54 protein-coding genes and 3 tRNA genes (1 of these 57 only partly in view) are annotated in these 57,671 nt (G+C 30.2%); 23 read left to right on the top strand and 34 right to left on the bottom strand.

Annotation, left to right across the window (positions count from 1 at the left end):
- The 3 genes from X924_RS02745 to X924_RS02735 all read left to right on the top strand — a co-directional run.
- A protein-coding gene (locus tag X924_RS02745; RefSeq protein WP_121957412.1) for an alpha/beta fold hydrolase crosses the window boundary here: on the top strand, window positions 1-758 show its 3' portion. 952 nt of this gene lie to the left of the window's left edge; only the last 758 of its 1,710 coding nucleotides appear in the window; its start codon lies off the left edge, out of view; it ends in the stop codon at window positions 756-758.
- A 106-nt stretch (window positions 759-864) separates the two neighbouring features.
- Window positions 865-1,995, top strand: a complete 1,131-nt coding sequence (locus X924_RS02740) for a TetR/AcrR family transcriptional regulator (protein WP_121957411.1) — start codon at window positions 865-867, stop codon at window positions 1,993-1,995.
- A 15-nt stretch (window positions 1,996-2,010) separates the two neighbouring features.
- Window positions 2,011-2,796 (top strand): alpha/beta fold hydrolase, encoded by a 786-nt coding sequence (locus X924_RS02735; protein ID WP_121957410.1) that lies wholly within the window; start codon window positions 2,011-2,013, stop codon window positions 2,794-2,796.
- Between the two features lie 20 nt (window positions 2,797-2,816).
- Here the strand turns inward: X924_RS02735 and tsaB are convergent, their stop codons facing one another.
- Window positions 2,817-3,470 (bottom strand): tRNA (adenosine(37)-N6)-threonylcarbamoyltransferase complex dimerization subunit type 1 TsaB, encoded by a 654-nt coding sequence (gene tsaB, locus X924_RS02730; protein ID WP_158245287.1) that lies wholly within the window; start codon window positions 3,468-3,470, stop codon window positions 2,817-2,819.
- 37 nt (window positions 3,471-3,507) lie between these two features.
- The gene (locus X924_RS02725; protein ID WP_121957408.1) at window positions 3,508-4,890 is read right to left on the bottom strand and encodes a hypothetical protein; all 1,383 of its coding nucleotides are present in this window, start codon (window positions 4,888-4,890) and stop codon (window positions 3,508-3,510) included.
- Between the two features lie 245 nt (window positions 4,891-5,135).
- Here X924_RS02725 and recJ point away from each other — a divergent pair, with 245 nt between their 5' ends.
- From recJ to X924_RS02670, 11 genes are all read left to right on the top strand, one after another.
- On the top strand, window positions 5,136-8,252 hold the full coding sequence (gene recJ / locus X924_RS02720; RefSeq protein WP_121957407.1) for a single-stranded-DNA-specific exonuclease RecJ: 3,117 nt from the start codon (window positions 5,136-5,138) through the stop codon (window positions 8,250-8,252).
- Window positions 8,253-8,525 (top strand): putative Se/S carrier-like protein, encoded by a 273-nt coding sequence (locus X924_RS02715; protein ID WP_121957406.1) that lies wholly within the window; start codon window positions 8,253-8,255, stop codon window positions 8,523-8,525.
- Complete coding sequence (locus X924_RS02710; protein ID WP_158245286.1) at window positions 8,522-9,202, top strand: RuvX/YqgF family protein; 681 nt, start codon at window positions 8,522-8,524, stop codon at window positions 9,200-9,202. The genes X924_RS02715 and X924_RS02710 overlap by 4 nt, the downstream gene beginning before the upstream one ends.
- A tRNA-Arg gene (locus X924_RS02705) sits at window positions 9,193-9,264 on the top strand. Before X924_RS02710 ends, X924_RS02705 begins: the two co-directional genes overlap by 10 nt.
- A gap of 365 nt (window positions 9,265-9,629) precedes the next feature.
- Window positions 9,630-10,634 (top strand): rod shape-determining protein, encoded by a 1,005-nt coding sequence (locus X924_RS02700; RefSeq protein ID WP_121957404.1) that lies wholly within the window; start codon window positions 9,630-9,632, stop codon window positions 10,632-10,634.
- Window positions 10,635-10,660: 26 nt separating this feature from the next.
- Entirely contained in the window at window positions 10,661-11,383 is a 723-nt protein-coding gene (locus X924_RS02695) for a flagellar hook-basal body protein (RefSeq protein WP_121957403.1), read from the top strand.
- Between the two features lie 49 nt (window positions 11,384-11,432).
- Window positions 11,433-12,218, top strand: a complete 786-nt coding sequence (gene flgG / locus X924_RS02690) for a flagellar basal-body rod protein FlgG (protein ID WP_121957402.1) — start codon at window positions 11,433-11,435, stop codon at window positions 12,216-12,218.
- Window positions 12,219-12,398: 180 nt separating this feature from the next.
- Window positions 12,399-13,223, top strand: a complete 825-nt coding sequence (flgA, locus tag X924_RS02685) for a flagellar basal body P-ring formation chaperone FlgA (RefSeq protein WP_158245285.1) — start codon at window positions 12,399-12,401, stop codon at window positions 13,221-13,223.
- Window positions 13,210-13,836 carry a flagellar basal body L-ring protein FlgH gene (locus tag X924_RS02680; RefSeq protein ID WP_121957400.1) on the top strand — a complete coding sequence of 209 codons (627 nt, stop codon included), beginning with the start codon at window positions 13,210-13,212 and terminating at the stop codon, window positions 13,834-13,836. The genes flgA and X924_RS02680 overlap by 14 nt, the downstream gene beginning before the upstream one ends.
- A 12-nt stretch (window positions 13,837-13,848) precedes the next feature.
- The gene (locus X924_RS02675; RefSeq protein ID WP_121957399.1) at window positions 13,849-14,844 is read left to right on the top strand and encodes a flagellar basal body P-ring protein FlgI; all 996 of its coding nucleotides are present in this window, start codon (window positions 13,849-13,851) and stop codon (window positions 14,842-14,844) included.
- Window positions 14,845-15,123: a hypothetical protein gene (locus X924_RS02670; protein ID WP_121957398.1), complete on the top strand. Its 279-nt coding sequence runs from the start codon at window positions 14,845-14,847 to the stop codon at window positions 15,121-15,123.
- Here X924_RS02670 and X924_RS02665 read toward each other — a convergent pair.
- Entirely contained in the window at window positions 15,114-15,884 is a 771-nt protein-coding gene (locus tag X924_RS02665) for a lipoate--protein ligase family protein (protein ID WP_121957397.1), read from the bottom strand. The two genes, X924_RS02670 and X924_RS02665, sit on opposite strands and share 10 nt — an antisense overlap.
- Window positions 15,877-16,563 carry a 16S rRNA (guanine(527)-N(7))-methyltransferase RsmG gene (rsmG, locus tag X924_RS02660; protein WP_121957396.1) on the bottom strand — a complete coding sequence of 229 codons (687 nt, stop codon included), beginning with the start codon at window positions 16,561-16,563 and terminating at the stop codon, window positions 15,877-15,879. The genes X924_RS02665 and rsmG overlap by 8 nt, the downstream gene beginning before the upstream one ends.
- Window positions 16,564-16,623: 60 nt before the next feature.
- On the opposite strand from rsmG, the gene X924_RS02655 reads away from it, so the two are divergent.
- Window positions 16,624-16,711: transfer RNA gene (locus X924_RS02655), tRNA-Ser, on the top strand.
- Between the two features lie 88 nt (window positions 16,712-16,799).
- Here the strand turns inward: X924_RS02655 and lepB are convergent.
- From lepB to ffh, 8 genes are all read right to left on the bottom strand, one after another.
- Window positions 16,800-17,765 carry a signal peptidase I gene (gene lepB, locus X924_RS02650; protein ID WP_121957428.1) on the bottom strand — a complete coding sequence of 322 codons (966 nt, stop codon included), beginning with the start codon at window positions 17,763-17,765 and terminating at the stop codon, window positions 16,800-16,802.
- A 5-nt stretch (window positions 17,766-17,770) separates the two neighbouring features.
- Window positions 17,771-18,130 carry a 50S ribosomal protein L19 gene (gene rplS / locus X924_RS02645; protein ID WP_121957395.1) on the bottom strand — a complete coding sequence of 120 codons (360 nt, stop codon included), beginning with the start codon at window positions 18,128-18,130 and terminating at the stop codon, window positions 17,771-17,773.
- A gap of 64 nt (window positions 18,131-18,194) precedes the next feature.
- Window positions 18,195-18,773: an RNA methyltransferase gene (locus tag X924_RS02640; protein ID WP_121957394.1), complete on the bottom strand. Its 579-nt coding sequence runs from the start codon at window positions 18,771-18,773 to the stop codon at window positions 18,195-18,197.
- Window positions 18,766-19,542: a tRNA (guanosine(37)-N1)-methyltransferase TrmD gene (gene trmD / locus X924_RS02635; protein ID WP_369826013.1), complete on the bottom strand. Its 777-nt coding sequence runs from the start codon at window positions 19,540-19,542 to the stop codon at window positions 18,766-18,768. Before trmD ends, X924_RS02640 begins: the two co-directional genes overlap by 8 nt.
- A complete protein-coding gene (gene rimM, locus X924_RS02630) occupies window positions 19,538-20,098 on the bottom strand; it encodes a ribosome maturation factor RimM (RefSeq protein WP_158245284.1) in 561 nt (186 codons plus the stop codon). The genes trmD and rimM overlap by 5 nt, the downstream gene beginning before the upstream one ends.
- 5 nt (window positions 20,099-20,103) lie before the next feature.
- Entirely contained in the window at window positions 20,104-20,334 is a 231-nt protein-coding gene (locus X924_RS02625) for a KH domain-containing protein (protein ID WP_121957391.1), read from the bottom strand.
- Window positions 20,331-20,663, bottom strand: coding sequence for a 30S ribosomal protein S16 (gene rpsP / locus X924_RS02620; RefSeq protein WP_121957390.1), 333 nt, complete (start codon window positions 20,661-20,663; stop codon window positions 20,331-20,333). The genes X924_RS02625 and rpsP overlap by 4 nt, the downstream gene beginning before the upstream one ends.
- 44 nt (window positions 20,664-20,707) lie before the next feature.
- Window positions 20,708-22,024 carry a signal recognition particle protein gene (gene ffh / locus X924_RS02615; protein WP_121957389.1) on the bottom strand — a complete coding sequence of 439 codons (1,317 nt, stop codon included), beginning with the start codon at window positions 22,022-22,024 and terminating at the stop codon, window positions 20,708-20,710.
- Window positions 22,025-22,303: 279 nt separating this feature from the next.
- Here ffh and X924_RS02610 point away from each other — a divergent pair.
- Window positions 22,304-22,379, top strand: a tRNA-Trp gene (locus X924_RS02610).
- A gap of 46 nt (window positions 22,380-22,425) precedes the next feature.
- Here X924_RS02610 and X924_RS02605 read toward each other — a convergent pair.
- The 4 genes from X924_RS02605 to X924_RS02590 all read right to left on the bottom strand — a co-directional run bounded on the left by X924_RS02605 (window position 22,426) and on the right by X924_RS02590 (window position 28,082).
- Window positions 22,426-22,833, bottom strand: coding sequence for a DUF1292 domain-containing protein (locus X924_RS02605; protein ID WP_121957388.1), 408 nt, complete (start codon window positions 22,831-22,833; stop codon window positions 22,426-22,428).
- A gap of 211 nt (window positions 22,834-23,044) precedes the next feature.
- Window positions 23,045-23,992, bottom strand: coding sequence for a methylenetetrahydrofolate reductase (locus tag X924_RS02600; protein WP_121957387.1), 948 nt, complete (start codon window positions 23,990-23,992; stop codon window positions 23,045-23,047).
- A 141-nt stretch (window positions 23,993-24,133) separates the two neighbouring features.
- Window positions 24,134-26,797 carry a pyruvate, phosphate dikinase gene (gene ppdK / locus X924_RS02595; RefSeq protein ID WP_121957386.1) on the bottom strand — a complete coding sequence of 888 codons (2,664 nt, stop codon included), beginning with the start codon at window positions 26,795-26,797 and terminating at the stop codon, window positions 24,134-24,136.
- Between the two features lie 115 nt (window positions 26,798-26,912).
- Window positions 26,913-28,082 (bottom strand): metallophosphoesterase, encoded by a 1,170-nt coding sequence (locus X924_RS02590; protein ID WP_121957385.1) that lies wholly within the window; start codon window positions 28,080-28,082, stop codon window positions 26,913-26,915.
- 287 nt (window positions 28,083-28,369) lie between these two features.
- Between X924_RS02590 and X924_RS02585 the strand changes: the two genes are divergently transcribed.
- Window positions 28,370-28,981: a superoxide dismutase gene (locus X924_RS02585; protein WP_121957384.1), complete on the top strand. Its 612-nt coding sequence runs from the start codon at window positions 28,370-28,372 to the stop codon at window positions 28,979-28,981.
- A gap of 36 nt (window positions 28,982-29,017) precedes the next feature.
- Here X924_RS02585 and X924_RS02580 read toward each other — a convergent pair whose 3' ends face one another.
- The 12 genes from X924_RS02580 to X924_RS02525 all read right to left on the bottom strand — a co-directional run bounded on the left by X924_RS02580 (window position 29,018) and on the right by X924_RS02525 (window position 43,345).
- Window positions 29,018-29,785: an ECF transporter S component gene (locus X924_RS02580; protein ID WP_121957383.1), complete on the bottom strand. Its 768-nt coding sequence runs from the start codon at window positions 29,783-29,785 to the stop codon at window positions 29,018-29,020.
- Window positions 29,782-31,086, bottom strand: a complete 1,305-nt coding sequence (locus X924_RS02575; protein WP_121957382.1) for an amidohydrolase family protein — start codon at window positions 31,084-31,086, stop codon at window positions 29,782-29,784. The genes X924_RS02580 and X924_RS02575 overlap by 4 nt, the downstream gene beginning before the upstream one ends.
- Before the next feature lie 216 nt (window positions 31,087-31,302).
- Entirely contained in the window at window positions 31,303-32,142 is an 840-nt protein-coding gene (locus X924_RS02570) for a carbohydrate ABC transporter permease (RefSeq protein ID WP_121957381.1), read from the bottom strand.
- A gap of 14 nt (window positions 32,143-32,156) precedes the next feature.
- Complete coding sequence (locus X924_RS02565; RefSeq protein ID WP_121957380.1) at window positions 32,157-33,029, bottom strand: carbohydrate ABC transporter permease; 873 nt, start codon at window positions 33,027-33,029, stop codon at window positions 32,157-32,159.
- Between the two features lie 85 nt (window positions 33,030-33,114).
- Complete coding sequence (locus X924_RS02560) at window positions 33,115-34,431, bottom strand: ABC transporter substrate-binding protein (protein WP_121957379.1); 1,317 nt, start codon at window positions 34,429-34,431, stop codon at window positions 33,115-33,117.
- A 792-nt stretch (window positions 34,432-35,223) separates the two neighbouring features.
- The gene (locus X924_RS02555; protein ID WP_121957378.1) at window positions 35,224-37,176 is read right to left on the bottom strand and encodes an alpha-glucosidase; all 1,953 of its coding nucleotides are present in this window, start codon (window positions 37,174-37,176) and stop codon (window positions 35,224-35,226) included.
- Window positions 37,177-37,212: 36 nt separating this feature from the next.
- Complete coding sequence (locus X924_RS02550) at window positions 37,213-38,553, bottom strand: L-fucose/L-arabinose isomerase family protein (RefSeq protein WP_121957377.1); 1,341 nt, start codon at window positions 38,551-38,553, stop codon at window positions 37,213-37,215.
- A gap of 5 nt (window positions 38,554-38,558) precedes the next feature.
- Window positions 38,559-39,977, bottom strand: coding sequence for an aldehyde dehydrogenase family protein (locus X924_RS02545; protein WP_121957376.1), 1,419 nt, complete (start codon window positions 39,975-39,977; stop codon window positions 38,559-38,561).
- A gap of 1 nt (window position 39,978) precedes the next feature.
- Window positions 39,979-41,217: a nickel-dependent lactate racemase gene (larA, locus tag X924_RS02540; protein ID WP_121957375.1), complete on the bottom strand. Its 1,239-nt coding sequence runs from the start codon at window positions 41,215-41,217 to the stop codon at window positions 39,979-39,981.
- A gap of 7 nt (window positions 41,218-41,224) precedes the next feature.
- Window positions 41,225-42,379: a UxaA family hydrolase gene (locus X924_RS02535; RefSeq protein WP_121957374.1), complete on the bottom strand. Its 1,155-nt coding sequence runs from the start codon at window positions 42,377-42,379 to the stop codon at window positions 41,225-41,227.
- Entirely contained in the window at window positions 42,372-42,674 is a 303-nt protein-coding gene (locus X924_RS02530; protein ID WP_121957373.1) for a UxaA family hydrolase, read from the bottom strand. The genes X924_RS02535 and X924_RS02530 overlap by 8 nt, the downstream gene beginning before the upstream one ends.
- Window positions 42,671-43,345, bottom strand: coding sequence for a transaldolase family protein (locus X924_RS02525; RefSeq protein WP_121957372.1), 675 nt, complete (start codon window positions 43,343-43,345; stop codon window positions 42,671-42,673). Before X924_RS02525 ends, X924_RS02530 begins: the two co-directional genes overlap by 4 nt.
- A 563-nt stretch (window positions 43,346-43,908) precedes the next feature.
- Between X924_RS02525 and X924_RS02520 the strand changes: the two genes are divergently transcribed.
- From X924_RS02520 to X924_RS10410, 6 genes are all read left to right on the top strand, one after another.
- On the top strand, window positions 43,909-45,201 hold the full coding sequence (locus X924_RS02520; RefSeq protein ID WP_121957371.1) for an extracellular solute-binding protein: 1,293 nt from the start codon (window positions 43,909-43,911) through the stop codon (window positions 45,199-45,201).
- Complete coding sequence (locus tag X924_RS02515; protein WP_121957370.1) at window positions 45,191-46,072, top strand: carbohydrate ABC transporter permease; 882 nt, start codon at window positions 45,191-45,193, stop codon at window positions 46,070-46,072. Before X924_RS02520 ends, X924_RS02515 begins: the two co-directional genes overlap by 11 nt.
- A gap of 19 nt (window positions 46,073-46,091) precedes the next feature.
- Complete coding sequence (locus tag X924_RS02510; RefSeq protein WP_121957369.1) at window positions 46,092-46,910, top strand: carbohydrate ABC transporter permease; 819 nt, start codon at window positions 46,092-46,094, stop codon at window positions 46,908-46,910.
- A 78-nt stretch (window positions 46,911-46,988) separates the two neighbouring features.
- A complete protein-coding gene (locus X924_RS02505) occupies window positions 46,989-48,407 on the top strand; it encodes an MFS transporter (protein ID WP_121957368.1) in 1,419 nt (472 codons plus the stop codon).
- Between the two features lie 48 nt (window positions 48,408-48,455).
- Window positions 48,456-49,163, top strand: coding sequence for a FadR/GntR family transcriptional regulator (locus X924_RS02500; protein ID WP_121957367.1), 708 nt, complete (start codon window positions 48,456-48,458; stop codon window positions 49,161-49,163).
- A gap of 117 nt (window positions 49,164-49,280) precedes the next feature.
- Complete coding sequence (locus tag X924_RS10410; RefSeq protein ID WP_304528437.1) at window positions 49,281-50,120, top strand: LysM peptidoglycan-binding domain-containing protein; 840 nt, start codon at window positions 49,281-49,283, stop codon at window positions 50,118-50,120.
- Between the two features lie 4 nt (window positions 50,121-50,124).
- Here X924_RS10410 and yqeK read toward each other — a convergent pair whose 3' ends face one another.
- From yqeK to X924_RS02465, 6 genes are all read right to left on the bottom strand, one after another.
- A complete protein-coding gene (gene yqeK, locus X924_RS02490) occupies window positions 50,125-50,700 on the bottom strand; it encodes a bis(5'-nucleosyl)-tetraphosphatase (symmetrical) YqeK (RefSeq protein WP_121957366.1) in 576 nt (191 codons plus the stop codon).
- A gap of 391 nt (window positions 50,701-51,091) precedes the next feature.
- Window positions 51,092-51,373: a DUF503 domain-containing protein gene (locus X924_RS02485; RefSeq protein WP_121957365.1), complete on the bottom strand. Its 282-nt coding sequence runs from the start codon at window positions 51,371-51,373 to the stop codon at window positions 51,092-51,094.
- Window positions 51,374-51,379: 6 nt separating this feature from the next.
- Window positions 51,380-51,907 carry a cob(I)yrinic acid a,c-diamide adenosyltransferase gene (locus X924_RS02480; RefSeq protein WP_121957364.1) on the bottom strand — a complete coding sequence of 176 codons (528 nt, stop codon included), beginning with the start codon at window positions 51,905-51,907 and terminating at the stop codon, window positions 51,380-51,382.
- Window positions 51,908-52,182: 275 nt separating this feature from the next.
- Window positions 52,183-54,249, bottom strand: a complete 2,067-nt coding sequence (gene fusA, locus X924_RS02475) for an elongation factor G (protein ID WP_121957363.1) — start codon at window positions 54,247-54,249, stop codon at window positions 52,183-52,185.
- A gap of 21 nt (window positions 54,250-54,270) precedes the next feature.
- Window positions 54,271-55,953 (bottom strand): phosphodiester glycosidase family protein, encoded by a 1,683-nt coding sequence (locus X924_RS02470; RefSeq protein WP_121957362.1) that lies wholly within the window; start codon window positions 55,951-55,953, stop codon window positions 54,271-54,273.
- Between the two features lie 243 nt (window positions 55,954-56,196).
- The gene (locus tag X924_RS02465) at window positions 56,197-57,507 is read right to left on the bottom strand and encodes a thymidine phosphorylase (protein ID WP_121957361.1); all 1,311 of its coding nucleotides are present in this window, start codon (window positions 57,505-57,507) and stop codon (window positions 56,197-56,199) included.
- Between the last annotated feature and the right edge of the window lie 164 nt (window positions 57,508-57,671).

The raw sequence follows: 57,671 nt of genomic DNA, 5'->3' as shown, positions 1-57,671 counted from the left end.
ATGGACAATTTGCTGATATAAACGGTAAAAAAATATATTATGAAGTAAACGGGAAAGGAACCCCAGTTTTAATGATACATGGTAATTACGCTTCTCATCGATGGTTTGAAAAAGTGAAGAATATTCCTGGTTTTAAAATTTATACACCAGATTTACCAAACTTTGGATTTTCAGAATGGTTAGAAAATGCTAACATAGATATTTACGCAGATTACATGAATCTATTTTTAGAGAAATTAAATTTAAATAACGTCATTATAGTAGGTCATTCATTAGGTGGAGCAGTAGCAATGTCTTTAGCTTTCAGATATCCTGAAAAAGTTAATAGACTAATTTTAATAGATTCTCCTTCTTTGAAAGGTCTGAAAACTCCAGAAGAAAATTATTATGCGTTAAACTTATTAAAACGTAATAGAACTCTATTAAAAAATTCTTTAAGAGCGATGATGCCCGCTTCAAAAGATAGAAAATTTTTAAATCAAATAACTAACGATGGACTTTTAATGAATCCAAAATGTTTTACAGAGAATGCAAGAGCTTTAGAAAATTATAATTATGAAGAGATAGCGAAAAATTTTAAAGGTAAGACTTTGTTTATCCTTGGAAAAAAAGATATTTTGGTAACTAAAAGCATGGCATTAAATGTTGTTGAATCTGTGAAAGGTGAATTAAAAATATTCTCCCATGTTGGACATTCCATAATAGTTGAAGATCCCCAATTATTTATAAAAATTTTTTTGGAATTTGTTCATAATTAATGAATTGTTAATTATCAGTATCTTTAAAATTTATCTATCTTTTTATCTATCTTTTAGTGGTATCATATATTTCAGTATATTCACTAAAACTATAAAGGGGCATACTATGTACATTACAAAACCTAAATCTTATTTTAAACTTATTGAATCAGCAAGAAATTTATTTTCAACAAAATGGTACGAAACTGTCTCTGTCGCCGAAATTTGTAGGAATGCTGGCTTGTCCAATGGAATTTTTTATAGATATTTTAAGAATAAAAAAGAACTTTTCCTAAAATTATTGAATGAAATAGTTACATACTATGAAAAAAGCTTTTCTTCAATTACAGGTAGAACTTTTGACGAGAGGTTAGATAAGTTTTTAAATATAGTTGTAAGCACAGGTGTTGGAGATTACAAAAAAGATATCTTAATATATAGAGAAGGACAATATCGTTTCCCTAAATATGAACATCACCTTAGAGACTTATACGCAATGGGAATATCTAATGTTTTTAAAAGAGAAACAACTCAAGCAGAGCAACTGTTTGTATCGGGAATAGTGAGATTTGTAACTATAAGATATATATTTAATAGTTTGGCATATAACAAGGAAGATTTAAAAAAACTTATTGTAGAAGGCATATTTGAAGAAGATATTAAAGATTTCAACTCAATTTTTGATAATAAAAATATCGTTTATCCAGAATTTTATGATGATGATTCAACGAAATCGAAACTTATTAACTCTGGAATTAAATTATTTGGAGAGAAAGGTTTTCACAAAACAGATATTCACGATATTTCAAAGAATGCGGGATATTCAGTAGGCACTTTTTATATTTATTTTAATAGTAAAGAAACTTTTTTATCGGAAATTGTCGAACTTATAGGAAAGCGGACAAGAAGATTTTTATCCATTAATTTAAACAAGGATCTTAACAGAGCAGAAAATGAAATAAGAGGAATCTATTTATTTTTAAAGTACTTTGAAGAAAACTCAGAGTTTTATGAAATAGTTAGAGAATCCGAATTTGTAATACGAAAAACCGCGAATGAATATTACAATGCTTTTGAACGAGGATATATAAATAACCTTAAAAACGTAAAATTAAGAGATAAGAAATTGGTAGCAAATAGCTTAATGGGAATAAGTCATTATACAGGTATAGAAAAAATATTTCTAAAGAGGATGAATAATGAAAAAACAATACTTAAAGAACTTTCTCATTATCTTAATAACGGAATATCGATATAAATAGGAGGTTTTAAAATGTATTTGAATGAACCTGGACTTTATTACGAAATTCATGGAACGGGAGAACCTGTAATAATATTAAATGGTATCATGATGAGCACAGCCAGTTGGAAAGAGCATATCCAAAGATGGGAGAAAAAATTTCAAATTATAACTTATGATACACGTGATCAAGGGAAATCCTCGAGAATCACGGATAAACCTTATACAATAGATGTCCATGTAGATGATTTAAAAAAATTGATAGATCATTTAGAACTAAAAAAAGTCAATCTTATGGGCGTATCTTACGGAGCTCAAATTGCTGAATTATTTGTTTTAAAATTTCCTAACTTAGTTGATAAAATGGTTTTATCTAACGCAACCGATCATGTGGACAACTATCTTAAATCTATAGGACAGGCATGGAAAGTTGCTGCAACCCTTTATGACGGAGAAAAATTTTTTGATATTTCTCTTCCTTATATTTACTCTCGAACTTTTTATAACAGTAATTACAGTTGGCTTATGAATAGGCGTGAAATTTTTAAAAAAACACTTACTAAAGACTGGTTTGATGGCTTTATTAGATTGGCATCTTCAAATGAAACTTTTGATATAAGAAACGAATTAAAATATATAAAAGCCACAACACTTTTCATATCGGGAGAAGAGGATATAATCACTCCTAAAAATCATATCATAGAGATGCACAATAAAGTTAAAAATTCTTTACTGGTAAACGTAGAAGAAACCGGACACGCTTTATTTTTTGAAAAATTTGATGAATTTTGTATGTTAGTCGAAGGATTTTTCTCTTAACAAAAAACTCGATTAATTTTTCAAAGTTTGTTTTTTTCATAATTTTCAACAGCTATAGGTTTTTGAAGATACAATGGAGAAAGATTTTTAATTTTTACTTTTCCGTTTCCCAAAGCAACCTTTATAATTGCTTGTTCATCGATATTCGTATATAATATATCGTTTTTCAAGCAATTTTTTTCTTTAAAATAACTTGACTCTTCGTTCAATAATATACAATTATTAAGCAATTCTTCGAATTTTTGTTCAAATACCATTTGAGGTCCGAATATTCTTCTTATACCTCGATATATACTTATATATGCGGCATTCTCACGCGCTCTTTTTAAAACTGCCGTTTTTTTATTTTTTAAATAATTTGCATATTTTTTTTGAGCTGATAGATTAACAACATCTGAAGAGAAAAAGGTATAAACTTCTTTTTTAGGAAAATTTATTAATATCCCTTGCAAGGTAGAGATAGCAATTCTTATACCTGTAAAAGATCCTGGTCCGATATCTATACAAAAATTTTCTATCCCATTTAAACTTACTTCCGATTCTATTAAAATCTCTTGTATAGCCTTTGGTAAGTAATTCCCAGAATTTTTACCAGTTATAAATTTTTTATAAATTTCATTTTTGCTATTATGCAAAATCACAACAATATCTTTTAAAGTAGTTGATATGATCAAAGTATTCAGTTAAAACCACCTCAATTCCATTTAATTCTTATAAATTTGAATCTTTTACATATTTACTTTTCAAATTCATAGCTGTTTTGTATGCATTTACAGATGCATTATAATTTCCAGCAATTTCATAAGATTTAGCTAAAATTAAAAATGCTTTGTAATCTTCTGGATTTTTTAATATTAACTTTTCAGATAAATGTACCGCATACTTTCCAAATCTTACGTTACATAAGAAATTAATCTTTGAATAAGAAGGGAACATTTCAAAATATATAAATAAAAACAAAATGATAATAAAGATTGATGTAAAAAGGTAAAAAAATATGCCTACTTCTTTGTTATCATCAACATTTTTATCGTTATCATTCGCAACGTATGCCAAATTTTTTGTATTCTGAGATATTCCTAAATCGTTTACTTGAACTATGTTCATTTGCAACTTTAATATCTCTGAATTTATTTGATCACTAAAACCTTTGGACAAAGTTTCAAAATTGTTATATACAGGTACTTTCTCTTCAATATTTTCTAATTTAACATTCAAACTTTTTAATAATGAATAATACAAGTTAAAAAGAAGCCCTTTTTCTATTGTCAAATTTTTAAGTTCTTCTCCGACTTTATAAATATCTGTAATGAAAGAAGATAATTCTTGCTTTTCAACAAAATAAACCCTGTTATTTAATTCAGTTAGTTTCTGCTTTATGGAAAAATATCTATCTAATTCATTATATATAATTATTGACCTATTTAAAGAATTATTATCTTTTAAAAACGTCAAAAGTTTGTAAACTCCCAAATAATTTTCTTCATAAACCATGTATCTTGACTCAGAAATGAACTGTTCGAATAAAGACAGATTATTCTTAGGTACAAAAGCCTCGACAAATCCTTTCATATCTTCGTCAAAAAATACAGGTGACCTTATAGAACTCTCAATAACATTTTTAATGAAGACTTCATAATTATTTACGTTTATATAGTCTTTTAACCCTTCTAATTTGTAAAGATATTTATACGAATTATCTGAAAACTCTCCTGTATTAATTATATTTTCAATAACCTTAGGTAGTTGTGGGAAAATAAAAACTATCTTTTTAGTATCTTCGGCAGGTATTCTAAAAGTCGAACTCAAAACTCCAAGATTGGTACAAAAATCCTTTAGATTTTCTGAAATAATGGAATTTACAAAATTATAATTTCGATATTTATTGTAAAAATATAATTTTGCCGAAATCAGTTCCCCTACAGAAGTTATTTTTTCATCTTCAGGATTTTCTTGAATATATTTCAAAAAGTATTCCCACGAGATATCTAAAGTAGCGGGATTTTTTGATAAATTTACTATGCTTTGAATATCTATTGCAAAGTATATTATAGTGTTCATTATGAAAATTAATAATATTAATTTTTTTTTCATTAATAAACGCTCCTCTGTCTTTTTTAAAAATTATATTTAGAAAGTTTTATTTTTTAAAATATCTATTTTATTATAATCTATTTAATTATACACTACATAAAAAATTTTTTAATAAATATAAATATTGTCATGGGGAGAACCTTCTCCGAGGAAAAGTTACTTTGAAAAACTAAATTTTTGAGATTTAAACAATGTAATGTATAATATATTATAAAGAAAAAAATAAAAAGAAGGGAGAATTTAATATGGATAACCAATGGAAGGTTTTTTGGAACCTCAATGCTTCTTATTATAAAGAAAAAGAGCAAGTTGCAAAAAACCTAAAAAATGTTTTGGGAATTTCTGATTTCTTAGCTAAACTTTTAGTTTCAAGAAATATAGAGATCCCCGAAAAAGCTGATATTTTTTTAAATCATCCTGAAAAGGAAACGTACGATCCTTTCCTTATGAACGACATGGATAAAGCAATAAATATTTTAATGGAAGCAAAAAGAAAAAAAGAAAAAGTAGCTATTTTTGGTGATTATGATGTGGACGGTGTAACATCTTCTTCTATTCTTTATTTAGGAATGAAAAAATTAGGCTTTGACGTTATTACTTATATTCCTTCTAGAATTGAAGAAGGCTATAGTTTGAATGAAAAAGCTATTTCTGAGTTGAAAAACAAAGGATACAACATTTTGGTAACTGTTGATTGTGGTACTACTTCTATCAAGGAAATAGAACATGCTAAATCTTTAGGCATGAAAGTGATAGTTACAGACCATCACTTACCAAAGGATAAATTACCAAAGTCCGATGCTATTTTAAATCCAAAAAGAGAAGATAACAAATATCCTTTTAAAGATTTAGCAGGTGTAGGAGTTGCTTTCAAATTACTTCAAGCGCTATTTATGACTAATGATAAATCTTTAAATCCTTTCGAATACATAGACTTGGTAGCTATAGGAACCATTGCAGACATTGTTCCTATATTATCAGAAAACAGATATTTTGTAAAAAAAGGCTTAGAAAAGATTAAAGAAAACCCTTCCAAAGGTGTCTCAATGCTGCTAAACGAATTGAAAATAGTTGATTCTGAAATAAATTCGAGGACTATCGCTTATAAAGTAGCACCAAAAATAAATGCCGCAGGAAGAATGGCAAATGCTTACGCAGCTTTTAAATTGTTAACAATAGAGGAAGATGAAAAAATTAAAAAAGCTGTGTCTGATCTTCTCAAACTCAACTCAAAAAGGCAAAATACTGAAAAAGAGATTTATCTGTATGCTTTGAGCCAAATTGACTTAAATCCAGAATTTCATGGTGATCCCGTTTTAGTGTTAAGTGGAGAAAATTGGCATCTTGGAGTCTTAGGAATAGTCGCATCTAAGCTAACTGATCAATACAACAAACCAGTATTAATGATATCCAAGAATAAAGAAATATGTAAAGGTTCTGCAAGAAGCCCTCAAGGAATAGACCTTATAGAACTATTACAAAAAATCGATGAGAATAATATACTTCAAGATTTTGGAGGACATAAACTTGCCGCCGGTTTTTCACTCTTTTCAAAAGATATAGATAATTTGAGAAAAACCGCTAATAACGCTTATAAAGAATTATATGGTGATAAACACCTTTCTTATTCAATAGACGTAGATATGGAAATAGACAAAATTTTTCCTTCAATGTTTGAAGATGTCGAAAGATTGGAACCATTCGGATATATGAATCCAGAACCTGTTTTTTTAATAAAAGACGCAAAGCTTGAAAATTTGAGACTCTTTGGAAATGGCTCTCAAAACTTTTCTGGTATACTAAAAAAGGATAATTCCTTAGTTATAGATGTATTAGGATATGATTTAGGACAAAAGTTACTCGAATTAAATCATGACGAGAAAAAAGAATTTTTTTTAGACGGGATCGGTACCTTAAGAATAGAGAATTCTTACAACTTAAAGAATAGTTATGTGAAATTTTATTTTCATGATTTAAAAATAAAAGGAGAAACTGTAGATGAAAAAATAAATGAAACACTACTAGTTACGAAAATATTAAGAGAAGAGTTAAATAAAATATCTCAAATAGAAGTTATAGATGATAATTTAAGCAAAGATAATGTAGCTATGTTTCTTCCAAGTAAAATCAAAAATGATTCCATCTTAAAAAAAATTTATATAAGTTTGTCAAATAAAAAGAAAGTTATAATAATCAGCGGAACTAAGAGCTTGTTGGACCATTCTTACAAAATAGTATCCACATATTTCCCAGAAAATATCATCTTTTATAACAAAGAAAATTTTAAAGATGAAGATTTATTATTAAAATACGAAATATTTTTTCTAACAGTCTCACAATTCATAAAAAATCAAACTTTTTTTGAATCTATAACTTCCGAAATTATTTTAGATGAGCCTTTTTATTCTTTATATCATCCTATAACAAAAAAATTGAAAGAATATGTAGAATTCAGAAAATATGTTCTTCAAAGAAAAAACATTAGTGTTTTTAGTTCACTTTACAATGAAAACCTAAAAGAACTCTTAAAAAGATATGGATATAAAATACTAATTTCTTCTTCGAACAACAATAACTTTGAAATAATAAAGGAAAATAATAATGTAATTGAATTACTTAAAGAATTTGTCCCTGAAAAAAGCAGCAGAGTTTTAATTTTGAACGATCCAAAAAGGCAAAGGTCTTTGATTAAGTTGCTTGATAAAAAGTTAAGCATAGATGAAAACAGTATAAAAGTTTTCAATCATTCTATGAATTTTAGAGAAAAAACTATTGCCAGAGAAAAATTTAAAAGAGATTTAGCATATTTTTATATTACCTCTTTTTCAAATAACGGTATAGCATGGGAAACAAAGAACTTTCCACCCACTTTGTTAATCTTTGATGTACCTAAAACAGTTGTGGAATTGTTAGATTTAACTTCAAATCCCATTGCAAGAAATCAGAAAATTACAATTATTTTTGGATATGATAAAAGGTTCAAAATTAGAATGTTGTATGAGCATTCAAGAAGGTATCCTTCTTTAAAAGTACTCAAAAAAACTTATGACTTTATAAAATTTAAAAGTGCCAATAATTTTCAAGAAATTTCAGAAAATTTATTTAAGAATGATGAGGAACTAACAAATACAGTTTTAAATATTCTTGAAGAAGGTGAATTAATAAAGAGATCCAACAGTTCAATAGAATTAATAGATTCTTTTGATATAAAAAAACTTCAAGAAACTTCAAATTTTAAAGATAGGATTTTAGACAGTTGGATTTTGAAAAATGCAATAGATTTTTACGAAAATTTAGATACAAGAAAATTGATAAACTTTTTAAAGGGAAGTAATTCTAAAGTGGGCATACGAGGTGTATAATTGAGTGAAAATTTAAGAACTACTTTAGATTTAAATGAAGTTATAATAATTACGAATTATGAATTAATTGAAGCAAAAAAACTTTTAGAAAAAGAAAAAATATTCAGTAAAATATTCCCCGCCCCCAAAACAGTTTTAGAGGCATGTTCTCCTGTGTTGATGATTTCTAACAAAGACGAAAAAAAAGTTTTAAAAGTTTTTGAGAATAATGGAATATTTTATAAAACATTAATCATTGAAAAAAACATAATATGGGAGCTTTTAAAAAGATGAAAATTTACGCTGTTGACTATGGAGAACAACATTGTGGAATAGCTGTTTCTGATGATAATATAAAAATTGCTGTGCCAAAAGATACAGTCAAAACAGTTGATTTACAAAGTTATTTTCAAAAACTTGAGCTAAAAAAAAATTCTATAGTGGTATTTGGACTTCCTATTTCTTTATCTGGAAGATATTCAAAGCAAACTTGTTTGACTATAGACGCAGCAATAAAACTAAAAAAAACTGTTGAATGTAAAATTTTCTTTGTGGATGAAAGATTGACTACTTCGTCCTTATACAACGAATTTAAAGGGAAAGTATCTTCCAAAAAGATTAAATTATCCAAAGACCAAAATAGTAGCGTATTAATTTTATCAATCTTTTTATCAAATACTAAAAACGCTATAGAATTAGAAGAAAAACGAATCTTTGAATTGCCTGAAGATTTTTCAAATTATAAAGATATTTTGATATATGATACAGCTTTGAATCTATCTTTGGAAAAAGAAAATATCTCCATATTTGCAAGGGATCCGTGGATATTTTGGTTTTATTGTACAAAAAACATAAAAAGCACTTCTTTAATTTCTGATTTGAAAAATTATTATGACTTAGTGATTTTAGAAAACAATAAAAAAGATGAATTCAATCAAATAATAAACTTTTCAAAAATAATGTGCCTGTAGCCTAACGGATAAAGCATTGGACTCCGGATCCAAAGATGCGGGTTCGACTCCCGCCAGGCACATTTATTGACTTTTAATTTGAAATCAGAGAGGAAATCTTCTCCCTTTCTGGGTACTTGTACGAGCAGTGGTAATTGGTCCTTAAAATCTTCAATAACGGCGTCCCAATTAAATGGTCTATACGAGCGTCTTTAATAAAATAAAATTGAAATCTTGTATATATAAACCACTTAAACCCGATTACACAATTGGGAATCAGCTTATAAAATAAGATTTTGATTTATACAGAGAAGTTAAAAAAATAGACAGTTAGTGAGTATCAGGGTTATAGAGGTATTTTTGAAAAAATTGAAATTCAAAAAATTTATAAAATGTAAGTTTTACAATTTCTAAAGTGGTTAACTTTAACTAACTTAGGAGGTTAAATATGGCAAAATCTGATCTGGGTATAGATTTAGGGACAGCAACATTCGTTGTTTACCAAAGAGGAAAAGGAATAATTATTGAAGAACCATCTGTTGTTGCAATTGACAAAAACAAAAAAAATATGATAGCTATTGGAAGAGAAGCTAAAGAAATGATGGGAAAAACTCCTCAGCAGATACAAATTGTAAGGCCTGTTCAAGATGGGGTGATAACTGATCCTAATATTATCGAAGAAATACTAAGATTTTTTATAAAAAAAGCTAAATCTCAGGGACTCGGTATGTATAAGCCAAGATTAATAATTGGTATTCCAGCTCTAACAACAGATGTAGAAAGAAGAGCTGTCAAAGAAGCAGGTTCAAGAGTTGGAGCTTCAAAAGTTTATCTAATAAGTGAACCTTTAGCAGCAGCTATTGGAAGCGGAATTGATATAACAGAACCTAATGGAAATATTGTAATTGATATAGGTGGAGGTACAACAGACATCGCTGTTTTAAGTCTTGGAGGATGTGTGATAAGTGAAACTATAAAAACAGCGGGAGAAGCTATGGATATGGAGATTGTAAAATATATTAAAAGGCGCTACAAGTTTAATATAGGTGAGGCAACTGCAGAAAAACTAAAAATTGATATAGGTAAAGCACATCCAAGTGAAGAAAATCTTGAGATGGAGGTAAAGGGGCAAAATTTAAAAACAGGTTTGCCTGCTTCGTTGGTATTAACTTCTGAAGATATCTTTAATGCAATAAGACCTGTTTTAAATGAAATTATAAACAAAATAAAAAATATATTAGAAAAAACTCCTCCAGAATTGGCAGCAGATATTATGAAAAACGGTATTATAGTTGTTGGTGGAATAGCAAGACTTCGGGGATTAGGTAAATTAATTAGCGAACAAACGGGCGTTAGAACCTATATTCCAGAAGATCCACATTTAACTTGTGCAAAAGGTACAGGAATTTTGTTAGAAAATGTAGAATTATTAAACAAGGTCCAAGTAAATTAATTTTATTAGTACAGAGGGAGATTAAAATGAGAGGAATATATTCTGCAACTGCAGGTATGTTGAATTCTTTTGCCGAATTAAACACTATCTCAAATAATTTAGCTAATGCAGATACCATAGGATACAAAAAGGATTACAACCTCTTTAAAAGTGTTTATGAAAGAGAAATTAGTGTGTTTCATGATGAAAATGACAGAGGAATTTTGATTGGAAATCTTTACAGTTCTGTAGTTTTAGATGAGGTTGTTCCAAATATGGAACAAGGGACTTTGATAGAAACGAAAAACAACTTTGATTTTGCTATCTATGGCGAAGGTCTTTTTAAAGTAGAAAGAAATGGCAATTATTATTATACTCGTAATGGAGAATTTACGTTAAACCAAGATGGTTTTCTTGTAAATAAAAACGGTGATTATATTTTAGATAACCAGAACAATCGTATATTAGTAAATCCAGCTGATTTCTTTGTACTTTCAGATGGCAGTATTTCTGGTACTAATATAAGGCTGAATATAGTAAACCTAAATAATCCGATAAAATATGGTGACAACTATTATATAGGAGAAGAAGCAGCTGACACAAACTTATTTGAAGTAAAACAAGGATATATAGAAAGTTCTAATGTAAATGTTTTAAATGAAATGATAAAAATGATTGAAGCAAACAGAAAATTTGATATATTGCAAAGAGCTATTACGAGCGAAGATTCTTTGAATGAAAAAATTATTCAAATAGCATCGAGCAGTTAACACTTACTTTAAATAAAAGATAAAACTTATTGAGATAGGAGGGGAAAAGATGTTAGTCTCGCTATACAGTGCGGCAACAGGTATGAATGCAGAACAAAGAAAATTAGACATTATTTCCAATAATCTTTCTAACGTAGATACCACAGGATATAAAAAACAAAGAGCCGAATTTCAAGATTTACTTTATTCACCGGTCAAAGAAGCGGGAACTCCAACTGCGCAAGGCTCTATTCTTCCGACTGGATTATACGTTGGACATGGAACCAGATTAGCTGCAACTACAAGAATTTTTACATTAGGAAATATTGAACCAACAGATAACTCCACAGATTTAGCAATAATGGGAGACGGCTTCTTCCAAGTACAAATGCAAGATGGAAGAATTGCTTATACTCGAGACGGTTCTTTCAAAATGGATGCTAACGGAAGGCTTACAACAAGTGATGGACTTATGTTAATTCCGAATATTGTTATTCCAGAAAATGCTGTAGGAATAAATATATCTCCTGATGGAATAGTTAGCGTTGCCTTAGGGGATGGATCTATACAAAATGTAGGAAACATAACAACTGTTAGATTTTTAAATCCTTCCGGATTAAAACCGATGGGTAATAATCTTTATTTAGAAACACCTGCCTCAGGTAATCCTACAGAAGGTATACCAGGTCAAGATGGTTTTGGTTCATTACAACAAGGTTATTTAGAAAAATCTAACGTGGATGTAGTTAAAGAAATGGTGGATATGATAATTGCTCAAAGAGCATACGATATAAATTCAAAAACTATCACCACTGCTGATGAAATGTTAAGAACAGTTTCAAACATCAAGAGGTAATTGTTAGCAAGATAGAATTTTTTAATACAAGTATAAGCTAACAGTACAACTGAGGTGGTGGTTACTCTGAAACTAAAATTTTTGACTATTTTATTATTTTTCCAGTTATTTTCATCCGTTTTTTCTAAAACAATTTTTCATGTACCTTCTTTAATTGTTTCAGAAGACCGAGTTTTCAGCTTGAAAGATATCTTTGAAGACATAAAGGTTGACAGAACAATATCTTATATTGTTAACGATAAACTCGTTTATAAAAAAGAAGATCTTTTCAAAATTTTATTTGGTTTATTAAATAGCTATTATGAAGAATACGAAATAGTTTTTGACTCAGAAGTTATTGAAATTATATATAAAAAAGATTCGACAAATAATTTAGAATATATAAATTTAGAAAGTTTTATAAGAGATACTATTAAGGAATACGACAAAGAACTTATCATAAACAATATAAATATAACAAATGTACCTAATAATATTGTGAGTGCAGATGTCACAAGAATATCTCAAAGTAACGATAAAATTTATTTAAATATTTCTATTAATGAAAACAACGAAAAAATTAGGTATGTGTCTGCGATCGTAGAAGTAGCAAAATATCAAAAGATACCTGTTTATTCACAAGATTTAAAAAGAGGAACTTTAATAAACGAATCTTTAACCCAACAAGCTACAAATAACATTCTAAACATAAATTATAAGCCTGTAGATGTTAATTTACTAAATTCTGGAAAATATGAATTAACTAAAGATGTTAAAAAAGGAGAAGTAGTAAATGCTCTTTACCTAAAAAAGATACCTGATATAAAAGCAGGGGACATTTTATCTGTAATAATTGAAGCTGATGGTATAAAAGTTACAACTTTTGCAAGGTCTATGACCAATGGTAATTTTGGAGAAATTATCAGTGCACGAAATACAGAAACAGGGATTATTATTTCTGGTCAATTAGTAGAAGGTCCCGCTTTGATTATTAAGTTAGGAGGCCAAGAATATGAAAAAAACTAAGATTTACTTTTTTCTATTAATGTCTTTCATTTTTTCTTCTATCTATTTTGCAGAATCTTTATGGAATAAAAAAGATGAAGAAGCTAATTCTATGTTTAATTACAATAAAGTTTTCAATGTTGGCGACGTTGTCACTATTGTAGTTTCCGAAAGTCCTTCACTTTCATTAACTGAAAGTTTTCCCAATTACAAAGGAGCTTCTGTTAACTCAATCAGCTCAGTCGTTAACAACATAGGAGGAGTTGATCTCAGAAACTTCTTGCCAATAGGGGCATCTGATCCTACTCAAATATCTGTACAAAACAATCAAAAAAGTGCTTCATCGAGTGCAAAAGTTCAATTGTTCATATCTTCTGTAATACAAGAGAAAGATGAAAATGGATTATTAAAAGTTAGAGGTGAAAAAGAAATAAAAGTCGGTAAAAATAGAAATACAATGATAGTAGAGGGATACGTATCTCCTAAAAGTATTGCCCAAGATGGAACAGTTTTTTCTTCCAGTTTGGTAAATGCAAAAATTTGGTATGATGGAGATATAGTTTTTCAGCAAGATCCTAATGAACCTTCTTGGATTTCATCTATATTATCAGGAATAGCTAATATATTCTTTTAGAGGTGTATAAAGATGAAAAAATTATATATTTTTTCAAGTCTTTTTATGATTATTTTTTTAATTTTAAGTAGTTACTCTTTTTCAGCTGTTAGAATAAAAGATATTTCTAACTTTAGAGGGGCCAGAGATAACCAACTATTTGGAATAGGTTTGGTTACAGGCTTAAGTGGAACAGGAGACTCGGGAGACGTCCCTTCAGAAATGTTGAACAACATGCTTGTTAATTTCAACATCTATTTAGACTCTTACATTGAAACAAAAAATACTGCCCTTGTTATGGTTTTTGCCGATATTCCCTCTTTTTATAAGGAAGGAATGAGGTTAGATGTAACTGTGGCTGCAATAGGTGATTCCAGATCTCTCGAAAATGGTGTATTGATGCAAACACCTCTTTATGGTGCCGACAATAAGGTCTATGCAGTAGCCCAAGGAAATGTCTTAACAGGTGGAACCAATGTAAGAACTACCTCTAATTTACAAAATAGGTATAAAGTCGTTGGGTATGTTCCTCAAGGAGCAATAATTGAAAGAGAGATACCAGCAAATATAGTTAAAGATAATACAGTAACCATCAACTTAAAACAGCCCGATATTACCACAGCCGCAAGAGTCGCAACAGCTATAAATACTGCATTTTCATTTAAAATTTCTCAAGCAGTAGATCCTTCGTCCATAAGGATCACTGTACCAGATTATTTTGAAGACGATATTATCTCTTTTTTAGCCCTTATAGAAGAAATAGAAGTAACTCCTGATGTAAAGGCTAAAATAGTTATTAATGAAAAAACAGGAACAATTATCCTCGGAGGAGAAGTTGTTATAGACAATTTTACTGTCAGCTACGGAAATTTTAGTGTAAGCGTAGAAAAAGGCCAAATAAGTGGTAAACCCGCGACAGTTGCTAATTTAATAACAGCATTGAAAACAAGTGGGGCAACCCCTCAAGACATAATAGCTATTATACAAGCAGCAAGCCCTTATATATATGCGGATTTGGTGGTGATGTAAATGCAAGGAATAGGTCCCGCCTTTAATTTAACAGGAATTAATACTTCAAATACAAACATTAGAGAGGCTTCTGAAGTTTTTGTTTCAGATATTTTCGCTAAAATTTTAAACTCTGCTCAAAATACAGAACTTTTTAAAGAAAACAAACTTATTCCAGAATCTAACGCTGAAAAATGGATGAAAGAATGGATTAATATTGAATATGCTACTTTGATAACTAAACAAAGTCTCACACCTTTTGTAGACCAAATCGTTAAATCTTTTCCTCCTCAGAGATGAATTTCAAATGTTTCTTTAATATTGTTAGCTTTTTCTATTTCATCTATTTCGAGTGATGAAAATATAATTTGCTCATTAAAAATTAATCCAAACCCAATTTTAAAAGATTCTGCCAACTCTTTTTTAGAAATTATTGTGTTTTTTATTGTACATAAGTCAATAACCGTTTTTTTGATTTTTTCTTTTATTAAATCTGGGTGTGAATATTTAAAACATCTAATATATCTATCATAATCAATTTTCAAAGGAATAGAACCATGCTGTATAATAAAATCCTTTGTTCGATATTGTGCGCTGCCTATAAATTTTTTACCGTTGACTTTTATTTCATATAAAGACGATGCATCATAACATATATCTTTCGTCAAACACTGATTTTTTGAAGTTTCAAGGGTTGCATAAATATTTAAATTTTTAAGAGATTCTATCAACGCATGAGATATCTTTTTGTAGCTTCCTAAAATATCTGAAGGCAAATTTTTATTACTTGAAAATGTCGAAAATGAATAGGTAAATTCGTTCTTATGTAAAACAGCTCTTCCCCCTGTTGGCCTTCTAACAATATCTATGCCTTCTTTACTAAGAAATTCCCAATCTATATTATCTACTTTTTGATGTTTCCCAACAGAAAGAGTTGGAACCTTCCATTCGTATATACGAAGTATAGAAATCTTTTGTTGTAAGCAACGTTCAGCCAAAACCATATCCAATGCCATATTCATAGCCCCTTCGTAAGAATCATCAACTATTATTTTAATCATTTGTTGACTCCCCCAAAGGATATTTCTTTGCAAACCCGATTTCTCTGGGAAATTTCTGAGGTATCTTTCCAACTTTTTTAAAAATTACTAAATAACGTTTTTTTATTTCTCCGTTTCCTACTTCATATTCAATTTCATACTCTTTTTTAACCTTTAAAATTTTTTCAACTCTTTCAACATATATTATTTCTTCCGAGAAATAAGAAGGCCCTTTAAAAAGAGCTATTGTTCCACCAATTTTAACTAAGGGAGATAAATACTCCAAAGCAATATCGCTTCTTGATAAAGCTTTACAAGTTGCATAATCAAAAAATTCTTTATATTTTTTAGCAAAAACTTCAACACGTTCATCAAATACTTCGACATTTTTCAAATTTAATTTTTTGATAAACAAGCGTACAGCTTGTATTTTTTTTCTTGTACTGTCAACAAGATAAAATTTTTTGTTTGGGAAACATATTGCCCACACTATACCAGGTATTCCTCCACCTGTACCCACATCTACAACATTTTGAGAGTTTAAAAATCTTTCATCTTTCATGACAGGAATTAAACTATCTAAAATAAGATTTTCAAAAGCCTTTTTTTCATCTTTGTAAGATGTCAAATTTATGGGATAGTTTATGAGCATTTTTATATAATTATTTAGATTTTCCAGTTCTTTAGGAGACAATTCCATTGACAATTCCCTTCTTTTATGATAAAATTTTTTATAGTCTAATAGTCTAAAATTTGTGATGGAGACGTAGCCTAATTGGCTAAGGCGTCGGTCTTGAAAACCGATGGGGTAACTCCCCTTGTGGGTTCGAGTCCCACCGTCTCCGCCAAATATATCTTCTATAATTTTGAAATCTAAAAAACCGCCCATAGGCGGTTTTAATTTTATTATGCTAAAATTAATAGATGCTTGATTTTTTAAATCTTTCCAAACCTTTCAAAAGGGTAAATCCTTAAAAAAGTAGTACCAATGACATTTTCTACGGGTACAAATCCAAAAAATCTACTATCTTGACTTTCTAACGTATTATCGCCCATAAAGAAATAATAGCCGTCTGGGACTTTAACGTTTACTAATCCTTCCTCATCTTTAAAAATTAAACTCTTCAAATTTAACTTAGCAAGCTCTTTTTCATAGAAATCTGTAAATAATAACGTATCTCTCATTTCTTGATACCACATTAATGTAGGCTTTCCTAAAATTAATCTACTTGTAAAATTATCCTTGTACATAAAAAATATATTGGAAGTAGATATTTCATAGCTATTTTTTTCTGGATACGCTATATATTCAAAAAAGTTTGGATCTTCAAAGATGGCGTCACGTAAATAATAAATATTCTCGAATTCAGGCCTAATTTCACCATTTATTTCTAATAAAGATACTTTATTTTTTATTTGAGATGGAATGTAATCTACACTTTCATAATATGTTATTATAAAATCTAACCATTCGGGAATATCGGCAATCTTTCCACTTTTAATATTTTCCCAAAATTCACTCCCAACGGGTACTAACCTAAGAGTATCTCCTGGCTTACCAACTAATCTTTTTACATATTTCACATGCCCCTCAAATTCAGAAGGCGCGAAAAAATCCATAAACCTATCAAATGCTCTCAATTGCTGTTGAGCTCTTATATCAACAAAAGGAGTCCAAAATACAACTATTTCGCCTCTTTTTGGTTCTGTAAATTCATAAGTAACTTTTTCTACAAATAATCTATCATAAACTTGAATAGTTGGCACCATAGAAGGAGTAGGTACCATCATAGTCTCAAAGACATATAACCTAATGATAGTACCAAATATTAATGCATATATTATTGCGTAAATCCAATCAAGTGTTTCATCTTTTATTTTTTTCTTAGTAGCCTCTTTCAAAAGGCTCAATCCTTCCTCTCTTTGATTCGAATCTTACCTTTAACGTCCCTTAAATAATAAAGTTTTGCTCTTCTTACTTTTCCTTTCTTAATAACCTCAACACTATTTATAGTTGGAGAATGAAACGGAAATATTCTCTCAACACCTATTCTATCTGCTCCTATTTTTCTCACCGTAAAAGTTTTTCCTATTCCGGCTCCTTTAATTTTAATAACAATCCCTTCAAAAGGTTGTATCCTTTCTCTTTGCTTTGATCCTTCTCCTTCTACTACTTTTACATTAACTCTCACCGTATCTCCTGGTCTAATCTCTGGAATATTTTCCTTCTTATAATTTGTTTCAACTGAATTTATCAATCTGTCCATTTTCAAAACCTCCTAAATCCTTAATTATTTATTATTTAGTCTATCTCCATGGATCCAAATATATTCAAGAATTATAACAAATTTCTTCTCCAATCAATCTATCAAGTGTAATGGCCACAGCCGCTCGAACTGAAAGATGATTAAAATCAGATTTTGCCCTTATTGGTTCTAAATCATAATCACATATTTCTCTAATTTCTTCAGGCATACCCCAACCCGTTCCAAAAAGAATAAGAATAGGATCCTCTGCCCTTCTAATTACCTGTGACAATTCACTAAAGGTGACTACATTGTTTCTTGGTTTTGCAGACGTGAAAACAATTTTAGGCTTTATTCCTTCTATCTTTTCAATCTTTTCAATCACATCTTCTAAATAACTTTCAATACGAAATATGTCTAACGCATCTTTCCTATTGGGATTATAATCACTACCAAACCCTTTTGTCCAATATTCAACAACCCTTTCAACAATCTTTCTTTGTGCAGGCAAATTGCTTACAAGGAAATAGTTCTTCACATTATAAGTTCTGCATGTTCTTGAAATATCGTGAATATCAAAATTAGTAACTGCCGTAGAAACTATTGAACCATCTTTTTTTAATATAGGATAATGAATCAAAGCAACATAAACTTTATTAATCATCAAAGTTCTCCTTATCATTTTTGCCAAAACTTCTATCATACAATTCTATTATAATCTCTATTAAAAGATCCTTCTCTTCTTCATTCAAATCTTTTTTTCGGAAAAGATCCGGCCTTTTTAAAATAGTTTTTAACAAACTTTCTTTTTTTCTAAATAGTTCTATCTTTTTGTGATCACCACTTAGTAATACTTCAGGTACTTTCATGCCTCTAAACTCAGCAGGTTTTGTGTAATGAGAATAATCTAAAAGACCATTATAAAAAGAGTCGTTTTCAACACTTTCTTGTGAACCTACAACACCAGGTACAAATCTCAACAATGTTTCAATTATAACCATCGCTGGAAGTTCTCCGCCTGTTAAAACATAATCCCCTATCGAAATCTTTTTATCCACCAATCTACTTACTCTTTCGTCAATACCTTCATATCTACCACAAAAAAAAATCAACTCTTCTTTTTTTGCAAGCTCTAAAGCTATTTGATTGTTCAAGGTTTCCCCTTGAGGTGATGGCATTACAATGTAGGGTTTACTTCCTTTTTTCAATAAATATTCATCATAAAATCTATAAAAAGGTTCTGCTAACATTACCATTCCATTTTTACCACCATAGCCTGGTCTATCAGTAACTTTATGTTTATCTGTAGTGTAATCTCTTAAATTCAAAACTTCAAAGTTAACTATTTGTTTTTGAATTGCTTTTTTAATAACTCCAATTTGAGTAATTATCTGAAACGCTTCGGGAAAAATTGTTAGTACACTAATTTCAATCTTCTTCAGATTCATTTTCATACCACTCAATTTTTCGAACTTTTATTATCTTTTCTTTCTTATTGATTTCTATTATATAATAATCTGTCATAGGTATGAGGGTTTCTTCTTTTTTATACCCATCATTTTTTTCTATAGAAATAACATCATTAGCACCAGTTTGAATAACCTCCACAACTTTACCCGCATATTCACCATCTTCATAGTAAACTTCTGCATCTAAAATTTCATACCAGTAATATTCATCTTCTTCAAGCCTGGGAAGCTCATCTTTTTCAACAAAGATTTGAAAACCAATCATTTTTTTAGCTTCATCTAACCCTTTTACTCCCCTTAAAGAAAGAACAAAGAATCTATTCAAATTTTTTATATTCAATACTTTACTATATAAATATTTTTTAGTAACAGGATTATATAAAAAAACTTCATTCAAGTTTTTTACCATTTCCTCTATATTTGTAAAAGGTAAAAACTTAACTTCTCCTCTTACTCCATGGCTATTCACAATCTTCCCTACCGAGATTTTATTACTCAACAAACTTTCAATTGTTTCCAAAGTAATCACCTAACAACTTTTAAAATAAACTTTTTGTCTTGATCCTTCTTTGCAGCATTTAACAAAATGTTTATGGATTTAATGGTCCTACCATCTTTTCCTATAATTTGTCCCACATCTTCAGAATTCACATAAATTTCAAAAACAATATTTTCTCCTTCGTCACTTTCTTTTATTTTCACTTCATTTGGATGTTTTACAATTCTCGTTAATATATCGTTAAGCAACTCTTTCATTGATTAATTTCACCTTGTTCCACAGCGACATTTTCATTCACTTTATTTTCTTTATTTTTTCTTGCCTCATACTTTATTTGGTCAAACCTTTTCATAACCCCCATTTTTCTGAGAATTCTTCTTGCCGTATCTGTAGGTTGTGCACCTTTTAAAAGCCATTCCAAAGCTTTATCTTCATCTACTTTATATTGATTAGACTCATTGAGAGGATCGTAATAACCTATAGATTCCAAATATTTTCCGCTTCTTTTGTTTCTTGAATCAACAACAACAATCCTATAAAAAGGTTGATGTCTCCTTCCCATTCTACTTAACCTAATTTTTACCATTAAAGCACCTCCATATATTTTTATATATTATTTCCTTATTTATATTAAAAAGGAAGATTTTTCATTAATTTTCTTCCCTTAAAATTTTTCATTTGTTTCATTGTTTTCTTCAATTGCTCATACGATTTTAAAAGTTTATTAATATCTTGAAGAGTAGTCCCACTACCCTTTGCAATTCTTTGCTTCCTTGAATAAGATATTATTCTTGGATTTTTTCTTTCCTGTGGCGTCATAGAGTTAATTATTGCTTCAAATTTTTTTAATTCTTGTTCACCCTTAGATGTATCTACCTGTTCCTTAGGAACTCCCGGAATCATTTCTAACAGACTCGATAATGGACCTAATTTTCTTATCTGCTTTATTTGATCAAGAAAATCTTCAAGATCAAATTTACCTTCTAAAAACCTTTCACTATCTTCTTCGGCTTTCTTTTTGTCTATTTCTTTCTCTACTTTTTCTATAAAAGAAAGGACATCTCCCATTCCTAAAATTCTTCCAGCATACCTTTCTGGATAAAACTCCTCTAAATCATCAATTTTTTCTCCTATACCTACTAATTTTATAGGTTTACCTGTAATATAACGTATGGAAATTATAACCCCACCTCGAGAGTCTCCATCCAGTTTTGTTACTATAAAACCTGAAATATCCAACCTATCATTGAATTCTTTTGCTGAATTAACAGCATCCTGGCCAACCATTGAATCGACAACCATCAATATTTCATCAGGATTAATCATATATTTTATCTTCTCTAACTCTTCCATCATATTTTCATCTATATGCAATCTTCCTGCCGTATCAACTATTACTACATCATGTAGAAGTTTTTCCGCATATTTTTTACTTTCTTCCACAATTTTAATTGCATTTACTTTATCTCCTGTATAAACAGGAACACCTATATCTTCTCCTAACTGCATCAATTGATCTATAGCTGCCGGTCTATAGGTATCAGCTGCAACAAGTAAAGGATTCTTTCCTTTCTTTTTATACATATAAGCTAATTTCGCGGCAGTAGTAGTTTTTCCACTACCTTGTAGACCTGTTAACATAATAAAACCTGGATTTTTGGAAATAATTATCTTATTATCTTTACTACCCATTAACTTTATCAAATTATCTCTAACTATTCTTATAAATTCTTGATCAGGGGTCAAACTTTCAAGAACCTTTTCACCAACGGCTTCTTCCAGAACCTTTGCAACAAACTCTTTTACCACTTTATAATGCACGTCAGCTTCCAACAGAGACATTTTAACTTCTCTGACAGCATCTTTTATATTCTTTTCAGTTATTTTCCCTTTACCAGAAAGATTTTTAAAAACTCCAGAAAGTTTTTTTTGCAAACTTTCAAACATAATTGTTTATCACCTCACTAACAACCTCTACTTAGTATACTATAAAATGAGCTAACTTTGGTGAAAAGTTTGCTAACACTAAAACACTGTAGATAAATTAATGTTACTATTAAATTAATTTTTTTATACCATAAAAACAATTCTCTTTTATTTTAACAGTCTGATCTATCTCAATATTAATAAGCATATTCAATGATTGTTAAAAAATGAATTCACCTTAATTTAAAAAAGAAACCTCTTGATTGATTATGTTTTTTATGTTATAATTATTGAAGTACTACGCCTGTAGCTCAACTGGTAGAGCGGCGGTCTCCAAAATCGCAGGTTGGGGGTTCGATTCCCTCCGGGCGTGCCAAATAAATTTAAAGCCGACTTTGTTGTCGGCTTTTTTATATTTTTATTTAGTATTCATCTTTGTTTTCAAAATCTTCGTCTTCTTCGTCTTCTCCATCTTCATCTTCTTCTATATACCAGTCATCTTCGTATTCATCATCCATATCGTCTTCTCCAAAATCTTCTTCATTTTCATAATCTTCTTGGAATTCTTCCTTTTCCATCTTTTCCCACAATTCTGAAACTTTTGTAAACTCTTTTTCATCATCTATACTATTTAAAAATATTTTTTCGCCTTCTTTTTCCACTTTAAAAGCCACCATCTCTTCCAAAACCATTTCTTGTTTTTCGTCATCTTTAAAAGCTTCTTGACATATCCAATAAGTATTGCCGTCCAATTCTATTTCCTTTACAAACATAAAATCAGATTCATTTCCGTCCTCATCAGTCAAAGTAAAAAAATCTAACTTTTCCACTGTAATTCCTCCTATTTTTTAATTATATGCTCGCTTTAGAAACTATGAAACTCATATTTTAAAATTGTTTTAAAAATTTGTTTTTTCAAAAATACCTTCATAATTCTAATACGCACAAATTAACTATTCCTTTAACTCCTTCATACTTATAGCTAAATAAAAGGTAAAGAAAGATACGCCTTGACCCCAATTTAAATTCAAAATATCGTTTTTAAAAAACACCTTTTAATTCTCTTAAAATTTCCTTTACAGCCTTTCCTCTTCCCATAGTAAAAATATGAACTCCCGGTACTTTTATTTCCAACAGATCTTTAATTAAATTTATCGTATATTTAATACCTAACTTATATTCATCTTGTTCGCTTCGAGCTTCATCAAAATCTTGAATTACTTTTTGAGGAATATTCACAAAAAAATTTTTAGGAATAGTATAAAGAGATTTTTTGCTTTCTATAGGTTTTATCCATGCAATTATAGGAATATCTATACCAATTTCTCTAACTCTTTTAACAAAATTTTTATAATACTCCACATCAAAAAACATTTGAGTTATTATGAATTCAGCTCCCAGCTCTACTTTTAATTTTAAGTATTCTAAATCTTTTCTCAAGTTGGGTGATTCAACGTGTTTTTCAGGATAACCAGCCACACCTATACAAAAATTGGTAGGAAAAGCCTTTTTTAAAGGACAAGTATAATTCCCCTGATTAAGCTCACTAATTTGCCTAACTAAATCAGAAGCATGTTCATATTCACCTTCAACTTTCCATGTATATCTGTTTTTATCTCCCCGTATCACGAAAACATTTTCGAATTCAAGATAATTAAGGTCTATCAATATATCTTCAAGTTGATATTTGTTGTAACCTACACATAAAAGATGAGGAACTACCTCTATTTTATACCTGTTTTTTATGGCGGCACTTATACCGACCGTTCCTGGCCGTTTATTCCTGATGATTTTTTCAATCTTTCCTTCTTTTTCCATAAATTCTATTTCATTTGCATGCTTAGTTACATTTATAAATCGTGGAGAAAATTCTATTAAATCATCTAAAACTTCGAAGATATTGTTAATATTTCCACCAACTTTTGGCGGAATTACTTCAAAGGAAAGTATCGGATTTTTTGATTGTTTAATAGCTTCCACCACTTTCATTTTTTTACTCCTAAAAATGTAAATGTTTTTTCAATTTTAACATATTAAAGAAAAGTTGTCAATCAAATCTAAAAATGCACTAAATCAAAAAAACGGGGAGAAGTCTCCCCGTTCCTCTTCAATTATATTAAATAATGTTTATTATTGATAATTTACTTTCTTTCCTCTTTTGTATTTTACAGCTGCTTGAGCCGCAGCTAACCTTGCTACCGGAACCCTGTAAGGCGAACAGCTTACATAATCTAATCCTACTAAATGAGCGAATTCAATAGATTCTGGATCTCCTCCATGTTCCCCACATATTCCAACTTTTAATTTTGGATTTGCAGCTCTTCCTCCGTCTAAAGCAAGTTTTATTAACTTACCTACACCTTCTCTATCTATTTGTTGGAAAGGATCCTTTTCGTATATTCCCTTTGCCAAATAATCTCCTATAAATTTACCATAGTCATCCCTTGAAAATCCTAAACTCAATTGCGTTAAATCATTTGTTCCAAAGCTAAAGAAATCTGCTTCTGCACCAATTTGATCTGCTACTACGCAAGCTCTTGGAACTTCTATCATTGTTCCAACCTTATATTCTAAATCCACGTTATTTTCTTTTATTAATTGATCTGCTATTTGTTTAATAGACTCTTTTAAGATAGTAAGTTCTTTAACGCTTCCAACAACTGGAATCATTATTTCTGGCTGAACTTTTTTCCCTTCTTTTACTATATCTATTGCAGCTAAAATAATAGCTTTAGTTTGCATCTCTGCTATTTCTGGGTAAGTTATTGCTAACCTTACACCTCTGTGTCCCATCATTGGGTTAAATTCTTCCAATTCCTTCACAGTTTGTCTTAACTCTTCTTCGCTAATCCCTAAGCTTTTTGCTACTTCTTTAATCTGTTCGTCGGTTTCTGGAACAAACTCATGAAGTGGAGGATCTAAAAGTCTTATCGTAACAGAAAATCCTTCCATCTCTTCAAATAAACCTTTGAAATCCGATCTTTGGAAAGGAAGTAATTCTTCCAAAGCCGCTCTTCTTTGTTCTTCAGTTTTTGAAACAATCATTCTTCTCATTTTGTTAATTCTTTCGGGGCCAAAGAACATATGTTCGGTTCTACACAACCCTATTCCTTGCGCTCCAAATTCTCTGGCGACTTTCGCATCTCTTGGAACGTCAGCATTAGCACGTACTCCCAAATCGGAAACTTCGTCAGCATAACTAAGTAATTCAGAAATTGCGCCAGACAATCCTTGAGGTCTTACAGTTTTTATTTTCCCAGCGTATACTTTCCCTTCGTTACCATCTATTGAAATCCATTCACCTTCTTTAATTACTACACCATTAGATCTTATAACTTTATTTTTTAAGTCTATTGCTATGTCTTCAGCACCAACAACGGCTGTTTTACCCATACCTCTTGCAACAACTGCAGCATGTGAAGTCATTCCACCACGAGATGTTAAAATCCCTTCTGCAACGTTCATACCACCAACGTCTTCAGGAGATGTTTCTGGTCTTGCAAGGATTACTTTTTCACCTTCTTTTACTTTTTTCTCAGCATCTTCAGCACTAAAAACAACCTTACCTGTAGCAGCACCAGGAGATGCAGGAAGGCCTTTACCAATATATTGTGCCTTTTTTAATTCCTCGGGATCAAAAACCGGATGCAAAAGCTTTTCGATATCTTCTGGCCTTACTCTCATAACAGCTTCTTCTTTATTTATTAACCCTTCCTTTACCATATCTACAGCAATTTTAACTGCAGCCGCAGCAGTTCTCTTACCGCTTCTTGTTTGAAGAATATAAAGTTTGCCTTTTTCGATTGTAAATTCTACATCCTGCATATCTCTAAAATGTTTTTCTAAATTATTCATAACTTCTATTAGTTGATTATAAACACCTGGATTAATATTTTTAAGTTCTTCTAAACTCTCTGGAGTTCTAATTCCAGCAACAACATCTTCTCCTTGAGCATTTGTAAGAAATTCACCATAATACTTTTTCTCCCCAGTGTTAGGATCTCTTGTAAAAGCAACACCTGTACCGCTATCTTCACCCATATTTCCGAAAACCATTGCAACAACATTTACCGCTGTTCCAAGCAATCCTCGATTATCCAAATTATTGATTTGCCTATATTTAATTGCACGCGGATTGTTCCAACTTCCAAAAACAGCTTCTATAGAGATCCAAAGTTGTTCCATAGGATCTTGAGGAAATTCTTTACCTTCTTCTTCATATAATTTTTTATACAACTCCACGACCTTTTTAAGGTCGTTTGCATCCAATTCTATGTCTTGTTTTACACCTTTTTGAGTTTTTACCTTATTTAAATTTTCTTCAAACTTTTCGTGGGCGATTCCTAACGCAACATCTCCAAACATTTGGATGAATCTCCTATAAGAATCCCATGCAAATCTTTCGTTGTTAGTCTGTTTTGCCAAACCTTCTACAGAATCGTCATTAAGCCCTAAATTCAATATAGTATCCATCATACCTGGCATTGAAACTGCCGCTCCAGATCTTACGGATACTAACAAAGGATTATTAGGATCCCCAAATTTTTTGCCTGTAACTTCTTCCAATTCTTTCATTGCTTTTTCTACATCGTCTTTCAAACCTTCCGGAAACTTCTTACCGTTTTCCCAATAATATTTACAAACCTCTGTTGAGATTGTAAATCCTGGAGGAACCGGTAAACCCAACGATGCCATTTCTGCTAAATTAGCACCTTTTCCGCCTAAAATATCTTTCATCTTCGCATTTCCTTCTACTTTGTTTTTATTCCAAACATATACATATTTTTTAGACATGCTTCTACCTCCTCTGACCAGTTTTTAATTTTATCTAACAAATTATATTATATTAACTTTTTTAATCATTCTCATTTATGTAAAATTTAACAAACAATTTTACTTATAAATTTTTTTAATAAGCTTCTTCTTTAATTAATTTAGCAATGATTTTTTTATTTTTTTCAGTTATTACTAAATAAGAAATTAGCTTTCTTTTAACAAATTCATTCTTATTAATGCCAAAGTTTCTATTCACCATAAACTTCCAAGTCCCTGTGTTAGCATAAAATTTTTTCCCTGCTCCGTTGGATATTATATTAAAAGAAGCTCTATGATTATGTCCCATCACCATCGAATTAATATCTCCCTCTGAAAAAGATATGTCTTTATCATAAAAGCCAAGTAAATAATTTTTCGGGATAAAAAAATTTTCATCTAAAAGTTTTTGTGCCTTCATCAATAAAGAATTAGAATTTCTTAAACTTCTGAAAAACATCCCTATTCTTACAATCGATTCTCCTAATTTAATGCCACCTACTCTGTTTACAAAAATATTTGACAATACATTGATTCCAGGATAATTAATTTTCATCCATTTTTTCACCTGGTCCGTCTTAATCATTTGAGTAAATGTTTCAATCCATTGATTCTTTAAATCATAACTTAATTCATATTTGTTTTTTATATAATCTAACCATTTAAAAACATCCAACTGTGGATATATATTTTGATAATCCGAGAAAAGCTCTTTAGGAAGGATTTTAATAGCTATATTTGCAAAATTATAATTAATATACTTGTTCATATACTCACTAAAAGAAGGAATTAAACTCCCTTCTTCATCTTGATTTAATCTATTTACAGGATCAAATTGATTACCATGAATTACAAAAAGTTTCAATTCTTCATCATAATAAAAAGGCAAAATTTCACAATTTTCAAAATTCTCTTTTATTTTTTCTTTTATTTTATGGTTCAAAAGAACATAATAATCATGATTTCCAACAATATAATAAACTCTATTTTTTTTTGAAAAATTTTTAAAAGTATTTATTAATTTTTCATGGCTTTTAAATATTTCGTCTATCAAAGAAACGTCGAAGTTATTAGCATATTCATTCGCTGTGTTTGCCATATAACCATCGTTAATTAGATTAGTTAACTCTAAAAAATCTCCCACTATATACATTTCAGTCTTTTCTTTTTGCAATTCGTCAAGTAATTTTATTAATCGATCGTCATATATAAAATCGTCCGATTCGTTACCTAGACCTATATGAAGATCACTTAAATAAACTTTCATAAATACCTCGCCTTTTTAAATATTTAGGTTAAACGTATACTCAAAATCAAAATTCTATCTTTTTTAAAAATACTTATTCCTAAAATACGATAAACATTTGATAAATTACTTTAAAATATTATCAAAGATTATTATAACATATTATTTTTGGTAGATTTAAAAGTTTTTTTAAGACTAATTGAAGTTATCAAATATTTTTTCAAAAAGTGTTGCTTTTAGAATAAAAATATGCTATAATTTAAATACGATAAATTTTATCGGAATTAATTTCAAGTGGAGGTGTCAATATGGCATTTGAACTACCTAAATTACCTTATTCCTATGATGCATTAGAACCTTATATAGATGCAAGAACTATGGAAATTCATTACAGCAAGCATCATGCCGGTTATGTTAACAATTTAAATTCGGCTTTAGAAAAACATCCTGAGTTAAAAAACAAGAATGTAGAAGACTTATTAAAAGATTTAGACAACATTCCTAACGATATAAGAACTTCTGTAAGAAACAACGGAGGAGGGCATTATAATCATTCAATATTTTGGACAATCATGGGACCAAAAGTTGAAGAAAAACCTTTTGGAAAATTAGCAGAAAAAATCGATAAAACATTTGGAAGTTTTAAGAATTTCAAAGAAGAATTCTCCAAAGCTGCAGTTTCAAGATTTGGAAGTGGTTGGGCTTGGTTAGTAACGGATGATTTTGGCAATATGTCTATAATTTCAACACCTAATCAAGATAATCCTATTTTTTTTGGCTTAAAACCTATTTTAGGTTTAGATGTTTGGGAGCATGCATATTATTTAAAATATCAAAATAGAAGGATAGAATACATAGAAGCATGGTGGAATGTGGTAAATTGGAAAGAAGTAGAAAACCGTTTTGAAAAATTAGCATAAAAAAACAAAGTCGGTCGCCTCAAGCAACCGGCTTTTTCATTTAATATTTGTTTTTTGAATACCTAATAAAACAAGATAGGCTACTATCATTCCTAAAGAAAACTGCATCACATTCCATGGAATTTCAAAAATAGGTATAACCCAATTCCCTAAAATTAATCTTCCCACCAAAAAATAACCTACTACCATCCATAAACCAGCTATAACACTTCCCATCATGTTACCCAAATTAAATAATTTTAAATCCCTTTTTCTCAGAGTTAAAGAGAATATAGTTAAGGCAAGCGGAATAACAATCAAAACTATATTGATTGAACTTCTAACTTGCAATAAAAAAGATGATAGTTCTTCTATATTTTCATACCCTAATTCTTCAATTAAAGTTTGAGCTAAAGAAGTATTGGCTAAATTTGCTACTAAATTTTTTAAAAATAATGAAATACTAAGCATAGACACTATCCACACACTCACACTTATAGAAAAAATAAAAATCTCATTTTTCAAAGAATATTTTTTTCTATAATTATATGAAATTAAACCAACAAGAGCTCCCATAATTGATTTTATTATAAGAGTAGGAATTGCCCAAAAAGCATAACCCCCAACTAAATCGGCAAGAGCAGAACCTAATCCTCCTACTAACGCTCCAACTTTCCACCCAAATAGAATCGACGCAATAAATATTATACTGTCTCCCAAATGTACATATCCTCTCGTGAAAGGTACGGGAACTTTAATAGCAAAAGTCAAAACAAAAGTTAAAGCAATCAATATACCCGTAATAACTATGTTTCTTGTTTTCAAAAATCCTCACCCTTTTCTCTTTCGTTAAATATTTCTGGTTTAAATATCTTTATAAAAGGATTTTCATTGAATATTAAAGCTTTATTTTCCATACTTAATTCTCTATCTATTTTATCGACTAATTCAGGAGCGTATATAATTTGATGCAAAGAGTATTCATAGGGTATTCCCATATTTTTTAACGTTACAATGTCTCTAATCCAATCAGGTTCTTCTACTGGAGCATCTGAAGAAAAAAACAGGGGTATATTATTTTTAAACAAATCAAAAAATTTAAAGGCATTCACTATTCTTTCTCCTAACCTCTCATTAATAAAAACTTTATCAGATTCTATAAACTGGGGCTGTACATCAACAATTATATTAAAACTTTTCAAGTCTTTTATTTGAACTTCGTTTAAAATTTCTGCATGAATAATTCTATGTATCAGTTTTGGTTTCAATCTTTTAAAAATATTTAAAATCTGATCAATCGCTCCATCTCCTATAGCATGAGCGGCCAAATGCAAACTTTTATCTTCACAAAATTTAACAACTTCCGTTAGTTCCTCATCACTCCATAATTTTTCACCAAAAGTATCTGCATCGTTATATTTTTTGAGCAAATAAGCAGTTCTACCACCTAAAGAGCCATCTAAATATACTTTTACTGAATTAAATTCATCAAAATAACCTTCTTTATAATACTTTAAAAGTTCCTCAAAATTTTTTATAGCAACTTTTTCGTATACATTAAAATCTTTATCTTCTTTATATGGTAAATCTTCTTTACTTAAACCATGTAAATCATCTGAATGAACAAAACCATACCCTTTACTTTTCAAAAATTTTTTTGCAATCTCATAATTATTTTTTATATTATTGAAAGCTCCAAATATTTCATAAAATTTATCTATTGCCTTTTCTTTAATTATACCTTTTTCAAAATTTATATAACTTTCTAATCCTATAAAATCAATTATTTCAAAAACTTTAGAATTTGCGACAGCAATATGTCCACATCTTCTTATCAATAAAATAGGAATATCTTTGGTTATTTCATCCAAAAAAGACTTAGTTGGTTTTGAAAATTCTTCCGTCCAACCCCTTAATATTATTTTATCTGGAGTTCGGCTTAAAAGTCCTTCTAAAATTTTTTTGATATCAAAAAGGTTTTTCTCTTCTAAAGTTGGTTGAGATAATTTTTCGCCTAAACCTAACATATGTAAATGGGTATCTGTTACAAGTGGTGTTACATACAACTGTTTATTAAATTTAGTGTTTACATACTTAAAATTCCTGTTTTTTGTAAGTTTATACATTTATTTCCCCCAATTTGATTGAGTATATTCGCTTTAGCATTCATAAAATTCCCATTTTATCTTGGTTTACTTTGCAATCTACTTAAATTTAAAATTTCTTTAGATTACCTATTTTAACTATTTATTCTTCCATTTAATTATATCATAACGTCTAAAACTTCTATGCTTACCGTTGGGGGTTATATTCCATCTCAAAAAATATAACAATACTTTTCACTATTCTTTTAATCCACTACTTACCAAACTTTTAACAAATAAATCTTGAAGTAAGAAAAATATTATTAATGTTGGAATAGCTACCATTAGAGTACCAGCCATTATTACACCCCAATTATTTGTGGATTCTGCGGAAATAAGCATTTTTACACCAATTTGTGCTGTTTTCATCCTGTCATCCATTGTTACTATTAACGGCCAAAGATACATATTCCAAGCATAAACAAAATTAATTATAGACGCCCCTGCAATCATTGGCCCTGATAAAGGAATGAGTATTCTGAAAAAATATTGCATAGGAGTAGCACCATCAATCTTCGCAGCATCTTCTAAAGTTTGAGGTATAGACATAAAATGTTGTCTAAATAAAAAAGTGTTTGTCGCTGAAGCAGTAAAAGGTATTATTAAAGCCCAATATGTATTTACCCACCCAAATTTTGACATTATCATAAAAAGAGGTAATATCATAACGGTTTCTGCAGGTAAAAATAGAGTTATAAACAAAGTAGAAAAAAGAATGTTTTTCCCTTTAAATCTAAAGGAAGAAAAGGCGAAAGCTGCCAAAGTACCGGTAATTAACTTTCCCAATGTAATAAAAGTAGCTACAATCAAAGAATTCCATAACATTTTTCCAAGAGGAACTAGTTTTAAAGCATCTAAATAATTTTGAAAATTTAAGCTTGAAGGTAAAAATTTTGGCGGATAAGAATAGACTTCTGTAGGACCCATAAAGCTCATGGAAATTGCGAGAATAAAGGGTAAAAACATTGCTAATGATACCGCTATTAAACATATTTCTATCAAAAAATAATTTAGTCTTTTTCTTGAGCTTATCTTCATTATTATCTACTCCTTTATTGATAGTGAACCTTTTTTTCTCCAAATCTAAAATAGAGAAAAGTTATAAAAGACATTATTATGAAAAGTATGACACTTTCGGTTGCTGCCATACTTGTTTTCTGAAAAAAGAAGGCATCTTGATAAAGTTTATATATAAGAGTAGTTGTACTTCCAAGAGGTCCTCCTTTTGTCATTATATCAATGATTCCAAAAGATTCGAACATCGAGTGAGTTATATTCATAATAACAAGATAAAACGTAATTGGTGAAAGAATGGGAAATTTTATTCTCCACATACGTTGCCAGGTATTTGCTCCATCTATTATAGAGCTATCTATTATTGACTCTGATATAGATTGAAGACCAGCAAGATAAAATATAATCGAAAAAGGGAGCATTTTCCATATACTAGCAACTATTATTGAAATCAGGGCATACGGCGTTTGATTTAACCAATTAATGTTTTTTCCGGTAATTTGAGATAAAAAATAATTAATATGACCTGCTACTGGATTTAACATAAAAACCCATAAAGCTCCTCCAATAGCGAAAGAAATAGCATAAGGAACAAATATGATTGTCCGATAAATCTTTACACCAAATATTTTGTTATCTAACAGTTGGGCTATTAAATATCCCAATATAATTACACTTACAACAGTTGAAGCTACATATATTAAAGTTACTTTCGCGGCATTCCAATAAGTTTGATTTGTAAAAAGATCTATGTAATTTTGCAAGCCTACAAAGATTTTCTTTTGACCAAAAGGGGCAGTTTTAAAAAAACTCAATGAAAAAGAATTTACAGCCGGCCAATAAATAAAAATTCCTATTATTAAAAAAGTAGGTATTAATAAAAGATAAGGAGTATATTTTCCCCATTTCATAGTTAATTCCTCCTAAAAAATCCAAGGAAGAAAATAGGTTCTTCCTTGGATATCTTTATTATTTATGATTAATTTTGAAAAGAGGCTATTTATAAAATTGATTATATTCTTTAATCAATTTTGTGACCTCATTTTCTGCCCAAGCTAACGCTGATTCTGGTGTCATTCGACCAGCTACCATTCTTTCATAGGCAGTTTCGATAATATCCCGTGCTTCAGGAAATACACCAATAACCGCACCACTCGTATTATAATTTCTTTTAGCCAATAGTAACTGCAAAAGTGACGTAAAATAATTAGGGTTTTCTGCATAAAATCCTTCATAGTGAAGTGTTTGTATCGCATCTTTTCTTACTGGAAAATATCCGGTCCCTTTATGCCATTTTATTTGTTGATCTTCACGGTTTACAAATTTCATAAATTCCCAAGCTGCTTTTGTTTCATTATCTGGATGTCCGGCTATTAACCATAAACTTGCACCACCAATTACAGGCCCTCCACTTGTATTTTTATCTGGTACCGGTAAAAAAGCAGTTCCCAATTCATAACCATTTTGCGCAAGTCCTGCTTCAAACATCGCGACATCTGATGTAGAAGTGATTAACATCGCAGCTTTTCCAGGAATGAAATTTTGTCTCGCTGCTGCCCAATCTTCTCTGGGAGTGTTAAGGATTAAGCCTTCCTTATTCAATTGATTAAATAATTCAAATATCTTAACTCCAGCTTCATTGTTGAAAACAGCTTCTGTCGCTCGATTTGTTCTTCCGTTGTCATTGTTAACAAAAGGTGCGTCTGCAGCAGCTAATAATTGTTCAAATACCCAAGAATGAGTAGGCCAAGTAAAACCATATTGAATTGTATTTCCCCTTGCATCTTTTTTTGTAAGAATTCTTGCATATTCTAAAAATTCTTCATATGTTTGAGGTGGTCTATTTGGATCGAGTCCCGCCTGTTCAAAAAGAGTCTTGTTATAGTAAAGTATAGCAGTGGAAGAATTGAACGGCATTGAATATAGTTTGCCATCAACTGTGTAATAGTTTAAAATAGGCTCAAGTAAAACACCAGGATCATATGACTTATCTTGATCAAGTAAATCTTGAACTGGAACAATTATACCGCTATCAATCATCATTCTTGTTCCTATTTCATATATTTGAACTATATGAGGGGCATTTCTTGACTGCACAGCTGCACTTAATTTGTTCAAAGTTTCAGGGTAACTTCCTGTATACTGCACGTTAACTTTAATATCAGGGTTTGCTTTTTCAAAATCATCAACCATACTTTGAATTAAAGGAATTCTGTCCCCACTCATAGCATGCCAAAATTCAATCGTGGTAACAGGAAAAATCAATCCCGCTAAAAAAACAAATACAAAACTTAAAACTGCCAACTTTTTCATTTAAAACACCTCCTTAAAATTTTTATACTTACTTTAAAAACTATAAAACTCTTATTCTATTATTCTATAAATGTTTTGAATCTTAATTTTTTCAAAAATACCTCCTCAACTATAATCCTTACAGAATATGAATTTCTTTAACTTTTTTGTTACGTATATCTAAGGAGAGGGGTAAGGGCTTCGCTCTGAACCCACTTTAAATTCAAAAGCTTATTTTCTAAAAATCTTTATTTATAAAATGCTTATGCAATTCTAATTTTGACAATTTACCTATTTTTTTAAGTTCTTAGGTACGTATATCTATAAGGATAGGGAAAGGGCTCCGCCGCTCCCATTCTACCAAGGGGTAAATGTAATAGAAATTCCTCTCACCAAAGGGTTGGATGCGACACTTTTTGTTTCAGCCAGGGTGTGGCATCAGATGGAGTAATTTAATCATTTTAAATTCAAATGCTTATTTTCTGAAAAATATAATTTCTAAAGTTCCTAATTTGATTGATTTAACATATCAGCGCAAGTTGCACGTCTTTCTAAATATATAATATTCTTATTAAAGCTAAATAAAATCAAATTAAGTTTTGTTAAATTGGTATTTTCATAAAAATAGAAAAGCCCAATAATATCAGAATAATGAAACCGATACTATTAGGCTTTTCTATATTCTTATCCAGCCTTTTATTATTTTAACATTTATAAAAAATATAGTCAAACTCTTTTATAATGGATTATGGCAGGTTAAAGCCAAATAATTAAGAATATAAAATATAATTGTGAAATTTCTTAATAAAACTATTAACAAAAAATTTCGGTATCTATATTAAGTTTTTCTCTTAATTGTTCAATTTCAAAAATTATCTGATCAACATAAGGAGAACTTTCTTTGATAAAAACTGGAATGTATCCTATAGTAGCTTTTACTTTAATATATTTATTGCCTGAATATTTTTTATGGTTCCACAGATACACCCAGTTATCAGGTGGTAAGTAAACTTGTCGCTCATTTTTCTTCTTAGATAAAATAGGCGCTATTAATAAGTCTCTACCTAACATGTATTGATAAAGTTGCGTATAGCTTTTTATATCTTCTGGATAATTGAGAGATAGAGGCCTCATAACAGGCAATTTTTGCTCTAAACTTTCTTTAATTTGGTATTTTAAATAATTTTTTAAAGAATAATGAACTTTTGACATCCAAATAAAATGTTTAAAAATTTTTTCGTTGGAATCGAACTGAATATTTCTATCTGGTCTATTACTTTCGTGTGTTCGCATAATTAAAGAAAATGCACTTAATTCTATCCAACGCATAAATAGTTCGGGTGTTCTTTTCATCCACAATAAAGAGGTATATCCTCCAGCATCCCAATGAAAAAAATCTACACCTCCAAGCCCAGAGCTTAAACCTGCTGGAATAATAGAAGCGATTCCATCACTTTTACTCCAATTAACGTTTTGATCTCCTGCCCAATACACTGGACAATATGAGACTGAATCTAAATATCCAGATCTCATAAAGAAAATAATATCCTCTTTTTTAGATTCTACAATGGCTTCATAATTTAGTTTAGCCCAATCAACGGAATATTTATTATGGTATTTAATAGAATCTCCTTTAGAAAATAAAACTGCATCGATTGGTAAATATTCACCAAAATCAGCCATCCACCCTGAGGTACCTATGTTTATCATATTGTTTTTAATGATTTCTTTGTACCAATTATAAGCATCTTTGTTAGTTAAATCTATAAGTCCGGCAGGAAAAGTTGTAACATAAATCTTATAAATCTCCCCTTGAGAATTTTTTACAAAGTAGTTTTTTTCTTTCGCAATGTTAAATAATCTACTTCCCTCGATGAGAAAAGGATTTATGTAAGAAAGAAACTTAATACCTTGAGTATTTAATTCTTGAATTTTTTGAGGTAAGTTTTTATAAGAGTTATTGTCATATTCCCAATTCCAATAAACTTGTCTCCCAAAAGATGTTCTATTAGTTCCTGACCAATCTTGACACCAAACAGCACTAAGTGGAACTTCTTTTTGTGTCAGTAAGTCAACTTTCTTTGATAAAATTTCTGTACCTCCTTGAGAAGCGATAATTGTTCCATGAATCCAATCAGGTAATGTATGTAACAAATTGAAATGAGATTTTATTTTTTGGCGTAATTCCCTAATACTTTCTCCCTGCATTATTATGATCTTTACTTGATTGTCCCAAATTTCAAAGAGTGATATTTTTCTTTTTAAGTCTACTATTAGGGGAGAATATGTTTCAAAGATTAAGGCATACCCCATAGTCGATAGAAAAATAGGTGAAGGGAAATAAGTACTATACCAACTTCCACTAATACCCTTTATTTTAGTTGCCAATGAAATTAAATCATGACCTCTTCCGACACCTTGTTCTTGAACCCAAATAGGGAATTTTTTCCCTTTCAAATTGACATGGGTATATTGCTCTCCTCCTCCAAAAATTTGCTCTAACTCAAAAGCATTAATTTTGATCATTATTCTGTTGAATTTTTGAGGAATTTCTATTTTTATTGCGACTGAAGATTCTTCTGAATTTAATATTTTTATGTTCGTACTTTCAGTCTCTTTTATAACCTTTTTCTCGTGTATTTTGAAGTGTCCATGGTTTTCTCTTATTTTAGGGTATCCGCTACCATAAAAAATTTGGTTTGAATTAAATAATTCAAAATCTTTAATAAAAATTTTGAAAGAACCCCTTTCTGATATTATGTTCATCAATAACACTATCCTTATATAGATTTTAAAAGCAAATTATTCGAAAACTTCCCAATGTTTAATTTTTGCAAAGTTTTTTAAAATCTGTACATAGTTTCCATATCCTAATACTACATGATGTGAAAAACCTTTGGAAATAATGTTTTCAGTAAAAATTTTTGCATTAGGAATTTTTACTTTCACGAAAGTACCTTTTAAGTTTTTCCTTGTAGGTATCGCTTCTCCTTCTACAACTAATAATCTAAATTTCCCTCTTGCATAGTCTATTCTTGAAATAGTTACTGGTCCTGGTTTTAATACAAAGCCTGCAGTAACTCCACGCCCTCCTGCAAAATATTTATCCAAAGTTTTTTCTGATTTTTCATCCCATAAATTATATGGTGCAACACCACAATGCCATAATAATAAGCTGCTTTCTTCCTCAAAGATTTGACTAATATCTGCTAAAAATATTTGATCACAACCAATTGCTTTGTATGCCGACATTCCTAAAGCTCCCTCTATATCACCTTCACATGCAACGGGAATATGTTCACCCATAAAGTAAGACATAGAAGCACAAGGAGAAATTCCATAAGTATTACCAAATTCTGGCCAACATCTTATAGCCATGACATTGAATTTATTTTGATTTTCTAAATTTTTTAAAGACAAAGAAAGATTTGCAACTTTTTCTAATCTATCTTCTGTCATATTTTCTCCAAAATTATAGATACGTTTGATTTCATCCATTTCATTTTTAATGTCTTCACTTTTTGCTTTAATTGAAAATACAGTGTTTAAAGGTACATATTCTATTTCTGCACCAAATTCTTTTACTATTTCAGGTTCGTATACATCAATGTTATAAAAACCTTGAGCATGATTCCCTATTAAACCTATTTTAATATTTTTCAACTTTTTAACTATTCTAACAGTATCTATCCAGACGTTTATTTTATTATAAAAATTATTGTCAGACATTTGTCCATATAAAAATTCGAAGTTATCAAAACCTGATTTATAAAGATTAGAACAATCTAAATGTGCTCCTACTAAAGAATTAAGTCTAACCCTTCCTCCATCATACGGTGGTTCTGGTAGCGCCCAAATTAACATCGGAATGTTTAAACTTTTTGCTGTCATAATAGCTAATTGCCCTAAATGAAAGGTAGAGCTCATTAAGATAATTGCATCTAAATCACTTTTTTTAAAGTATTTAATGGCTTCGTCTAACTCTTGAGGATACTCAACAACTTTATTCCAACCAAAAAGGTTTATGTTCTCGATCCGATTTTTAAGTTTACCCAATTCTTCATCGTAAATTTCTTGACCTTTTGAAACATCGTAAGTGTTTCTTACAAAACCGATCATTCCCAAATTTATATTTTCTTTCACATATTTCACTCCTTTAGATCAAAACAAATTACTTTCATTTCAGACATTTCTTCAATAGCAAATTTTATTCCTTCTCTTCCAATTCCACTCTTTTTGTATCCTCCGTAAGGCATAAAATCAGCTCTATATCTTGGCCCTTCATTTATCATAACTCCACCTGCTTCAATTTCTTCTGCAGCTTTGAAAGCTTCACTTATTTTCTCTGTAAATACACCTGCTTGGAGTCCATAAATACTTCGATTTGTTAGGTCTATTGCTTCTTGTAATGATTTAATTTTTCGAAGAGCAACAGCTGGTCCAAAAAGTTCATTTTGCATAATTTTTGTTTCTAAAGGTGTATCTATAACTATTGTTGGTTCTATCAAAGTATAATTTCTTTTACCACCAGTTACAATTTTCCCACCTTTGACTTCTGCTTCTTGAATCCATTCCACAATTCTTTGAGCATTTTGTTCATCTATTACAGGTCCCATTGTTGTTTTTTCATCCATAGGATCTCCTAATATGATCCTTTTTGTTTTTTCAACAAGTTTGTTTATAAACTCTTCGTATACTTTTTCTTGTATAAAAACTCTTTGAACTGAGATGCACACTTGTCCCGCAAGAGAAAAACCCCCATCTACAGTTGCTTGAGTAGCCTTGTCTAAGTCTGCAGAATCCATAACAATTAAAGCAGAATTAGAACCTAATTCCAGTCCTATCTTTTTCATTCCAGCATTTTGACATATGTATTCTCCCGTTTCGACACTTCCTGTAAAACTTAAAAATCTTATCCGTGGATCTTTTACTATTGCATTCCCAACAATACTACCTCTACCTGTTAGAACACTTAAAGCTTTTTCTGGCATTCCTGCTTCTAATAGTAATTCTCCTAATATTAGGGCGTTAAGAGGTGTTTGAGTAGCCGGTTTTAAGATTACAGCGTTACCAGCAGCTATCGCTGGAGCAACTTTGTGCGCGGCTAAAGAAAGTGGAACATTGAAGGGAGTTATTGCACCTACTATGCCAATAGGCTCCAACACATAGTATCCTCTTTTATGTTCCGAGCCTTTTAAAGAAGAAAAGGGAAGTGTTTCTCCATGAATTCTTTTTGCCTCTTCTGCAGCGTACCTAAACAATTCAGAAGTTCTTATAACTTCATTTTTAGCTTCTTTTATTGTTTTTCCAACTTCTTTTACTATTGTTTCCGATAATTCTTTTTCTCTTTCTAAAAGCAAAGTAGATACGTTTTCTAAAATTTCTACTCTCTTATGCAAAGGAAGATCTTTCATTATCTTTTTACCCTCTATGGCTGAATTAATTGCATTTTCTACATCGTTAATGTCACCATCAGGGACATCATCAACTATTTCTCCACTATATGGATTGTAAACTTTTAAGGTTTTTGCTTTGCTTACTTTTTTTCCACCAACAATCATTTCCATTTCAATTACTTCCTCCTTCCAAAGGTAATATCTGAATCGCTTTGGGCAAAATACAGATTTCTTTATCTTCGCCAAAATCTTCAATAAATCTTTTTAAATCTTTTATTGGAGTTATAAAGGTACCTTTAAGTTCATCTCTTACATTTTCTGAATATAGAAACAATTCATTATTTAAAGCTAACTTAGCAAATATTAAAGCTTTGTGAGGACCAACTTTAAAGTTATCAAAATCAAAGTTTTTTACAAGTAACTCTGGAGATTTAAATCTTTTGATAAGATCTAAAAAGCTTTTCTCTCCTATTCCCCTGCTGCATTCTGCAACGAGTAATATTGAACCTTTGTTTTTACAAAAAAAATGAGCTGTAGTCAAAGCCTTCTGAGCTTGGTAAAGATCTATATCTCTTGGAAATCCTCCCGGAGAAGCGATAACCAAGTCATATTTTTTCTCTATAGGTACTCCTATAAAATTTTCAATATATTTTACAGCTTCTCTATGTGAATAGGGATGCTGACCACAAAATAATTCCATGATTTCATTGTTATTATTCATAATTATATTTATTAAAAAATCTACTCCTATAATTTTTCCTGCTTCGTCAATATCTTCTCGCAAAGGATTATCTACTATTTTACCTATTTTAGAATTAAAATCGAGAATTAGAGAATGATTTTTTGATATAGTTTGCTCTCCACCTAACCCTATAACCGCTCCTTTAGCTCCTCCTGAAAATCCTGCAAATTGATGAGGTTCAACTACCCCTATTACAATTTTTAAATCACTTGTATAGTACTCTTTTTCTATAAATACTGGAGTATCTCTTTTTGTTTTTCCAATATAGACATTATTTTCAGATTTTGCATTATGGAAATACACTTTAAGCCTTTGATTATTTTTAAACTCTTTTGGTATAAGTAAATTTATATCAGACGTTTTAAAACTGTGTAAACCTGTCCCTACAAAAATTTTTATGTTCCCCTGGAAATTGTTTAACAAATTTTCTAAGATAAGCCTTAAAAATTCTTCGGGAATTTTTGGCCTTGTAATATCAGGTATAGCAATTGCTATATTCTTTTTTTCTTCTAACGAGAGAATTTTTATAAATTCTTTTATTTTGTCTTTTATTTCTTTTTGGCTTAATTTTTTGTTTCTTTTTTCTTTTTTTTCTATTATATCAACTATTTCATTTTTGATCTTCAATGCTATCTCACTTTTGCCATACGGAATTTTTATTTGTCTCATATTTCATTCACGCACTTGGAAATAATTTTGTTAAAACAAATTCTCTATGTTTTAGTATCTCAGCTTTTACAAACTTCCCATTTGCTGTTTCAACTATTTTATTCCACAATTTATCGGCATAATCATCTAAAGTACCATCTAACTTCAGTAATCCAGAAACATCCAAATCTATATGTTCTGACATATAATTTACTGTTTTAGGGTTAGCTGTTATTTTCAAAACAGGTTCAATAGGGTTACCAATAATGTTTCCTTGGCCAGTGGGAAACAGATGTATGACCGCACCTGTAGCTGCAAATAAAGTAACAGCTTCAGCAGCGGCTGAAGAAGTGTTCATAAAATGCAAACCTTTTCCAACTGGTTGTTCACAATAATCCAAAGCACTATCAATTCTTGCATTTCCAATCTTTTGAATGTTTCCGAGAGCTTTTTCTTCAATTGTACTTAAACCACCGGCAATATTACCTTCGGTAGGTTGTGAGCCTAATAAGTCGACACCTTGTTCTTTTATTAATTCTTGGTAATCATTGAACATTTTTAAGAACTTATTTCTATCTTCTTCTTTTTTAAAACGCTGGGCGATGATATGCTCAGCACCTGTTAATTCTGTTGTTTCTCCGAAAAGCACTGTTCCATTAGCTTCTAAAAATCTTTCAACAAATCTACCAACAGTTCTGTTTGAAGCTAAGCCTGAGGTTGTGTCAGATTCTCCACATTTTAAACTTATTGTGAGTTCAGAAAAATCAACCCATTCTTTTTTTAAACCTGTTGCGTACTCTACTAATTTCAAAGCTGACCTTGCCATTTTTTCTATTGTTTTTAATTCACCATTTTTCTCTATATAAAAAGCTTCCACCGGCTTGCCAGTTTCAGCAATACCTTGAGCAATTCTATTTGTCCAATTTGGTTCTATTCCTACTACTATCACCGCTGCCACATTTGGGTTACTTCCTGTTCCAATCATAGTTTTAAAGAACAAATCTAAATCTCTTCCAAATTGAAGTCTCCCGTAATGATGAGGAATTGCTATTGTTCCATGTATTATATTTTCTACTGCTATTGCTGCAGAATTAGAAATGTCATCAACAGGAATTATTAATACATGATTTCTTACACCGACTTTACCATTTTCTCTAATGTATCCCAAAATTTTATTATTCATTAACTTTACCTCCCCACCTAATACTTTTTATATTGTGCACATGAACTCTTTCGCCTTTTTTAATTGGTTTGGTTGCTACTCCAATTTTTTCACCGTATTCTATTATTTCTTCTCCCTCTTTTATATCTTTTAACGCAACTTTATTACCTAAGGGAATTTCTTCTAAAACTTTTATCTCATATTCTATATCTTTTTCTAAATTTTTTCCTATTATTGTTTCACCAGCTTTTAAATCACTAGTTACTACACCAACACTATCTCCCTCTTCATGAACTAAAAATCTATATTCTTTCATTTTAATTCCCCCTGTTTTTTTATTGCATCCCAAGCTTCACTAAATATTTCTAATCCCATTTTAGTGTAAGGCGTCCCGAAAGCATTTTTATATACCTCAAATCCCGCGGTTAAAATATCAGCTTTAGCATTGATAGCTTCCGTTATCTGTTTGGCATTCCTTATTGCTGCGACTAACACTTGAGATTTAAAACCATAATTGTGAACAGCGTTAACTATATCAGAAATATAGTTTATATTTGTTTCTCCTCTTTCTTCTCTCCAACCTAAAAATGGACTTATATAGTAAGCTCCCATTCGAGCGGCTTGTAAAGCCTGAAACGAATTAAAAACTAAAGTAGCATTTACTTTAATTTCGGTTCCGCTCAACTTTTTCAAAGCATAAAGCCCTTCTTCGGTAGCAGGTATTTTAATAACAAAGTTTTTTGAAATGCCCGCAATTTTTTCTGCTTCTTTTAGCATTTCTTCGGCATTATTTAGGTGTGGATTTATTTCTACACTTACTGTAATATCTGTTCCTTCTACAATGTTTTTAACTTCATTCATGAAATATTCCATAGTTTTTCCTGAATTTTTTATGTGCTTTGGATTACTTGTTACTCCTTCTATTCCCCATTTTTCAATAGCATAGGTTATCTCTTCTATTTTAGCGCTATCAAGGAATAACTTCATTAATCAACCTCCTCCTTTTTTCTTTTTTATACCTACTTTAGAAATCCCAAAACTTAAGTTTTACCAAGCTTTTAGTTTTAAATTTTTTTAAAAATACCTCTATAACTCTAATACTTACTAACTATGAATTTCTTTAACTTCTTTGCTACCTGTAACCAAAGGGGGGGAAGGACTCCACCCTGGACCCATTTTAAATTCAAAATTTTATTCTTAGAAAATTCTCATTTCTAAAGTCGCTGTTTTTTTATACTGCCTTTAGAAATTCTAAAACGCTATGAACCGCCATAAACTCAAATGCTTACTTTCTGAAAAATTAATATTTCTAAAGTGTAGACTTTGTTACTGTTCTCATCATAAATTACTGGTAATACCATTATATCACTTTAAATTTTTTTGTCAAATTTAGAAAAAAGAAGATTATATAAGAAACTGTTGAATAATTAGATATAAAAAGCGATAATTGTTTCTTATTACAGCTAATTAAAAATTTTTACAGTTGCATAAAGGTATTACCAGTGATAAAATAAAAATGTAGCATTCCATCTTGAAAGGAGGTAATTTTTATGAAAAAGGTATTATCTTTTTTGTTGGTAGTTTTTTTATTGTTTGGAACGTCTTTATTTTCTCAGCCTTACAAAGGAACTACAATAAAAGTATTAGTTTGGGACGATGCATTAACCATAGCCGTTGATTCAATGATTAAAGACTTTGAGAATAAGACAGGGATAAAAGTAATTTTGGAAAGATTACCAAGTGGTTCGATGCTTGAAAAAACTGCCTTATCTGTCTCTATGAATAAAACTGATTACGATTTAGTTGCTGTAGACGAACCTTTTATACCACAGTTTGGAAATCTTTTTATACCCTATTCAGACTGGCCAGAAGGTAAGGTTTTCGAAAAAATAGATCTTGAAACAGATTTGATTTCGGGAGTCGCAGAAGGCTCATATTGGAATGGTGAATATAGAGGACTTCCGATAAATGGCAATGTGTACGTTTGGATGACAAGAAAGGATATTGTAAATAATTACAAATATAAAGAAGAATTTCACAAACAATATGGATATGAATTAGATATACCCAAAACCTTTGACCAGTTATTAGATATTAGTAAATTCTTATCAAGTAAAGGGATATATGGTTTTGCTCCCTTCACGAAAAACGCTGAAGGAGCTACATGCGAAGCAATTTTTATGTTCGAAGCATACGGCACGAATGTATTAGAAAAAAATGGTGACAGTTACAAGGTTGTTTTAGACAAAGAAAAAGCTATTCAAGCAATGAATATGTACAAAGAGCTTTGTAAATATGCACCTCCTGGTTGGCAAGACATGGGACATTCAGAAAGGATAGCTTACTTTAATCAAGGAAAAGTTTTTTCTATGTTCCAATGGCCTGCTATGATTCCAGATCACGAAGATTTTGAAAAATCTGTTGCTGCGGGAAAAATACATTATAGTGCGCCTCCTGCCGGACCAGCAAAAAAAGCAGCCATAAGAGGAACATGGATGTTAGGAATACCAAAAGCATCTAAAAATCAAGCTGCTGCTGCAGAATTCGCTTATTGGTGGTCTTCTTATGAAGCTGGAAAAGATTTAGTAAAAGCTGGAATGACTCCTGCAAGAAGAGATCTTTTATTGGCTCCAGAATTTGTTTCTGAGAAACCTTATTTCTTGGGAATTTTTGAGTCAATGAATTATTCTGTTTCAAGGCCAAGATTCGAACATTATGCAGAAATATCTGATGTTATAAAAGTTAATTGGTTAGCAGGAGTAACTGGCAGACTTACACCGGAAGTAGCTATAGATAATATTATAAAAGGAGTCAACGAGGTGCTTGTAAGATATGGTTATTAAAAGAAAGGGTACAGGGGAAAAGTCCCCTGTACTCTATTTTATATTACCTGCTTTAATCTTAGTTGGAGTTGTTTTGATTTATCCAATTCTATATGCCGTAGGAATATCTTTTTTTAATTGGCCTCTTGTGGATGAAACCTCCAGGGGTTTTATAGGAATATCTAATTATATAAGAATATTCCAAGATAAAGAATTTTGGCATGCCCTTTTACTGCAATTAGGATTTATATTTATAGCTATACCTTTAGAACTGATAATAGGTTTCTTTGTTGCAATCCTTTTAAACAGAGAGTTTAAAGGTGTTAAATGGATAAGGAGCCTTTTGCTTTTACCTGTTTTTGTTTTACCAGTTTTATCTGGATTAACGTGGCGTTTAATGCTTCAACCGGAGTATGGAGCGATAAGCTTTATATTAACTAAATTGGGTTTGCCACAAACCGCTTGGCTTGCAAAACCGGGAAGTGCTTATGCTTTTGTGATTATTCAAGATATTTGGAGAATGTGGCCTTTTATGTTCATGTTTCTATATTCAGGTCTTATTAATATACCAACTTCCTTATTAGAAGCTGCAGATTTAGATGGGGCAAGATTTTGGAATAAAACATTAAAAATAATAGTTCCTTTATTAAGACCAACTATAACTACAGCTCTATTATTAAGGCTTATTGATGCTTTACGTATTTTTTCAGAAGTTTTTGTTATGACTGAAGGTGGTCCAGGAAACGCAACAACATTATTGTCTTTGTATATTTATAAACAAGCCTTTAGATACTTTAATATAGGATATGCTTCTGCTATGGGAGTTATTTTGATAATAATAAGTTTAATAATAGCCATATTACTAGTTAGAAGAAACATAGACATAGATTAACTTATAGGGGGATGATGACATGAAGAAAAAACAAATTAAAAAAAATTTTCTTATATTGTTGAGTATTATAATTTTAATTATAGAATTATTTCCAATAGCAATTATAATTATAAACGGATTTAAAAAAGATATAGATATATGGTCAGCAAATCCTTTTAGTTTTAGACCTAGCTTAGATAGTTATAAAAAAATATTCCAGAGGAAAGACATTCTTTTAGGTATTAAGAATAGTCTTATCGTAAGTACATTATCTACTACTATTTCATTATTAGTGGGAGCAATGGCTTCGTATGCAATAGCAAGATTCAGGTTTAGGTACAGAAAGGTTCTATCATATTCTTTTCTTATTTCAAGAATGATACCCCAAATTTCTTTGGCTATTCCACTTTTTATGATGTTTAGATCTTTAGGATTAACGGATACTTTAACGGCTTTAATTTTTGCTCATATGAGTTTTAATATTCCTTATGTTATATGGGTGCTTCTTCCCTTTTTCTCAGGTGTCCCGATAGAATATGAAGAAGCAGCTTTGGTAGATGGATGTGACAAAAGAAAAATCTTTTGGAAAATTTTTTTGCCTCTCGTTGGTCCAGGATTAGTTGTTGCAGGAGTTTTTACTTTTATGATGTCATGGAACGAATTTTTATATGCTTTAGTTTTAACAAGTACTCAAGCTAAAACAGCGCCTGTTGTAATAAACGGGTTTATGGGTCAATATGCTCCTCAATGGGGACAGTTGGCTGCAGCAGGAACATTGATGTTGATTCCCATTTTTATAATTACTTTAACTTTTCAGAAGTATTTGATTGAAGGACTGAGCGGTGGAATAAAAGGGTAGCTTTTAATAATAAATGTGTTAAAACTATAAAATAGTGGTAAAATATATCCAAGAAATATTACATAAGGGGAGAAAATAATGGAGAGTGAAAAGCTATCTTTAAAAACTAAGCTTTTTTATGCTTCAGGGGATATATACGGGGGCGGAGCGTTCAACATTATCAATTTTTTTTACGCAATATTTTTAACCGATGTTGTCGGATTGAAAATGCAGTATATTGCGCCTATCTTATTGATTGGTAAGATATGGGATGCCCTAACTGATCCTATGATGGGTTATATTTCTGATAATACAAGAACAAAATTTGGAAGGAGAAGACCATACTTTTTAGCGGGGATTTTTTTGATATTCATTTCTTTTTTCATGCTTTGGTATCCAGTGAACTTTCCAAATCAATTGGGAAAATTTTTGTATGCTCTTTCGGCTTATTTAATTTTTACTACAGTTATTACGATGGTTATGACACCTTATACCGCTTTAGGTGCAGAACTAACCCTTGACTACAATGAAAGAACTTCTCTTAATTCTTATAGATTAGCTTTTTCGATCGGTTCTGGTTTAGCTTGTGCTGTTTTACCTATGTTGATTGTTAATGCTTTCGATGATGTAAGAAAAGGATACATTGCAATGGCTATTACTTTTGGACTTATTTTTTCTCTTCCATGGATCGGCGTCTTTTTATTTACAAGAGAAAGAAAAGAATTTGAGCATGAAAGAAGCTCTTTCAACTTTTTAAGTATGTTTTTTGAACCTTTTAAGATAAAAACCTTTAGACTTTTGATAACTTTATATCTTTTAGCATATTTATCCATAGATGTTGTATCTACCATCTTCGCTTATTATACTAAATATTATTTAGGAAATGAAGGATTGTTACCAATTGCTTTAGGGGCACTTTTTATCTCAGAAATACTATTTATCCCTTTTTACGCATTTGTCGCCAAAAAAACTTCTAAAAATATTTCTTATATATTGGGAGCAATAGTATGGTGCATAGCGAGCGTCATATTATTTAGTTTTTCTCGCAATGTGAGTACTTTTCAAGTAATTCTAATGGCAGCAATAATAGGCGCGGGCGTTTCTGGTGTTGCAGTTATGCCACATACGATGTTTGGAGATGTTACAGATGTAGCAGAACTAAGATTCGGTAAAAGAGAAGAGGGAAGTTTGAGTGGCCTTATGACTTTTATTAGAAAAGTTGCGTCCGGATTAGCGGTTGCGGGAGTAACTTTTGTATTGGGGGTAGCGGGATTTGTGAACCCAATAGACGGAGTCGAACAACTTCAACCAGAATCTTTCATTTTTGCTCTACGATTTATTATCGCGTTTGTTCCGGTGATTTTATTAATTTTTGGAATCATAGCTGCCATTAAGTATCCACTTGATTCGAAAAAGCACAAAAAATTGATAAAATATCTTGAAGAAAAAAGGAAAAATTTGCCTGTTGATCCTGATTTGGATAAGGAAATAGTAGAGTTAAAGAAAGAATTGATATAAGGATTTTTAAATATTAATAGTTTTATAGCTGTCAGAAGAGGTGCGAAAGTGATTGTGAATATAGATGAAATAAAAGGTTTTAAAAAGGATGGTAAAAGTAAAGAAATTATAGAAGACCTTTTAAAACAAATAGAAGAATCAAAAATAAAAATAGGAGATAAACTTCCTTCGGAAAGAATCTTAGCAAAACAATACAATGTTTCTCGAATAGTTATCAGAGAAGTTGTAAGTTATTTAAAGGCAATAAATGTGGTTGAAAGTATCCAGGGAAGCGGTAATTTTGTGCGAAATTATCCAAAAAATTCTTCTTTTGAAATAACGTTGCCAAATTATGATATTGATGATTTAATAGAAAGCAGGAAAATAATAGAAAAAGCTATTGCTTCTTTGGTTATTAAGAACTCAGATCAGTTATTAATAGATAAAATAGAAGAGATCCTTTTTGAGTTTAAGAGATCTATACAATCTAAAGATTTAAACAGTGTTTTAGAACAAGATTACAATTTTCATCAAATCTATGCACAATATTCAAAAAATTCAGTTATAGAAAATTTTTTGAATTATTTAACAAATTTTATGCATGAGAAATATTGGAAAGTTTTGAAAGAAGATTATTTATTTACTAATACCTATAATAAAAAAACTTTAGAAAACCATAAAAATATATTTAAAGCTCTAAAGGAAAAAGATTTAGATAAACTGCTATTCTTTATAGAACTCCACTATAAAACAATAATTGTAGGATTAAAAAAATAAAATCGATATAATTTATTTACCTTTTTTTCGTTAATATTTTACTAAAAAAATAATTTATATGATATAATCTAATAGTTAACTTCTTTCTTATTATCTTATGTAGAGGGGGAGACTTCTTTGAATTCTTTTCACAAAAGGCAGTTAGTGGTATCCCTGCTTTTTATTTTTTATGTTTCACTTTTTTCTTATTATTCGATTGTTGATCATGTTGTTCAACCCAATGATACTTTATACAGTATTTCAAGCAAATATGATGTTTCTATCTCTACTATCTTAGATTGGAATTCCAATATTTCTCCAAAAAATTTAAAAGTAGGGCAGATTTTAAAGATTCCTCAACCAGATGGTTTTGTTTATGAAGTTGAAAAGGGTGATACTCTTACTTATATAGCAAAACTCTTCTTTACAAGTGTAGAAGACATAATGAAGTCTAACAAACTTTCTAATACCAATGTTTATGTTGGCCAAAAATTGTTCATACCTACAAGTATAATAGGAAAAGGTTTTAACAAAGAAAAAGATATTATATGGCCTGTGTATGGTACTATTTCTTCTTCCTATGGATGGAGAGTCCATCCTATAACTGGCGAATATTCTTTGCATAAAGGAGTTGATCTTTCTTCTCCTCAAGGAGCACCGGTATTCGCAGCTGAATCTGGTAAGGTTGTATTTACGGGTGAAAATGGTGGATACGGTTTAATGATAGAGATAGAATCAGGTGACACTAATTATATATACGGTCATCTCTCAAAAATAAGCGTTTATGAGGGACAATATGTTCGAAAAGGTCAGCTGATAGCAAGAGTAGGTAATACAGGATTAAGCACGGGTCCCCATTTGCATTTTGAAGTAAAAAAAGCAGACAAACTTTATGATCCTCTTGTATTCCTTCCTTCAAGCAACAGAATCTACGTTTTGGATAACAGAGAAAATATTTATGGTATAGGTGGAAAATAGAAAACTATATTAATCCACAAATACGATTCCAAGTTTTGCAAGTATGTTCTAATATATAGCGATCCTTTAATAAAGAGTAACTGATTTTGTTTTTTATAACAAATTTATACCCATCATCCAAAGAGTTTAATGAGATTTTTCTTAGTTCTTCCACTCCTTTAAAATCTCTGTCATCAGAGGCTGAATCAGAAATAACAAGTACTTTACCTATTTTTCCCATAAATTCATAACCACTTGTATGGTAATACACAGCTTCATAAATTTCATCATCTATTTTGTATTTTCTTCTCAAAAATTCTGCGCTAATCATCCCATGTAAGAGAATCGGCCTATTTCTTTCAAATTCTGTGATAGGTATTTCATAGACTTCTGCAATTTTTAGTAATTTAAAAGCTTTTACTTCACGAAATAAATCATGGGAAAGAGCTGCAATTTTGACTTTTTCATTTGAAATACTATGTATTTCAGCTAACGTATTGGAGAATTCAAGAACGTTATATATATGTTTTAATCTTTTCTCTGATTTTATCATTATTATTAAATATCTTTCTAAATCATCTACGATTTTTCGAATTTGCAAAGGTTACCCTCCTTATAATTTATTAATATACACTTTAGAAATTTTAAAAATTAAGTTTTGTCAATATTTTAGTTTTAAATTTTTTCAAAAATACCTCTTCAGTTCTAAGCCTCAATAACTCTGAATTTTTTTAACTTTTTCGGTACTTGTATCGAAGAAAGAGGGAGAGGGCTCTGCCCTAGACCCGTTTTAAATTCAAAATCGTCAAACACTTTTGAAAAATCAACCACAAGCGAAGCTTCGCCCTGGACCTGTTTTAAATTCAAAAGCTTATTTTCTGAAAAATTATCATTTCTAAAGTACCTAATTTATTAAATTTATTACAAATTCAAATATTATTTCTTAAAAAACCATATTTTTTAAATGCAGGGACTTTACTTGCTTTGATGAATTAAAATATCAAATAATTCTCATCTTCAATTTCTAATCCCGGTAACATTTCTATCTCTTCTTCTATTTGTTCTATTAAATTAAGCAAATAATCTCTACTTTGACTTAGAGAGGCAACAAATATTCCTAAATAATTTTTAGAATCATTATGATTACCTTCTAATACAGAAATGTTATATTTTTTCCTTAGATTATTTGTCAATGACTTCACTATAGTTCTTTTTTCTTTAAGAGAATTCACTGAAAAAAGTCTAATTTTCAATTCTAATTTTAAACAAAACATATTTTTTCACCATTTTTTATATTCTACTTTACCTTCTAAATTTTCTTCAAATCTTGCCATTATAAATAACAAATCAGAAAGCCTATTTATATACTTTTTTAAAGTTTCAGATACTTTTTCATTCCTATCCAACGTTATTATTCTGCGCTCGGCTCTTCTCGCAATTGTTCTACAAATATCTAATTTAGATGATTGTAATGTATTACCAGGAATTACGAATCCTTTTAAATTTAATTCCCCTTCAAATCCGTAAACATAGTTAGTTATTCTTTCTACATCGATTTCTTCTATAGGATGTACATATGATTTGGATTTGGATGCCAATTCTCCTGCTATTTTAAATAAATCATTTTGTACTTCCTTTAATATTTGTTGAACTTTTTGAGATTTAACATAATGTTTTGCATCTGATAAAAAAGCATTCAATTCATCTATAGTTCCATATGCTTCTACCCTTATATTATCCTTAGGAACTCTTTCGCCACTCCAAAGAGAAGTTTCACCTTTATCTCCAGCTTTTGTTGAAATAGACATTAAATTAACCTCCTTTTAAATATTCAGTTTACTCAGTTTAAAAATTATAAAACTCCGATTCTATAAATGTTTTTAATCTTAGTTTTTTCAAAAATACCTCTTCAACTCTAACCCTTACTAACTATGAATTTTTTTACTTTTTCGCCACGTATAGCTAATGAAAGAGGGGAGAGCTCCGCCCTGAACCCATTATAAATTCAAAAATTTATTTTCCAAAAATCCTCTTTTCTGAAATACCTAAAACAAAAGGGGCAACAGCCCCTTTTTTATTTCTTTTACGCTTCTTCTCTTTTTCTTTCTTCAATTATTTTATTTTGTGTTTCTGGAGGGACTTCTGAATAGTGAGAAAATTTCATATTAAAATAAGCTTTCCCAGATGTTATGGAACTTAATTTAGGCGAAAAATCCAACATCTCGGAAAGAGGAATTTGAGCTAAAATCTTATCGTATCCTTTTCCCATTGATTCCATACCCATAGGTCTTCCTCTTTTTGCGGTAATTTCACCCATTACATCACCTGTATATTCTGTTGGTACAAAAAATTCTACGTTCATCATAGGTTCTAAAATCACAGGATTATCACTTTCCATAGCAATTTTAAAAGCATTCCTCGCTGCTATTTGGAATGAAATATCTGAAGAATCTACTTCATGATAGGACCCATCAACTAAAATTACTCTGATATCTACTACAGGGAAACCAGCTAAAACTCCTTTTTTCATGGCTTCTCTTATACCTTTGTCAACAGAAGGAATGAAATTTTTTGGAATCACTCCTCCAAAAATTTTGTCTACAAATTCATATCCTGCACCTCTCTCAAGAGGTTCTATTTCTATTTTAACATGTCCATACTGACCATGACCACCGGTTTGCTTTTTGTGTTTATATTCCGCTTGAGACTTGCTCCTTATTGTTTCTTTATAGGCAATTTTAGGTTTACCAACTTGAAAATCTATTCCGAAATTCTTTTTTAATTTTTCTATCATAATTTCTAAATGTATAGATCCCATTCCACTAATAACTGTTTCTCCCGTTTCCGAATCAAATTCCCACTTAAAAGTAGGATCAGATTCGGATAACTTTGCTAAAGAATCAGTTATTTTATCAATTTCATTTTGTGATTTTGGATTTATAGATTTTGAAATCATGGGTTCTGGAAATTCTGGAAGTTTGATTTTATAAGGTATTTCTTCTTTGTCGGAAATAGTTTCGTTTATTTTACTTGATCTTAATTTTGGTATAACTACGATATCTCCTACAGTAGCTTCCTCAATTTCTTCACTTTTTTGAAATCTTGGAATGTTAATGTGAGAAATTTTTTCTTTACTTGATTCTTCTACTATAACAATGTTTGATCCACCTTTCAAAGATCCACTGATAATTCTTATGTAGGTGAGTTTGCCAACAAACGGATCCACTTCATTTTTAACTATGAAACCTAACAAAAAGTCTAAATCATTAGAAGAAATTTCTTTATTATCAACAGTTTCGAATATCCTTTCAGAAGGATTTAAACCAAAATTTATCATTGCTTTTAATAATCTATCAATTCCAATGTTCTTTATAGAAGATCCTATAGTAATGGGTACTATTTCTCCTATTCTGTAAGACTGATGAAGAGTTTCAAATATTTCTTCATTTTTTAAGCTCTCTTCGCCTTCTTCAAAATATTTTTCCATAAGTTCTTCGTTGTTTTCAACGACATCTTCTATTAGTTCAGAATGATACATTTCAAAATATTTTTTGGCTTCTTCAGGCAAATCGTTTTGTTGATTTACTTTTCCAGAGGCAGAATCATAGACAAATGCTTCTTTTGTTAAAAGGCTTGTAATCCCCTTAAAATTCGAACCTTCTCCAATAGGAACTTGAATAGGTACTATTTTTACACCATCAGCAAACCTGTCTCTTATATTTTGAACGACCTTTTGAAAGTTAACTCCTTCTTTGTCCATTTGGTTTATAAAGAAGGTAATTGGTTTATTCAATTCTTTTGCCATATTCCAAATTCTTTCGGTAGTAACTTCTACACCTGAGGATGCATTGATAACGATTACTACATTATCAACAGCATTTAAAGCTACTTGGATATCTCCTATAAAATCAAGTGAACCAGGAGTATCAAAAAAATAAAGCCGCGAGTCTTCGAGGTCAACAGAAACTATATGATTAGAAAAAGTTGCTCCTTTTTCTTTTTCAATCGGATCTGTATCCAAATATCTTTGACCTATTCGATCTGCACTTGCATAATTTAAAAAAATGGCGTCCATCAAGGTGGTTTTTCCACAGCCATGATGACCAAAAAAACCTATGATTCTTTTGTTTTGCGAATTATAACTGCTCATAGTATCCCTCCATTTATAAGTCTATTTTTCGTAAACACTCAAAAGGACAGGTATGTTAGTTCTTGTTTTTCCATTTTTATAATTTTGAATTTCTCCGTTGTAATATACTATGGAAGAACTTCCTCCATCTAATAACATAGCTTTCTTGTAATTACCAAGTTTAAGCAATAAATTTTTCGTTTCATCATAAGTCAACCCTATTTCAGGGTTATCGTAACCTTCAATGACCATAAGAACTAACATGTTTTTATCATCTATTGCCACAACTGTTCTTGGACTTTTACTATATATAATTCCGTTGGAATAACTTCTTTTTTCGGCGTCTAAAAACTCTTGGCTATATTCATCATTTATTAAAATAGGGCCGCCTTCTAAAAGTAGAATAGGGTTTTCTATCAAATTTTCACTCTTATTCAAAGTTAACTCCATTTTAGAGCCTAAAGAAATATTTGTTACGTACTTTTCATACTTTTTATCTATTAAAAGCAATTTTTCATTTTCTGCAGGATAAGCTTTCCTTTTAGCTATTAATTCATTATCTGAGTTAAACAAAAAAAATAAATAATCTTTCTCTGTCTCTAAAATATTACCTTTGTAATGGTGAGTATATAGCTTTACATCACCTTTCCAATTTGAATTTATAGATTTAACCCAAAAGAGTAAATCTTCTATACTTATTAAGAATTCTAATTTTACGTAATCTATGTCGATCCTATTATCTTCAGTAATTATAAGAGCAGGCCTTGAATAAGAACTAAGATGTAACAACTCTCCGTCTGACATGATATTTCCAATTGGCTGTAATGTTTGTGTATCAAAAAAAGAAGCATTTATAGAAAAAAGCGGATTTTTTTCCTTTAAAAATTTATTAACATCGTAAGAGACTCCTAAATTGTTTAAATCAACCTTTATATCATATTTTTTAGGATCAACAACTAATTGATAAATTTTTATTTTTTCACCGTTTATTTCTTCAACTTTTTCTGAATATTGAAAATCCTTTTTTTGTGAAATATTTGCAAAGAGTCCATCACTTCGAGAAATTGGTTCGTTTTTAACAGTTACTTTTAGGTTTTTACCTTGTATATTAACATCATAAAGAAAATCACTCTTAAACTTTAAATATACTGTGTTGTTTGAATAAGAATAATTTACATTTGATGGAGCAATTAATAATTGAGACATAGGTTTCATAGTCAACAAATACTCATTTGTATTTGATATTTGTGTAAAAGTTATAGAACTGTGATCTAAATACGTATCAAATACGGCACTTATTTCATTGGTACTTACCTTTAAATCTACTATTTTAGGCAAATCAGAATAAAAAAATATATCTTCCAAACTTTTAAAATAATCTAAATTCAAAAAATATGATAAAACATCTTCTCTTATATATGTTTTGTTATTTATTAATATTACAGAATTATCATATTTATTAATAAAATTTATCTTCGAATAAAAATCATTCAAACTAATTTCCAAAACATCTTTTTTGTAAATAATGTAAATTACTCTTGAAGTTTTATTTATGATCATAGAATCGTATTTCGTTAGTTCTTCCACATTGATATAAAAACTACCTTGATTTTTTATTGTTTCAACATGAACAGGTAATTTGTTTTGAAAAAGAAAAATTGCGTCTGCTGAAAGAATAGAAGTTAATAATAAAAATAAAACACTAACTAAAAAAGTTTTTTTCATTCAAACTAATCCTCCATGCTTTAGAAAAAGATACTCTTTTTAGAGATTTTGAAACCCAGATTCTACAATTGTTTTCAATCTCAACTTTTCCAAAAATACTTCCATATTTTTAAAGCTCATTAATTATCTGTTTTTCTAACTTTTTCGGTACTTATATCAAAGAAGATGAGATTGGGACTTCGCTCCGAACTCACTTTAAATTCAAAACCTATTCTTCAAAGTTCTTAATTTCTAAAGTATCTATTAGAAAATTACATCATATATTATCTTTTTGTTAAGTTTATCAGAAATTTCTGGATGAATTGAATATGCTGAACTTAAAAGTGAAAAGGTCTTATCAACATCACTTTTGTCTGAAATGTATAGCTTAGCTATCGCATCGCCTTTTTCAACTTTATCACCAAGTTTCTTCAATATCTTTATACCAACAGAAAGATCTATGGAATCTTCTTTTGTTTTTCTGCCCGCACCTAAAGACATTGAAGCTAATCCAACTTTTTCTGTGTCTATTTTCGATATATATCCTGATTTTGTTGCTTTAAAGTCTAAAGTTTTTGAAGAAATATTCAATATTTCTTCGGGAAAATCTACAACGTTCTCGTCTCCCCCTTGAGCTTTTATCCATTCTTTCATTTTATCTGCAACTATTCCTTTTTCAATATTAAACAGCAATTTCTCTTTTGCCTTATTATAAGATATTATATCAGATAACTCAGCCATATAAGCAGCAATTTCTATACAAATCTCACTAAAATCATCAGGACCTTTTCCTTTAACTGTATTTATTGCTTCTAAGACTTCCAAAGAATTCCCTACAGTTTCACCTAATGGTTGATCCATATTCGTTAAAACTGATACTGCTTTTCTATTATGCTTTTTTGCAATACTCATCATGATTTTTGCAAGGTTTCTTGCTTCTTCTAAATCTTTCATAAAAGCACCTGAGCCAACCTTTATATCCAATACTATACCATCACTTAAAACAGCAAGTTTTTTGCTCATTATACTCGAAGCAATTAGTGAAAGTTCATCTACAGTAGCAGTAGCATCTCGTAAGGAATAAAGCTTTTTATCTGCAGGGGCTATATTAGCAGTTTGTCCAGCTATTACTAATCCAACTTTATTTGCTATTTTGTAAAAATCATCAACATTTAAATTGGTTTTAAATCCAGGGATGGCCTCTAATTTATCAATTGTTCCACCTGTATGACCTAAGGATCTTCCAGACAATTTTGCAACTTTAACTCCAAGAGTTGCTACCATAGGAGCGATTGCTATAGTGGTTTTGTCTCCAACTCCTCCGGTAGAATGTTTATCTATTTTTTTCCCGTTAATTTTGGAAAGATCTATATTATCCCCACTTTTTAGCATAATTTCCGTAAGATTGTAACTTTCTTCTTCATTCATATGCTTAAAATAAATTGCCATTAACCAGGCTGCCACTTGATAATCAGGAACTTCTTCATTCAAATAACCATTGATCATAAATTCTATTTCTTCTTTTGTATTGGCAAAACCATTCTTTTTCTTATCTATTATGTCATAAGGTCTCAATTATTTTCCTCCTTATATTATAATTATAGTCACTTTAGAAATTATAAAACTCAGATTCTATAAATATCTTGAATCTTAGTTTTTTCAAAAATACCTCCTCAACTCTAATCCTCGTAGAATATGATTTTTTTTACTTTTTCGCCACATCTAACGAAGAAGAGGGG

Origin of the sequence: Petrotoga sp. 9PWA.NaAc.5.4 (genome assembly GCF_002895485.1) — a bacterium.
In the GTDB taxonomy this organism is placed as follows: Bacteria; Thermotogota; Thermotogae; order Petrotogales; family Petrotogaceae; genus AZRK01.
The sequence above is the reverse complement of the archived record's forward strand: the minus strand, read 5'-3'. Positions and strand labels throughout refer to the sequence as shown.

Bases quoted from the DNA above. Each gene is read 5' to 3' on its own strand.
- X924_RS02740 (WP_121957411.1), top strand. From the start codon at position 865: ATGTACATTACAAAACCTAAATCTTATTTTAAACTTATTGAATCAGCA.
- X924_RS02680 (WP_121957400.1), top strand. From the start codon at position 13,210: ATGAAAAAAACTAAGATTTACTTTTTTCTATTAATGTCTTTCATTTTT.
- X924_RS02710 (WP_158245286.1), top strand. From the start codon at position 8,522: ATGAAAATTTACGCTGTTGACTATGGAGAACAACATTGTGGAATAGCT.
- X924_RS02510 (WP_121957369.1), top strand. From the start codon at position 46,092: ATGAAGAAAAAACAAATTAAAAAAAATTTTCTTATATTGTTGAGTATT.
- X924_RS02565 (WP_121957380.1), bottom strand. From the start codon at position 33,029: ATGAAATGGGGAAAATATACTCCTTATCTTTTATTAATACCTACTTTT.
- X924_RS02725 (WP_121957408.1), bottom strand. From the start codon at position 4,890: ATGAAAAAAAAATTAATATTATTAATTTTCATAATGAACACTATAATA.
- ppdK (WP_121957386.1), bottom strand. From the start codon at position 26,797: ATGTCTAAAAAATATGTATATGTTTGGAATAAAAACAAAGTAGAAGGA.
- recJ (WP_121957407.1), top strand. From the start codon at position 5,136: ATGGATAACCAATGGAAGGTTTTTTGGAACCTCAATGCTTCTTATTAT.
- X924_RS02480 (WP_121957364.1), bottom strand. From the start codon at position 51,907: ATGTCTATTTCAACAAAAGCTGGAGATAAAGGTGAAACTTCTCTTTGG.
- X924_RS02695 (WP_121957403.1), top strand. From the start codon at position 10,661: ATGAGAGGAATATATTCTGCAACTGCAGGTATGTTGAATTCTTTTGCC.
- larA (WP_121957375.1), bottom strand. From the start codon at position 41,217: ATGAGACAAATAAAAATTCCGTATGGCAAAAGTGAGATAGCATTGAAG.
- X924_RS02525 (WP_121957372.1), bottom strand. From the start codon at position 43,345: ATGAAGTTATTCCTTGATAGCGCTAAAATAGAAGAGATAACCTATGCT.
- X924_RS02570 (WP_121957381.1), bottom strand. From the start codon at position 32,142: ATGAAGATAAGCTCAAGAAAAAGACTAAATTATTTTTTGATAGAAATA.
- X924_RS02590 (WP_121957385.1), bottom strand. From the start codon at position 28,082: ATGAAAGTTTATTTAAGTGATCTTCATATAGGTCTAGGTAACGAATCG.
- X924_RS02585 (WP_121957384.1), top strand. From the start codon at position 28,370: ATGGCATTTGAACTACCTAAATTACCTTATTCCTATGATGCATTAGAA.
- X924_RS02485 (WP_121957365.1), bottom strand. From the start codon at position 51,373: ATGTTTTGTTTAAAATTAGAATTGAAAATTAGACTTTTTTCAGTGAAT.
- X924_RS02700 (WP_121957404.1), top strand. From the start codon at position 9,630: ATGGCAAAATCTGATCTGGGTATAGATTTAGGGACAGCAACATTCGTT.
- fusA (WP_121957363.1), bottom strand. From the start codon at position 54,249: ATGAGCAGTTATAATTCGCAAAACAAAAGAATCATAGGTTTTTTTGGT.
- X924_RS02640 (WP_121957394.1), bottom strand. From the start codon at position 18,773: ATGATTAATAAAGTTTATGTTGCTTTGATTCATTATCCTATATTAAAA.
- X924_RS02520 (WP_121957371.1), top strand. From the start codon at position 43,909: ATGAAAAAGGTATTATCTTTTTTGTTGGTAGTTTTTTTATTGTTTGGA.
- X924_RS02625 (WP_121957391.1), bottom strand. From the start codon at position 20,334: ATGAAAGAGTTGCTTAACGATATATTAACGAGAATTGTAAAACATCCA.
- X924_RS02530 (WP_121957373.1), bottom strand. From the start codon at position 42,674: ATGAAAGAATATAGATTTTTAGTTCATGAAGAGGGAGATAGTGTTGGT.
- X924_RS02670 (WP_121957398.1), top strand. From the start codon at position 14,845: ATGCAAGGAATAGGTCCCGCCTTTAATTTAACAGGAATTAATACTTCA.
- X924_RS02575 (WP_121957382.1), bottom strand. From the start codon at position 31,086: ATGTATAAACTTACAAAAAACAGGAATTTTAAGTATGTAAACACTAAA.
- X924_RS02555 (WP_121957378.1), bottom strand. From the start codon at position 37,176: ATGAACATAATATCAGAAAGGGGTTCTTTCAAAATTTTTATTAAAGAT.
- rsmG (WP_121957396.1), bottom strand. From the start codon at position 16,563: ATGGAATTGTCTCCTAAAGAACTGGAAAATCTAAATAATTATATAAAA.
- ffh (WP_121957389.1), bottom strand. From the start codon at position 22,024: ATGTTTGAAAGTTTGCAAAAAAAACTTTCTGGAGTTTTTAAAAATCTT.
- X924_RS02535 (WP_121957374.1), bottom strand. From the start codon at position 42,379: ATGAATAATAAAATTTTGGGATACATTAGAGAAAATGGTAAAGTCGGT.
- rplS (WP_121957395.1), bottom strand. From the start codon at position 18,130: ATGGACAGATTGATAAATTCAGTTGAAACAAATTATAAGAAGGAAAAT.
- X924_RS02735 (WP_121957410.1), top strand. From the start codon at position 2,011: ATGTATTTGAATGAACCTGGACTTTATTACGAAATTCATGGAACGGGA.
- X924_RS02665 (WP_121957397.1), bottom strand. From the start codon at position 15,884: ATGATTAAAATAATAGTTGATGATTCTTACGAAGGGGCTATGAATATG.
- flgG (WP_121957402.1), top strand. From the start codon at position 11,433: ATGTTAGTCTCGCTATACAGTGCGGCAACAGGTATGAATGCAGAACAA.
- X924_RS02545 (WP_121957376.1), bottom strand. From the start codon at position 39,977: ATGGAAATGATTGTTGGTGGAAAAAAAGTAAGCAAAGCAAAAACCTTA.
- X924_RS02675 (WP_121957399.1), top strand. From the start codon at position 13,849: ATGAAAAAATTATATATTTTTTCAAGTCTTTTTATGATTATTTTTTTA.
- X924_RS02505 (WP_121957368.1), top strand. From the start codon at position 46,989: ATGGAGAGTGAAAAGCTATCTTTAAAAACTAAGCTTTTTTATGCTTCA.
- rpsP (WP_121957390.1), bottom strand. From the start codon at position 20,663: ATGGTAAAAATTAGGTTAAGTAGAATGGGAAGGAGACATCAACCTTTT.
- X924_RS02470 (WP_121957362.1), bottom strand. From the start codon at position 55,953: ATGAAAAAAACTTTTTTAGTTAGTGTTTTATTTTTATTATTAACTTCT.
- X924_RS02560 (WP_121957379.1), bottom strand. From the start codon at position 34,431: ATGAAAAAGTTGGCAGTTTTAAGTTTTGTATTTGTTTTTTTAGCGGGA.
- X924_RS02515 (WP_121957370.1), top strand. From the start codon at position 45,191: ATGGTTATTAAAAGAAAGGGTACAGGGGAAAAGTCCCCTGTACTCTAT.
- X924_RS02600 (WP_121957387.1), bottom strand. From the start codon at position 23,992: ATGAAAGTGGTGGAAGCTATTAAACAATCAAAAAATCCGATACTTTCC.